Source organism: Mycolicibacterium tusciae, assembly GCF_002086795.1.
Lineage (GTDB): Bacteria > Actinomycetota > Actinomycetes > Mycobacteriales > Mycobacteriaceae > Mycobacterium > Mycobacterium tusciae.
This window is the reverse complement of record NZ_MVIM01000007.1, coordinates 280,291-336,145: the sequence shown is the minus strand read 5'-3', so window position 1 is coordinate 336,145 and position 55,855 is coordinate 280,291. Positions and strand designations below refer to the sequence as shown.

At 65.2% G+C, this 55,855-nt stretch carries 60 protein-coding genes and 2 pseudogenes (2 of these 62 running past the window's edge); 36 read left to right on the top strand and 26 right to left on the bottom strand.

Annotation, left to right across the window (positions count from 1 at the left end; genetic code table 11):
• Nucleotides 1-1,045, top strand: partial view of a glycosyltransferase family 87 protein gene (locus BST47_RS16070; RefSeq protein WP_083126553.1) — the 3' portion only. Its footprint begins 533 nt before the window's first position; only the last 1,045 of its 1,578 coding nucleotides appear in the window; its start codon lies beyond the left edge, outside the window; it ends in the stop codon at nt 1,043-1,045.
• Here BST47_RS16070 and BST47_RS16065 read toward each other — a convergent pair.
• Complete coding sequence (locus BST47_RS16065) at nt 1,018-2,949, bottom strand: patatin-like phospholipase family protein (RefSeq protein ID WP_107528987.1); 1,932 nt, start codon at nt 2,947-2,949, stop codon at nt 1,018-1,020. The two genes, BST47_RS16070 and BST47_RS16065, sit on opposite strands and share 28 nt — an antisense overlap.
• A 94-nt stretch (nt 2,950-3,043) precedes the next feature.
• Here BST47_RS16065 and BST47_RS16060 point away from each other — a divergent pair, with 94 nt between their 5' ends.
• Nucleotides 3,044-3,775 (top strand): SGNH/GDSL hydrolase family protein, encoded by a 732-nt coding sequence (locus tag BST47_RS16060; protein WP_083126491.1) that lies wholly within the window; start codon nt 3,044-3,046, stop codon nt 3,773-3,775.
• Nucleotides 3,776-3,824: 49 nt separating this feature from the next.
• Nucleotides 3,825-4,739, top strand: coding sequence for an alpha/beta hydrolase (locus BST47_RS16055; RefSeq protein WP_083126490.1), 915 nt, complete (start codon nt 3,825-3,827; stop codon nt 4,737-4,739).
• A 13-nt stretch (nt 4,740-4,752) separates the two neighbouring features.
• Here the strand turns inward: BST47_RS16055 and BST47_RS16050 are convergent, their stop codons facing one another.
• Entirely contained in the window at nt 4,753-6,072 is a 1,320-nt protein-coding gene (locus BST47_RS16050; protein ID WP_083126489.1) for an adenylate/guanylate cyclase domain-containing protein, read from the bottom strand.
• Nucleotides 6,073-6,214: 142 nt separating this feature from the next.
• Here BST47_RS16050 and rpsF point away from each other — a divergent pair, with 142 nt between their 5' ends.
• From rpsF to BST47_RS16015, 7 genes are all read left to right on the top strand, one after another.
• Complete coding sequence (gene rpsF, locus BST47_RS16045; RefSeq protein ID WP_083126552.1) at nt 6,215-6,505, top strand: 30S ribosomal protein S6; 291 nt, start codon at nt 6,215-6,217, stop codon at nt 6,503-6,505.
• A gap of 79 nt (nt 6,506-6,584) precedes the next feature.
• Nucleotides 6,585-7,106, top strand: a complete 522-nt coding sequence (locus BST47_RS16040) for a single-stranded DNA-binding protein (protein WP_083126488.1) — start codon at nt 6,585-6,587, stop codon at nt 7,104-7,106.
• A 38-nt stretch (nt 7,107-7,144) separates the two neighbouring features.
• Nucleotides 7,145-7,408, top strand: coding sequence for a 30S ribosomal protein S18 (gene rpsR / locus BST47_RS16035; RefSeq protein WP_014210198.1), 264 nt, complete (start codon nt 7,145-7,147; stop codon nt 7,406-7,408).
• A 15-nt stretch (nt 7,409-7,423) separates the two neighbouring features.
• Complete coding sequence (rplI, locus tag BST47_RS16030; protein ID WP_083126487.1) at nt 7,424-7,879, top strand: 50S ribosomal protein L9; 456 nt, start codon at nt 7,424-7,426, stop codon at nt 7,877-7,879.
• 494 nt (nt 7,880-8,373) lie between these two features.
• Entirely contained in the window at nt 8,374-10,182 is a 1,809-nt protein-coding gene (gene dnaB / locus BST47_RS16025; protein WP_083126486.1) for a replicative DNA helicase, read from the top strand.
• A 46-nt stretch (nt 10,183-10,228) separates the two neighbouring features.
• Entirely contained in the window at nt 10,229-11,602 is a 1,374-nt protein-coding gene (locus tag BST47_RS16020) for an LAGLIDADG family homing endonuclease (RefSeq protein WP_337360518.1), read from the top strand.
• Between the two features lie 241 nt (nt 11,603-11,843).
• Nucleotides 11,844-13,088: an AlbA family DNA-binding domain-containing protein gene (locus tag BST47_RS16015; protein ID WP_083126551.1), complete on the top strand. Its 1,245-nt coding sequence runs from the start codon at nt 11,844-11,846 to the stop codon at nt 13,086-13,088.
• Between the two features lie 243 nt (nt 13,089-13,331).
• On the opposite strand, the gene BST47_RS16010 is transcribed toward BST47_RS16015, so the two are convergent.
• Nucleotides 13,332-14,252 carry a DUF1295 domain-containing protein gene (locus BST47_RS16010; RefSeq protein ID WP_207568619.1) on the bottom strand — a complete coding sequence of 307 codons (921 nt, stop codon included), beginning with the start codon at nt 14,250-14,252 and terminating at the stop codon, nt 13,332-13,334.
• Between the two features lie 90 nt (nt 14,253-14,342).
• On the bottom strand, nt 14,343-14,480 hold the full coding sequence (locus tag BST47_RS30725) for a hypothetical protein (RefSeq protein ID WP_165799801.1): 138 nt from the start codon (nt 14,478-14,480) through the stop codon (nt 14,343-14,345).
• 413 nt (nt 14,481-14,893) lie between these two features.
• On the opposite strand from BST47_RS30725, the gene BST47_RS16005 reads away from it, so the two are divergent.
• From BST47_RS16005 to BST47_RS31520, 5 genes and pseudogenes are all read left to right on the top strand, one after another.
• Nucleotides 14,894-15,688 carry a hypothetical protein gene (locus BST47_RS16005; protein WP_083126484.1) on the top strand — a complete coding sequence of 265 codons (795 nt, stop codon included), beginning with the start codon at nt 14,894-14,896 and terminating at the stop codon, nt 15,686-15,688.
• Nucleotides 15,689-15,757: 69 nt separating this feature from the next.
• Nucleotides 15,758-16,762, top strand: a complete 1,005-nt coding sequence (locus tag BST47_RS16000) for a glycosyltransferase family 4 protein (RefSeq protein WP_207568618.1) — start codon at nt 15,758-15,760, stop codon at nt 16,760-16,762.
• Nucleotides 16,759-18,471 carry an alpha-glucosidase gene (locus BST47_RS15995; RefSeq protein ID WP_083126549.1) on the top strand — a complete coding sequence of 571 codons (1,713 nt, stop codon included), beginning with the start codon at nt 16,759-16,761 and terminating at the stop codon, nt 18,469-18,471. Before BST47_RS16000 ends, BST47_RS15995 begins: the two co-directional genes overlap by 4 nt.
• 115 nt (nt 18,472-18,586) lie before the next feature.
• On the top strand, nt 18,587-19,396 hold the full coding sequence (locus BST47_RS15990; RefSeq protein WP_083126482.1) for an alpha/beta fold hydrolase: 810 nt from the start codon (nt 18,587-18,589) through the stop codon (nt 19,394-19,396).
• A 30-nt stretch (nt 19,397-19,426) separates the two neighbouring features.
• Nucleotides 19,427-19,507: pseudogene (locus tag BST47_RS31520) on the top strand (DUF309 domain-containing protein); the annotation flags it as partial.
• Between the two features lie 15 nt (nt 19,508-19,522).
• On the opposite strand, the gene BST47_RS15985 reads toward BST47_RS31520, so the two are convergent.
• Complete coding sequence (locus tag BST47_RS15985; RefSeq protein WP_083126481.1) at nt 19,523-19,954, bottom strand: hypothetical protein; 432 nt, start codon at nt 19,952-19,954, stop codon at nt 19,523-19,525.
• Between the two features lie 377 nt (nt 19,955-20,331).
• Nucleotides 20,332-21,324 carry a zinc-dependent alcohol dehydrogenase family protein gene (locus BST47_RS15980; protein WP_234809732.1) on the bottom strand — a complete coding sequence of 331 codons (993 nt, stop codon included), beginning with the start codon at nt 21,322-21,324 and terminating at the stop codon, nt 20,332-20,334.
• Nucleotides 21,325-21,473: 149 nt separating this feature from the next.
• Here BST47_RS15980 and BST47_RS15975 point away from each other — a divergent pair, with 149 nt between their 5' ends.
• Nucleotides 21,474-22,436, top strand: coding sequence for a GlxA family transcriptional regulator (locus BST47_RS15975; protein WP_083126479.1), 963 nt, complete (start codon nt 21,474-21,476; stop codon nt 22,434-22,436).
• A gap of 26 nt (nt 22,437-22,462) precedes the next feature.
• Here BST47_RS15975 and BST47_RS15970 read toward each other — a convergent pair whose 3' ends face one another.
• Both BST47_RS15970 and BST47_RS15965 read right to left on the bottom strand, forming a co-directional pair.
• Nucleotides 22,463-23,137, bottom strand: coding sequence for a CIA30 family protein (locus BST47_RS15970; RefSeq protein ID WP_083126478.1), 675 nt, complete (start codon nt 23,135-23,137; stop codon nt 22,463-22,465).
• Complete coding sequence (locus tag BST47_RS15965) at nt 23,137-23,523, bottom strand: DUF4174 domain-containing protein (protein ID WP_234809731.1); 387 nt, start codon at nt 23,521-23,523, stop codon at nt 23,137-23,139. The genes BST47_RS15970 and BST47_RS15965 overlap by 1 nt, the downstream gene beginning before the upstream one ends.
• Before the next feature lie 265 nt (nt 23,524-23,788).
• Between BST47_RS15965 and BST47_RS15960 the strand changes: the two genes are divergently transcribed.
• Complete coding sequence (locus tag BST47_RS15960; protein ID WP_083126476.1) at nt 23,789-24,415, top strand: class I SAM-dependent methyltransferase; 627 nt, start codon at nt 23,789-23,791, stop codon at nt 24,413-24,415.
• Nucleotides 24,416-24,582: 167 nt separating this feature from the next.
• A complete protein-coding gene (locus BST47_RS15955) occupies nt 24,583-26,049 on the top strand; it encodes an APC family permease (RefSeq protein ID WP_083126475.1) in 1,467 nt (488 codons plus the stop codon).
• Between the two features lie 12 nt (nt 26,050-26,061).
• On the opposite strand, the gene BST47_RS15950 is transcribed toward BST47_RS15955, so the two are convergent.
• Both BST47_RS15950 and BST47_RS15945 read right to left on the bottom strand, forming a co-directional pair.
• Nucleotides 26,062-27,315 (bottom strand): YihY/virulence factor BrkB family protein, encoded by a 1,254-nt coding sequence (locus BST47_RS15950; protein WP_234809730.1) that lies wholly within the window; start codon nt 27,313-27,315, stop codon nt 26,062-26,064.
• Between the two features lie 194 nt (nt 27,316-27,509).
• Nucleotides 27,510-28,241, bottom strand: a complete 732-nt coding sequence (locus BST47_RS15945) for a ZIP family metal transporter (protein WP_083126474.1) — start codon at nt 28,239-28,241, stop codon at nt 27,510-27,512.
• A 156-nt stretch (nt 28,242-28,397) separates the two neighbouring features.
• Here BST47_RS15945 and BST47_RS15940 point away from each other — a divergent pair, with 156 nt between their 5' ends.
• Genes BST47_RS15940 through BST47_RS30285 form a run of 3 tightly spaced genes read left to right on the top strand, consistent with a single transcriptional unit; the run spans nt 28,398 to nt 30,949 of the window.
• Entirely contained in the window at nt 28,398-29,261 is an 864-nt protein-coding gene (locus BST47_RS15940) for an alpha/beta fold hydrolase (RefSeq protein ID WP_234809729.1), read from the top strand.
• Between the two features lie 36 nt (nt 29,262-29,297).
• Complete coding sequence (locus tag BST47_RS15935) at nt 29,298-30,686, top strand: WS/DGAT/MGAT family O-acyltransferase (RefSeq protein ID WP_083126473.1); 1,389 nt, start codon at nt 29,298-29,300, stop codon at nt 30,684-30,686.
• A gap of 56 nt (nt 30,687-30,742) precedes the next feature.
• The gene (locus tag BST47_RS30285; RefSeq protein ID WP_107528978.1) at nt 30,743-30,949 is read left to right on the top strand and encodes a zinc-ribbon domain-containing protein; all 207 of its coding nucleotides are present in this window, start codon (nt 30,743-30,745) and stop codon (nt 30,947-30,949) included.
• Between the two features lie 14 nt (nt 30,950-30,963).
• On the opposite strand, the pseudogene BST47_RS15930 reads toward BST47_RS30285, so the two are convergent.
• From BST47_RS15930 to BST47_RS15915, 4 genes and pseudogenes are all read right to left on the bottom strand, one after another.
• A pseudogene (locus BST47_RS15930) lies at nt 30,964-31,311 on the bottom strand (SDR family NAD(P)-dependent oxidoreductase); the annotation flags it as partial.
• Nucleotides 31,312-31,319: 8 nt separating this feature from the next.
• Complete coding sequence (locus tag BST47_RS15925) at nt 31,320-32,330, bottom strand: zinc-dependent alcohol dehydrogenase family protein (RefSeq protein ID WP_083126471.1); 1,011 nt, start codon at nt 32,328-32,330, stop codon at nt 31,320-31,322.
• Entirely contained in the window at nt 32,312-33,436 is a 1,125-nt protein-coding gene (locus BST47_RS15920) for a Gfo/Idh/MocA family protein (protein WP_083126470.1), read from the bottom strand. Before BST47_RS15920 ends, BST47_RS15925 begins: the two co-directional genes overlap by 19 nt.
• Before the next feature lie 21 nt (nt 33,437-33,457).
• Nucleotides 33,458-34,438, bottom strand: a complete 981-nt coding sequence (locus BST47_RS15915) for an NADP-dependent oxidoreductase (RefSeq protein ID WP_083126469.1) — start codon at nt 34,436-34,438, stop codon at nt 33,458-33,460.
• A 104-nt stretch (nt 34,439-34,542) separates the two neighbouring features.
• On the opposite strand from BST47_RS15915, the gene BST47_RS15910 reads away from it, so the two are divergent.
• The 6 genes from BST47_RS15910 (at nt 34,543) to BST47_RS30510 (ending at nt 39,322) form a co-directional block, all read left to right on the top strand.
• Nucleotides 34,543-35,154: a TetR/AcrR family transcriptional regulator gene (locus BST47_RS15910; protein ID WP_133056218.1), complete on the top strand. Its 612-nt coding sequence runs from the start codon at nt 34,543-34,545 to the stop codon at nt 35,152-35,154.
• Nucleotides 35,155-35,273: 119 nt separating this feature from the next.
• A complete protein-coding gene (locus BST47_RS15905) occupies nt 35,274-36,386 on the top strand; it encodes a coiled-coil domain-containing protein (RefSeq protein ID WP_083126467.1) in 1,113 nt (370 codons plus the stop codon).
• Nucleotides 36,387-36,712: 326 nt separating this feature from the next.
• Entirely contained in the window at nt 36,713-37,591 is an 879-nt protein-coding gene (locus BST47_RS15900; RefSeq protein WP_234809728.1) for a nitroreductase family protein, read from the top strand.
• Nucleotides 37,579-37,746 carry a hypothetical protein gene (locus tag BST47_RS30720; protein WP_165799800.1) on the top strand — a complete coding sequence of 56 codons (168 nt, stop codon included), beginning with the start codon at nt 37,579-37,581 and terminating at the stop codon, nt 37,744-37,746. The genes BST47_RS15900 and BST47_RS30720 overlap by 13 nt, the downstream gene beginning before the upstream one ends.
• Before the next feature lie 107 nt (nt 37,747-37,853).
• Nucleotides 37,854-39,005 carry a hypothetical protein gene (locus BST47_RS15895; protein ID WP_083126465.1) on the top strand — a complete coding sequence of 384 codons (1,152 nt, stop codon included), beginning with the start codon at nt 37,854-37,856 and terminating at the stop codon, nt 39,003-39,005.
• On the top strand, nt 39,002-39,322 hold the full coding sequence (locus BST47_RS30510; protein WP_133056217.1) for a hypothetical protein: 321 nt from the start codon (nt 39,002-39,004) through the stop codon (nt 39,320-39,322). The genes BST47_RS15895 and BST47_RS30510 overlap by 4 nt, the downstream gene beginning before the upstream one ends.
• Nucleotides 39,323-39,328: 6 nt before the next feature.
• Here BST47_RS30510 and BST47_RS15890 read toward each other — a convergent pair whose 3' ends face one another.
• Complete coding sequence (locus BST47_RS15890; RefSeq protein WP_083126464.1) at nt 39,329-39,673, bottom strand: MerR family transcriptional regulator; 345 nt, start codon at nt 39,671-39,673, stop codon at nt 39,329-39,331.
• A 108-nt stretch (nt 39,674-39,781) separates the two neighbouring features.
• Between BST47_RS15890 and BST47_RS15885 the strand changes: the two genes are divergently transcribed.
• Together BST47_RS15885 and BST47_RS15880 are read left to right on the top strand one after the other, a co-directional pair.
• On the top strand, nt 39,782-40,201 hold the full coding sequence (locus BST47_RS15885; RefSeq protein ID WP_083126463.1) for an Hsp20/alpha crystallin family protein: 420 nt from the start codon (nt 39,782-39,784) through the stop codon (nt 40,199-40,201).
• A gap of 556 nt (nt 40,202-40,757) precedes the next feature.
• The gene (locus BST47_RS15880; protein WP_234809727.1) at nt 40,758-41,081 is read left to right on the top strand and encodes a J domain-containing protein; all 324 of its coding nucleotides are present in this window, start codon (nt 40,758-40,760) and stop codon (nt 41,079-41,081) included.
• 21 nt (nt 41,082-41,102) lie between these two features.
• On the opposite strand, the gene BST47_RS15875 is transcribed toward BST47_RS15880, so the two are convergent.
• The 5 genes from BST47_RS15875 to BST47_RS15855 all read right to left on the bottom strand — a co-directional run bounded on the left by BST47_RS15875 (nt 41,103) and on the right by BST47_RS15855 (nt 45,796).
• Nucleotides 41,103-41,777: an NADPH-dependent F420 reductase gene (locus BST47_RS15875; protein WP_083126461.1), complete on the bottom strand. Its 675-nt coding sequence runs from the start codon at nt 41,775-41,777 to the stop codon at nt 41,103-41,105.
• 76 nt (nt 41,778-41,853) lie between these two features.
• Nucleotides 41,854-43,440, bottom strand: coding sequence for a phospholipase D-like domain-containing protein (locus BST47_RS15870; protein WP_083126460.1), 1,587 nt, complete (start codon nt 43,438-43,440; stop codon nt 41,854-41,856).
• A gap of 34 nt (nt 43,441-43,474) precedes the next feature.
• The gene (locus BST47_RS15865; RefSeq protein WP_083126459.1) at nt 43,475-44,098 is read right to left on the bottom strand and encodes a TIGR03085 family metal-binding protein; all 624 of its coding nucleotides are present in this window, start codon (nt 44,096-44,098) and stop codon (nt 43,475-43,477) included.
• A 63-nt stretch (nt 44,099-44,161) separates the two neighbouring features.
• Nucleotides 44,162-44,839 (bottom strand): HD domain-containing protein, encoded by a 678-nt coding sequence (locus BST47_RS15860; protein WP_083126458.1) that lies wholly within the window; start codon nt 44,837-44,839, stop codon nt 44,162-44,164.
• 96 nt (nt 44,840-44,935) lie between these two features.
• Nucleotides 44,936-45,796 carry an alpha/beta fold hydrolase gene (locus BST47_RS15855; RefSeq protein ID WP_234809726.1) on the bottom strand — a complete coding sequence of 287 codons (861 nt, stop codon included), beginning with the start codon at nt 45,794-45,796 and terminating at the stop codon, nt 44,936-44,938.
• 170 nt (nt 45,797-45,966) lie between these two features.
• On the opposite strand from BST47_RS15855, the gene BST47_RS15850 reads away from it, so the two are divergent.
• From BST47_RS15850 to BST47_RS15840, 3 genes are all read left to right on the top strand, one after another.
• A complete protein-coding gene (locus BST47_RS15850) occupies nt 45,967-46,542 on the top strand; it encodes a hypothetical protein (protein ID WP_083126456.1) in 576 nt (191 codons plus the stop codon).
• Nucleotides 46,543-46,552: 10 nt separating this feature from the next.
• Complete coding sequence (locus tag BST47_RS15845) at nt 46,553-47,716, top strand: ComEC/Rec2 family competence protein (RefSeq protein WP_165799799.1); 1,164 nt, start codon at nt 46,553-46,555, stop codon at nt 47,714-47,716.
• A 103-nt stretch (nt 47,717-47,819) separates the two neighbouring features.
• Nucleotides 47,820-48,986 (top strand): glycoside hydrolase 5 family protein, encoded by a 1,167-nt coding sequence (locus tag BST47_RS15840; protein WP_083126454.1) that lies wholly within the window; start codon nt 47,820-47,822, stop codon nt 48,984-48,986.
• On the opposite strand, the gene BST47_RS15835 is transcribed toward BST47_RS15840, so the two are convergent.
• Both BST47_RS15835 and BST47_RS15830 read right to left on the bottom strand, forming a co-directional pair.
• Nucleotides 48,983-49,468 carry a MarR family winged helix-turn-helix transcriptional regulator gene (locus BST47_RS15835; RefSeq protein WP_207568617.1) on the bottom strand — a complete coding sequence of 162 codons (486 nt, stop codon included), beginning with the start codon at nt 49,466-49,468 and terminating at the stop codon, nt 48,983-48,985. The two genes, BST47_RS15840 and BST47_RS15835, sit on opposite strands and share 4 nt — an antisense overlap.
• Nucleotides 49,469-49,523: 55 nt before the next feature.
• Complete coding sequence (locus BST47_RS15830) at nt 49,524-50,099, bottom strand: TetR-like C-terminal domain-containing protein (protein ID WP_083126546.1); 576 nt, start codon at nt 50,097-50,099, stop codon at nt 49,524-49,526.
• Between the two features lie 99 nt (nt 50,100-50,198).
• Here BST47_RS15830 and BST47_RS15825 point away from each other — a divergent pair, with 99 nt between their 5' ends.
• The 4 genes from BST47_RS15825 to BST47_RS30505 all read left to right on the top strand — a co-directional run bounded on the left by BST47_RS15825 (nt 50,199) and on the right by BST47_RS30505 (nt 52,523).
• On the top strand, nt 50,199-50,675 hold the full coding sequence (locus tag BST47_RS15825; protein ID WP_083126453.1) for a DUF1772 domain-containing protein: 477 nt from the start codon (nt 50,199-50,201) through the stop codon (nt 50,673-50,675).
• Nucleotides 50,672-51,052 carry a DUF4267 domain-containing protein gene (locus BST47_RS15820; RefSeq protein WP_083126452.1) on the top strand — a complete coding sequence of 127 codons (381 nt, stop codon included), beginning with the start codon at nt 50,672-50,674 and terminating at the stop codon, nt 51,050-51,052. The genes BST47_RS15825 and BST47_RS15820 overlap by 4 nt, the downstream gene beginning before the upstream one ends.
• Before the next feature lie 122 nt (nt 51,053-51,174).
• Nucleotides 51,175-52,128 carry an NADP-dependent oxidoreductase gene (locus tag BST47_RS15815; protein WP_083126451.1) on the top strand — a complete coding sequence of 318 codons (954 nt, stop codon included), beginning with the start codon at nt 51,175-51,177 and terminating at the stop codon, nt 52,126-52,128.
• 122 nt (nt 52,129-52,250) lie between these two features.
• On the top strand, nt 52,251-52,523 hold the full coding sequence (locus tag BST47_RS30505; protein ID WP_133056216.1) for a hypothetical protein: 273 nt from the start codon (nt 52,251-52,253) through the stop codon (nt 52,521-52,523).
• Nucleotides 52,524-52,529: 6 nt separating this feature from the next.
• Here the strand turns inward: BST47_RS30505 and BST47_RS15810 are convergent, their stop codons facing one another.
• The 4 genes in view from BST47_RS15810 to BST47_RS15795 are tightly spaced (at most 29 nt apart) and all read right to left on the bottom strand, a layout consistent with a single transcriptional unit that may run on beyond the window.
• Complete coding sequence (locus BST47_RS15810) at nt 52,530-53,483, bottom strand: DUF5996 family protein (protein WP_083126450.1); 954 nt, start codon at nt 53,481-53,483, stop codon at nt 52,530-52,532.
• 24 nt (nt 53,484-53,507) lie between these two features.
• Nucleotides 53,508-54,851 (bottom strand): NAD(P)/FAD-dependent oxidoreductase, encoded by a 1,344-nt coding sequence (locus BST47_RS15805; protein ID WP_083126449.1) that lies wholly within the window; start codon nt 54,849-54,851, stop codon nt 53,508-53,510.
• Nucleotides 54,852-54,880: 29 nt separating this feature from the next.
• Nucleotides 54,881-55,261: a nuclear transport factor 2 family protein gene (locus tag BST47_RS15800; RefSeq protein WP_165799798.1), complete on the bottom strand. Its 381-nt coding sequence runs from the start codon at nt 55,259-55,261 to the stop codon at nt 54,881-54,883.
• Nucleotides 55,236-55,855: the 3' portion of an SDR family NAD(P)-dependent oxidoreductase gene (locus BST47_RS15795; RefSeq protein ID WP_083126448.1), read on the bottom strand. It continues 85 nt past the right edge of the window; only the last 620 of its 705 coding nucleotides appear in the window; its start codon lies beyond the right edge, outside the window; the stop codon is at nt 55,236-55,238. The genes BST47_RS15800 and BST47_RS15795 overlap by 26 nt, the downstream gene beginning before the upstream one ends.

The following is a 55,855-nucleotide window of genomic DNA, read 5'->3' as shown; positions in this document are numbered from 1 at the left end:
GCTGGCGACGGTGTGGGCGACGTCGCGCCTATCCGGCCCGCGCAGGGTGTGGGATGCGGCCCTGGTGGCGGCCTCGCCGATCGTGATCTTCCAGATGTTCACCAACTTCGACGCGCTCGCAACGGCTTTCGCGACGGGGGCGATGCTTGCGTGGGCGCGGCGAAAGCCGGTGCTGGCGGGCGTGCTGATCGGCCTCGGCGTGGCGGCGAAGCTGTATCCGTTGCTGCTGCTCGCACCGCTGCTGGTATTGGCGGTGCGCACCGGCAAGGGACGTGAGGTCGGTAAGACGGCGCTCGCCGCCGCGGTCACCTGGGTGCTGGTGAACCTGCCGATCATGGTGCTGTTCCCGAGGGGATGGTCAGAGTTCTTCCGGCTCAACAGCCGTCGCGGCGACGACATGGATTCGATCTACAACGTGATCCGGTCGTTCACCGGCTGGGGTGGTTTCGATCCGGATCTGGGGGTGTGGGAGCCGCCGACGGTGCTGAACACCGTCTCGGCGCTGCTGTTCGTATCATGTTGCGTCGCCATCGCTTACATCGCTTTGACGGCCAAGCAGCGGCCGCGGGTGGCGCAGATCGCGTTCCTGGTCGTCGCGGCGTTCCTGTTGACGAACAAGGTGTGGAGCCCGCAGTTCTCGCTGTGGCTGGTACCGCTGGCGGTGCTCGCCGTGCCGCACAGGCGCATTCTGCTTGCGTGGATGACGGTAGACGCGCTGGTGTGGATTCCGCGGATGCTGTACCTCTACGGCCAGCAGAACAAGGGCCTACCAGAGCAACCGTTCACCGTCGTGGTGGTGATCCGGGATCTCGCAGTGATCGGCTTGTGCGCGTTGGTGATTCATCAGATCTATCGACCCGACAAGGATCTGGTGCGCTTCGGCGGTGAGGTCGACGACCCGGCCGGGGGAATCTTCGACCGCGCACCCGACGCCCCGCCCCGATGGCTGCCCGACTGGCTACGGCCGGATCGGGACAGGGTGCGGGTGGGCGCGCCGCAGCCCGATCCCGATCCCGATCAGCTGGTGGGCAGTTCGTCGCGCTGAGTGCGCTCGTTGAGTTCGGTAACTGGCTCTCCGCGCGTGCTCAGTATGAGTGGTCGGAACGGTGGCCTACTCACCATGTTGGCGGTGCCGAAATCGACGGCGGCGAGCGCGTCGATGCCAGCCGTGAGGGCGGCGCCGGCGGTCGCACTCCAATCCGATCGGTAGGGCAGGTACGGTAGCGTCTTCGCGTTGGCGGCCAGTTCGGCGTAGGCGAAGTTGTTCGCGAGCGGTCCTTGTTGGGACACAGCGGGTTTCGCCCAGCCGGACTCGACGTCGTCGGAATAGCGACCCGCGCCGAGTGCCGTCGAGCGGAGCCGCGTCCACCGGTGTCTGGTCCATTGCGTTGCGGCCTCGTCGGTTTGATCGACGGGATCTACGTGCTCCGGGAGGGTGCCTCGCACCATCCATCCCAGGTTTTCCCCGGCTGCCCGCCCGCGCGGAGCCAGGCCCGTGATCGTCGTACTCGGCATGTCGAGGTTCATGCCGCCCTCTTTCGAGCTCAGCCGAATGGTGCAGACGCGATCACGTACGCCGAGCGATCTGGTCGCCGAGTAGTCCGACCAGTTCTGCATCGTGGTGAGTACCGCACCCAGCAGCTGTGTGGTGGAGTCGATATCGGAAATGGGAGCTCCTGCACCGGATCCGGTCCGGATCGGGCGCCACACGTTGCGGTGTGCTCGGGCCATCACCGAATGGTCATCGCCGGGTTCCGCGTCGCTGTCTGTCGCACCGGAGCCGAGGTTGATGGCGTAGGTCGGACGCGACGGCAGTGGATGGTCGAATAGGTGGACGGGCATGTTCGAGCAGATGCCACCGTCGGACAGCCACACCTCGCGGTACTCGGTGACCCACTTGCCCCCGCGCCGAACCGGCGTCAATCGCCATAGCGGAATCGCCGAGATCACGACGGGGAACGACAAGCTGATCCGCGCACCGAGGATCACCGGCAGCTCCGGTGCGGGCGGCAGCTGCAGCAGTCCCGCCTTTTCGAGTGTCGCGCGCTGCTCCGAGGATTCGGTCGCCACCCGGCCCCGAGCTTCGAGATGGGAAGCGACCTGCTCGGGGAACAGCGTGCGGATGTCGGCGGGCCGGAACGCCCATGTCAGGTCCGAGAAGGGAAAGGTCTCGCTCGAGGTCTGCGAAAGGTTGGTCGTCAGCGTGACGAGGCCGATGTCGTGTCGCGCGAGGTCGCCGTAGGTCAGCGGTGATTGACGATCGCCACCCGCCAGTCGCTCGATTCGTTCGTGCAGCCAATCGGTGAGTCCCATCTGGTCGCCGACCGAGCGCCCGTTGACCAGGCCGTGCATGTTGGCGGCGACGGCCTGCTGCGCGTTACGGACCATGTCGATGACGCCCGCGACCACGCGAGCGACCAGGTAGATGACCACGCCGACGAGCACTGCGAGCACGGCGAAGGCGATCGTTCCCGGTGAGCACGCGAGCGCCGCCCATACGATCGCCGCCAGCGGAAGGCCGAAGGCAAAGAGATTGGCCAGCTTGAACTTTGGAATGGTCGGACTGTGCCGGAGGAGGGTCGGGAGCACAGCCTTGGCGCGCGTGAAGAGCCCGCCTTCCAGCCTCTTCTGCTGCCAGAACAGGTCGAAGTACTCGCGGGTTTCGGTTTGCGCCACGAAAAGGCGCTGCAGCAGCGTCTGGTGTGACGACGCGTCCTCGTGCGCCAATTCGTCGGGAATCGCGTTCAGTTCGTCGAACCCGCCGCCGCCGGTCTGGCGCCCGTATTCGGCTGCCGCCGCGGCGACGGCGGCGATCGCCCCTGCCGACGCGCCGCCGATGTTGTGGAAGCGGTGGTCGCGGGCAAGTTCGACGATGGCGGTGGGGTAGACGACACCGCTGGTGATTCCGCCCTTCAAGACGAGGTCGCAGTCGAATGGCAGATCGGACATGGTCACATCTCCAATCAGGGTTGGCCGACGGAGAACAGGCCGAGTGTAAGCCGAGCGGGGCCGGCGCAAGGGCACTCGACGCTATTCTCGACGGGTGACCCGGCGGACGCGACGCCTGCTTGCGGTGGCCTGCATGGTCGCCGCGCTGGTCGGCTGTGGCAAGCCCGAGAGCCCGGCACCATCGTCGCCGACGGCGCAGCAGCCGGACGGTGGCACGACATCCGTCGTACCGAACGACGGCACCGTGCGTTATCTCGCGTTGGGCGATTCGCTGAGCCAGGGTGTCGGCGCGCCGGACGAGCAGACGGGTGCTTTCCCAGCGCTGCTGGCCGAGCGGTGGCGCGGAGAAGGCTGCCAGGTAGAGCTGCAGAATGCGGGCATCAGCGGCTACACGGCCGAGCAGGTGCTGACCGACGAGGTGCCCCAGATCGACTCTTTCGCACCGACGTTGGTCACTTTCCAGGCCGGCGCCAACGACATCGTCAACGGTGTGACGATCGAGGACTACCGGAAGAACGTGAAGTCGGTACTCGATGCGGCGACGGCCAGTGGTGCTCGCGTGATCGTGCTGGCGCAGAACGAATGGTTTCGGTCGCCCGAGGGGCAGACCTACGGCGACGATCTCGCGGCGCAGCGCGAGGCGTTCGACAGCGTGTTGATCGAAGAGGCCAACGCGGCGGGCGCCGAATTCGTTGACATGCGACCGCTTTACACGCAACAGGCCGATGAGAACCAGTGGGTCGAGGACGGGATTCACCCGACCCCGGAAGCCTACGAGGCGTGGGCGACGGAATTGTCCAGCGCAGTGCCGGCGCCGTGTCAGTGAGCCAGGGAAAAGACAACGTCGCGCGACGCAGACGCCGTAGCCTTGGGCGATGAAGGTTGGTCTGTCACCCGCGGCCATGCGTCCCGGCGTCCGCGTCCTCTGTCGCTGGCTGTTTTCGCCGACCGCGTCGTGGTTGACGATTCGCAAGCGCATGACGCTCGCGCTCGCCTATCCGCCACCCCCGAAGGGGACGATGGTGACGCCAACGACCATCGGCGGTGTTCCGGCAGAGGACATCCGGCCGCCGGGGGTCACCGAATCGCGCGTGCTGCTCTACGCGCACGGCGGCGGCTACGTAGTCGGAAGCGCACGCTCGCATCGCGCGCTCGTCGCGGCGATCGGCACCGCAGCGGACGCGCGGGTGATCTCGCTCGACTACCGGATGGGGCCGGAACACCCGTACCCCGCCGCGGTCGACGACGGGCTCGCTGCTTACCGCGACCTCGTCGCGCAGGGCACCGATCCAAGCCGCATCGCGATCGTCGGTGACTCCGCCGGTGCCGGACTGTCGCTCGCCGTTGCGCTGCGTCTACGCGAAAACGGCGAGGCTCTGCCGGCCGTGCTCGGCCTCATCTGCCCTTGGCCCGACCTCACCCCGGGCGCCCATGCGCGACGTGGTCCGGCGCCGCGGGACGCTGCGCTGACCGCCGACCTCTTGATCCGGTTCGCGGACGCTTATCTGCCTTCGGGTCAGGATCCGGCCGAGCCGGCGATCTCGCCGATGTTCGCTGACCTCGCCGGGCTGCCGCCGATGGTCATGCACTCGGGCGGCGACGACATCCTCGCCTCGGACGCACGCGAACTCGAGAAGCGGGCACGCGCGGCAGGAGTCGACATCGAGCACCAGGTCTACGAAGGTCTTTGGCACGACTTCCATCTGTTCTCGCCGTTTCTCTTGGGGCCCAGCGGCGACGCTCCACAGAAGTTGGGTCGGGCGCTCGGCCGTAGGCTCGGATCCGGCTGAGTTCACGTACGCGTCACGTTGACGCGACGGCGAACAGCCGCCATTCACCGGGTACGCCCTTGAGTTGGTGTGCGCCGCGGTCGTCGAATTCGAGCCCCGAGCCGATCACGAGGTCGCGCAGTGTGCTGGAGACGAGGACGTCGTTGGGTCCGGCGAGGGCGCTGATGCGCGCGCCGATGTGTACGGCGATGCCGCCGATGTCGTCGCCGCGGATCTCGACTTCGCCGGTGTGCAGTCCGGCGCGGACTTCGATGCCGAGGGAGCGCACGGCGTCGCGAATTGCCATGGCGCAGCGGATCGCTCGTTGTGGGCCGTCGAAGGTGGCGAGGAATCCGTCGCCGGAGGTGTTGACTTCGCGGCCGCGGAACCGGGTGAGTTGAGCGCGGATGATGGCGTCGTGTGCGTCGAGCAGGGCACGCCAGTTGCGGTCGCCCATTTCGGCCGCGCGTCGTGTCGAGTCCACGATGTCGGTGAATAGCACAGTGGCGAGCACGCGGTCGTCTGCCACTTCTGGCTGGTGACCGGTCAGAAACTCGGCGATCACCTGGAAGGAGTCGCGCCAAGGTTCGACGAAGTGGTACATGTTGCGCCCAGGCAGCTCAACATATTTCGCGCCGGGAATGTTCTCGGCCACCTGCCTACCCCTTGTGGGCTCCACGATCGGGTCGTCGACGTGATGGACGACGAGCGTAGGCACGCGAATTGCCGGCAGAACTGCCCGCACGTCAACATCGCCCACCAGCGGCCACATGAGCACAACCGTCCGTGGACTGGCCGAGAGCCGTTCCACTCGAGCCCACGCAGACCGGATCTCTTCGTTCCATGGCATGTCTGGATTGACCAGGTGCTGGTACTCACCCGTGCCCCACATAGCGACGAAGGCGGCGCGGAATTCCTCGCGCGTGGTCCCGTCGGCCGTCTTTGCAATGGGATCCGCGAAACCCTCGAGGACGACGAGCGACGTTATGCGGGAGGGATGGGCCGCGGCACACAGTGCTGCGGGCGCGAGGGTGCCGGCGACTGCGATGAGCACCGCTTCATCGCTGCCGAGATCGTCGAGTACCGCAGTGATGCTGTCGGCAAATTTCTCCAACGTCGGCATCGCATCCGGAGCGATGGGATCGGATGCGCCGGTGCCGGGCTGATCGATGAGGATCAGTCGGCCGACCGACGTCATTGCCTCGAGCCAGCCCTGGACCGAGGCCACTTCCGGCCACACCTCGCAATTGGTGAACCATGTGGGGACGAAGACCATGTCGCGTTCTCCCTCGCGCGACGCGCGGTACGCCACGCGCAGATCCCCGTTGAGCGCATACCGCGTCTCGGAGAACACAGCAGAAGCGTAAGCCCGTCAGCAGTGCGATTTCGCAGATCAGCGGGCATTCCTGTAGCCTGGGCCGGTTGCCGACGCAGGTAACCCTCCTGTCACGGAACGACCGTGGCCGAACAAGACCGTAGGAGGTGGTGTGGTTCTCATGCGTCCATACGAAATCATGGTCATTCTCGACCCCACTCTCGACGAGCGCACTGTAGCTCCGTCGCTGGAAACGTTCCTCAACGTCATCCGCAAGGACGGCGGCACCGTCGACAAAGTCGACATCTGGGGCAAGCGCCGGCTGGCATACGAGATCGCCAAGCACGCCGAGGGCATCTATGCCGTCGTCGATGTGAAGGCCGAGTCCGCAACGGTGTCCGAACTGGACCGCCAGCTCAACCTCAACGAGTCCGTCCTGCGGACCAAGGTCATGCGGACCGACAAGCACTAAAGGCTGCCGTACGTCGGAGCGGCTACGTAGGCTCGCCTGCGACTGACTTCGCGCCGACAACCCAATCCAGGAGGAACTCGTGGCTGGTGACACCATCATCACGGTCATCGGAAACCTGACGGCAGACCCCGAGCTTCGGTTCACACCGTCAGGCGCAGCCGTCGCCAACTTCACCGTGGCGTCGACGCCACGCATCTTCGACCGTCAGACCAACGAATGGAAAGACGGCGAGGCGCTGTTCCTGCGCTGCAACATCTGGCGTGAGGCGGCCGAGAACGTGGCCGAAAGCCTGACTCGCGGTTCACGGGTGATCGTCAGCGGACGGCTCAAGCAGCGTTCGTTCGAAACCCGTGAGGGTGAGAAGCGCACCGTGGTGGAGCTCGAGGTCGACGAGATCGGCCCGTCACTGAAGTACGCCACGGCCAAGGTCAACAAGGCCAGCCGCAGCGGCGGCGGTGGCGGCGGTGGGTTCGGCAGCGGTGGCGGGGGATCCCGTGGTGCGGCTCCGGCCGGTGGATCCGAGGCCAAGCAGGACGATCCGTGGGGCAGCGCGCCCGCGTCGGGCTCGTTCAGCGGCAGCGACGACGAACCCCCCTTCTGACTCATTACTGATCAGCAATTCCAGAAAGAGATAGACATATGGCCAAGTCCTCGACCAAGAGGCGTCCGGCTCCCGAGAAGCCGGTCAAGACTCGCAAGTGCGTGTTCTGCTCGAAGAAGGGCAAGAACCAGATCATCGATTACAAGGACACCGCACTGCTGCGGACCTACATCAGCGAGCGCGGCAAGATCCGTGCCCGCCGCGTGACAGGCAACTGTGTTCAGCACCAGCGCGACATCGCCATCGCGGTGAAGAACGCCCGCGAGGTGGCGCTGCTGCCGTTCAGCTCGTCGACGCGATAGAGGCGAGGAACAACAATGAAACTCATTCTGACTACTGAGGTGGATCACCTGGGCACCTCGGGTGACATCGTCGAGGTCAAGGACGGCTACGGCCGCAACTTCCTGCTGCCCCGCGGCATGGCCGTCGTGGCATCGCGTGGCGCCGAGCGCCAGGCCGAGGAGATCCGCCGGGCCCGCGAGGCCAAGGCCGTACAGGGGCTTGAGCACGCGCGCGAATTGAAGACGGCGCTCGAGGGTCTGGGCGCGGTCGAGCTGGCGGTGAAGGCCGCCGGCGACAGCGGCAAGCTGTTCGGTTCGGTGACGGGCTCCGACGTGGTCGCTGCCATCAAGAAGGCCGGTGGCCCGAATCTGGACAAGCGCACGGTGCAGTTGCCCAAGGCGCATATCAAGTCCACCGGCACGCATCCGATCACGGTGCGGCTACATCCCGAGGTCGACGCCTCGGTGTCGTTGAGCGTCGTCGCCGGATAATAACGTCAGCGCAAATACGGCCGGGTGAGGATCGAATAGACCTTCACCCGGCCGTTGCTGTGCGCGCAGGCTTGTGCTGGCGAACTTGTCAAGGTAATTAGGTCACAGCGAAGCTAACCGGCTGTTAACCTGCATGGCCCCGATCGGAAACACAACACGCCCGAGACCGCAACCGATAGCGACACGCCGTGCGAATTCCCATCCACAGAATTCCATGGGGTTTATGGTGCGGCTATCTGCACGGATGCTCTGAAAAAAGCAAGTTATACACAGGTTCTCCCCAACGGCTCAACATGGCTGTCCTGACCTATCCACAGGCCATCCACAGGTCCATGAACAGGGTGCCCTTGCATCGCTCCCAGCAACGTCTAGCGTTGGCCGTCGCGAGTCCATTAGGGCGACCGATTGGGGGCGGATGTCCGACGCTTGTCACTGTGCCACGGTAGCGTTTTATCGAACGTCAGTTCGACCTAGTTCAGGGGAGGTGTAGCTCCGTGGCTGTCGTGGACGACCTTGGCCATTCGGCCATGGACACTCCTCCACCCAGTGAGGATTTCGGACGTCAGCCTCCGCAGGACGCTGCGGCCGAGCAGGCCGTTTTGGGCGGCATGCTGCTGAGCAAGGACGCGATCGCCGATGTGCTGGAGAAGCTGCGGCCGGGCGACTTCTATCGGCCCGCGCACCAGAACGTGTACGACGCGATCCTGGACCTGTACGGCCGTGGTGAGCCGGCCGACGCGGTGACGGTGGCGGCGGAGCTGGACCGCCGCGGGTTACTGCGCCGGATCGGCGGAGCACCGTATCTGCACACCCTGATCTCGACGGTGCCGACGGCCGCGAACGCGGGGTTCTATGCGGGCATTGTCGCGGAGAAGGCGCTGCTGCGCCGCCTTGTGGAGGCGGGCACGCGCGTCGTGCAGTACGGCTATGCCGGCGCCGATGGTGCCGATGTGGCGGACATTGTGGACCGCGCGCAGGCCGAGATCTACGACGTGACCGAGGGTCGTAATACCTCAGAGGACTTCGTTCCGCTGGAGCAGTTGCTGCAGCCGACGATGGACGAGATCGACGCGATCGCCTCGCAGGGCGGGATGTCGCGAGGGGTGCCGACGGGCTTCGTGGAACTCGACGATCTGACGAATGGCTTGCATCCCGGACAGATGATCGTCATCGCGGCCCGTCCCGGTATGGGGAAGGCGCTCAAGCTCGATACGCCGCTGCCTACTCCGACGGGCTGGACGACGATGGGTGAGGTCGCGGTAGGCGATCACCTGATTGGTGCCGACGGGGCGCCGACTCGAGTGGTGGCGGCGACCGAGGTCATGCACGGGCGGCCGTGCTTCGAGGTCGAGTTCTCGGATGGAACGGTGATCGTCGCGGACGCCGAGCACCAATGGCCGACGGCGCGCGGCATCCAGGTCACCGAGTCATTGCGCGCAGGCGTGGATGTCATTACCGCGGCACGGGTTCCGGCTCTCGCCACGGTCGGCGGGGGCGGACGGTCGGCCTGGGGCATTGAAGCCGTTCGCCGAGTCGACAGCGTTCCGGTGCGGTGCGTCGAGGTGAGCGCTGCGGATCATTTGTATCTGGCGGGCGAGGGAATGATCCCGACGCACAACTCGACTCTGGGTTTGGATTTCTTGCGGTCGTGCTCCATCAAGCACCACATGGCGAGCGTCATTTTCTCGCTGGAGATGAGTAAGTCCGAGATTGTGATGCGTCTGCTGTCGGCCGAGGCGAAGATCAAGCTGGCAGACATGCGCTTGGGTCGGATGAATGACGACGACTGGACGAGGCTCGCACGGCGGATGAGCGAAATCAGTGAAGCCCCTTTGTATATCGACGACTCGCCGAACCTGACGATGATGGAGATCAGGGCCAAAGCGCGTCGACTCAAGCAGAAGGCGGACCTGAAGCTCATCGTTCTCGACTACCTGCAGCTGATGACGTCGGGCAAGAAGGTCGAGTCACGGCAGCAGGAAGTGTCCGAATTCTCGCGCCAGATCAAGCTTTTGGCCAAGGAGCTCGAAGTTCCCGTGGTCGCGATGAGTCAGCTGAACCGTGGTCCGGAACAGCGCACCGACAAGAAGCCGATGCTGGCCGATCTACGCGAGAGCGGTTCAATTGAGCAAGATGCGGACATGGTGATCCTGCTGCATCGTCCCGACGCGTTCGAGCGCGACGACCCGCGCGGCGGCGAGGCGGACTTGATCATCGCCAAGCACCGCAGCGGTCCGACGAAGACGATTACCGTTGCGCACCAACTACATCTGTCGCGTTTCGCGAACATGGCGAAGGCTTAGGCAGCGCGACGACAGTCAACGCGCTGCCTTCCGAAGGGAGGTGCGTGTGCTAGGAAGCTCGCGAATTCTCCGGGCGGACATCGGCGCCGAAGCTACGATCGAAGAGTTGGTCCGTCTGGGTCGTCCGCCCCTAGTGTGGACGCTCGATGGCCGCAGGCGGATCGCTTTCCGGACAGTCACGGACATCGTGCCCGGGGGCAAGAAGGAAGCTTTTTCGCTGCGTCTGGCGTCGGGACGGCAATTAACAATTGATGCTCAGCAAGCGCTGATGACGCTGGCCGGATGGACTCCGCTGAGTCGGGTGGCCGTGGGTGACCGCGTAGCGGTACCGCGGCGTGTGCCGGAACCGATCGGGACACAACCAATGGTCGACGCGGAGTTGATTCTGCTCGCGCACATGATCGGCGACGGGTCATGCGTCAGGAATCAACCCATCAGGTACGCGAGTATCGACGAGGAGAATCTCCGTGCGGTCGCCAGTGCGGCCCAGCACTTCGGCGTCAGTGCGAAACGAGACGACTACGCAGCGGCGAGGGTCACGACCTTACGACTGCCTGCGCCGTATCGTTTGACGCACGGCGTCCGCAATCCCATTGCCGCCTGGCTCGACAAGCTGGGGCTTTTCGGAAAACGCAGTTACGAGAAATTCGTCCCGCCCGACGTTTTCTCCACTCCGAACGATCAAGTCGCGTTGTTCCTGCGTCATCTGTGGGCGACCGACGGGTGCATCACATGGGACTCTCGGTACGGACTTGCCAACATTTACTACGCGTCGACTAGTAGACGTCTCGTCGACGACGTTCGACAGTTGCTGGCGCGCCTTAGTATTTCGACGCGGCTTTACCGTGTTGGTCAGGGCGAGTACCGCGACGCATGGCATCTACGCATATTTGGAGTCGATAATCAACGACGATTTCTTCACGTTGTCGGCGCGCAAGGACTGAAGTACTTCGCAGCTCGCGAGGTGTTGTGCAACCTGGGAAGTGTAAAGGGCAATGAGAACGTCGACACGGTGCCACGCGAAGTGTGGCATCAGGTGCGGAAAGCATTGTCAGATAAACGGATGACGCACCGCGCATTCGCCGAAGCAATGGGAACCAAGTTCAGCGGGTCAGCGATGTGGAAGCGGTCGCCGAGCCGTGGCCGACTCCACCGCGCCGCGGCCATCCTCGATGACGCGGCACTGCACGACCTCACGAACAACGACGTGTTCTGGGACAGGGTCGTCGAGCTCACTCCCGAGGGTGAGCAGGACGTGTACGCCATGACGGTATCGGGAGCGGAATGTGTAGTGGTACAGGGAGTTTTTGTCGGAACTGCACAGGGCGACGGTGCGACGCGGTCGACAACCCGCGTCGAGCCAACACAAACTAACAAATCGCTGTCGCGTACCAGTTCCGCTTGTCGCGATTCTCGTTGACCGAATCTGGTGTATCGGCGGCTCATTATTACGAAGGCTGGTGTCGCGAAGGTTCCATTGCTCCGGCGCAGAAGTCATGCAGGACCTATCCGGCCTTCTCTGTCATCAAGTACGCCTTGGCCCCTGAGTTGGGAGCGGCGGGCGCGCGGTGTTCCATAACGTCTGGTCGGATGCCGCCGTGTGCCGACTTCAGCAAAAGCAGGACCGGAGAGTAATGGCCGGCGGTACTTATCCTGGTGCGGTGACCTTCACTCCGCTGCACCGCGCCCTCGGTCTGCCGCCGAGCACCCTGACCGACGAGATCCTTGAGGCGGCTGTCGCAGCGGGCGTGGCCGAGGCCGACGACCTCGACTGGAAGTCGGAACTCCCTCCGGCGAAAGGCCTTCCACAGACCGACTTTCCGAAAGACATCGCCGCGATGGCGAACAGCGGCGGCGGCATGATCGTGTACGGGGTCGAAGAGAACCAGAAAGCGCCGACCGGTCGCACGGATACGGGCGAGTTCACCGAAGTTCACGAGCGGGCTCTCCATAGCGCCGCGATCACAGCGATCACACCGCCGGTGTTCGGGCTGGAAGTTCACCGGCTCGGGGTCAACCCTCGCGCAGTCGCGGTGATCGTGCCTGCGAGCGTGGACGGTCCGCACCTCATCTACCGGGGCGAGTACTTCGGCGCCCCGATCCGCAACAACGCCGACACCGTGTGGATGAAGGAAAGGCAGATCGAAGCCATGTACCGGGCGCGGTTTGATGAACGCCGCCGGGCTACCGAGGCGGTGGACACGCTGTACGCCGAGGCCGCGGCTGGTCGCGACTCCGCCAACCGGGCCTGGCTGATCGCTGTTGCGCACCCGCGTATACCGGGGACGCTCGTTCGCCCCTGCCATGAAAAAGCACAAGCAATCTTCGCGCGGGCAGAAACGATCGCGCTCAGCTACTCGAACCGCAACGGCATGCACCCGCTCCAGAATGTCGACCGCTACCCCAGGCCCGGTCTGCGACGGTGGGTCGCACCCAGCGCCGCTACCGGTGACGGGTCGCGGTGGCGCGAGGCGTGGGCGAGTGTGCACCACGAGGGCTCGGTCACGCTCACGGCAGCTGTCGGAGGGCACCGAAAGAGCGGTGACGGTAATTTCGAGGGTTGGGAGGTAGAGGCTCGGGCGATCGAGGCCGCCATTGCAGACTTCACCGCATTGATCCGCGCGACCGCAACGGCGCTGCACCACGGGGAGTACGACGTGTGCGTGGGAGTCGTATGGGCAGGCGAGCAGCCCCTCTGTGTGTTGACGGTGGACGGCATGGGTTACACGTACGACGGGGCTTCGACCCCGCTATCGACCTTCACTCCAGCGCGATCGACCATCAACGCTGCCGCCGCTGACACCGAGTTCCATCGCCAAGTGCACCAGTTAGCCCAGGACTGCGTGAACCAGGGCGGGATCACCTACCTTCACGTAATCACGGATCCTGATCAGACCGAGACCTAAGAGCCGGGGTCCCGGCGATCGATCCCAGTCCCCCCGTCGCGACGCTGAAGACGAAGTCCACGCCGTCCTTCAACGACATCCCAACGCAACGCTGCGTGGTCCATCACATCCTGCAGACCAGGCCCTAGCTACGCCGCCGATCAACGCCTCGCACGCGAGCGCCTCTTCCTGCGCCGACACCTACGTCATTTTCGGACGGCGGCAGCGTTGACCCGTACTCTGCGCGACGGCGTCGCTGCAAGATCAACTGGAGCCCTTGTGTATCCCAGGATCTCGTCGAGATGCGCGTGGCGGCCGCGGCACGAACCGCGGTATCCGGCTGACTACGTCGGCGTAGTTCGGTCGCCGCTCTAAGCTGCGCTCTTCCATCATGGGGATGCTCGCGCCGAGGAACATGGCGAGCATTGCCACCGCGCCGATGCCTAGCCACCACCAGTCCGCGGGGGCGGCGGCGACGCCGAACAGGGCCAGCGACAGCCAGAAACTGAACTCCCCGAAATAGTTTGGATGCCGCGACCAGCTCCACAATCCGCGGTCCATTACCTCGCCGGGCCGGGCCGCCGCGACAAATCGGTGCATCTGCAGGTCCGCGACGAACTCGAGCGCCACCGCCGCTATGCCCACGACGAAGGCTAACCAGGCCAGCCACTGCAGACCGGGTCCTGGGCGGGTCACCGCGACGTAGACCGGGATCATGCCCAGGAATACCTGGACCGTGGGAATGAGATGGATGGCGAACAGGTCGACGAGAAACTCCCAACGGCCCGCACTCGCCTTGAACTTCGGGTAGCGCCAATCCTCATGGTGCAAGCCGGGAAAGGCGTAGAGCCAGTTGCCGGTGAGCCGAATCGCCCACAGCACAACGACGATCGCGATCAGCAGGGATCGCAGGGTGTCGGGGTTTGGGGCGACCAGCCACCAGTAGAGCAGCAACAGCGGCGGTATCACGCTCCAATAGGCATCGTAGAAGCTGGAATTCTTGAAGGCCCGGCTGAACACGAAGATCACGCCGGTGGCGAGCACATCGGCGATGAATGCGTCCAACCAGGCCCTGCCGGTGGCAGGGCCTGCGACCAACCATGCCGCCCCGGCTGCGATCGCAATCACGTAGGCGACGGCGACGATGGTCAGCGACCGCGCTTTGGACGAGCGCCCGGTGCTCATTGAACGCTCACGCAGTCCTGTGCGGCGCGGATCAGAACCTCGACGTTGACTCGCCGCTTCGCCTCTTGCATGGTCGACACCGCAGCGAGCTTAGTCTCGGTTGCGGTGCGCCCCGCGCGACGGACCCCACGGCATCGCCGGTGAAGTTGACGCGGGGTTGGCGAACCCGACGGCGTTTTCGATGACGTAACGGCCGTTGTTGAGGACGATGGGGCGTACCCAGAGCACGGAGCGTACTTCGGCGGCGGCCGCTCTCCGGCGCGCACGGCGCCGTCCATGTATCCCCGATGGTCATCCAGGGACGCCTCGGTTCCGGCCCAGTGGTCACGGTGCTCACTGCAGCCGATGAAAAAGGTCCATAGCCGCACCCGCGGCTGGGGTAGTGCACTGCGCCGACGCGTGAAGGTGGGGTAATGCGCTACCCCAGCTACCGGGTGGTGCACATTCTAGAGTCCGCTTGAGGAACAAAAATCGAGCGTAGAAGCGGTTGTGATGGTCAGCGCGCCAGGCCCTTTCAGCCGTGGCAATCGATGACGGCCTCGACCCGGGATCGGTAAACGCCCATAGGGGACAGAGACTGTCGTTGACGGCTCTGACCGAGCCGCGACAGGGACAGACGACAGCAAGACAAGGGGCCTGTCATGAAGAAAGTCGTAATCGAAATACTCGCCGCACTGCTGTTTTTCGGCGGCCTGCAACTCGCATTCAGCACGGGCACAGGCCTGCTGTTTGTCGTCGCGATAATCATGGTGACAATCGGGATCGCTGTCTTTGTGCTCGGTTTCTTCGTAGGGGACGGGCTCCGGTCCGCGCTCTCGGGGCAGAACAGCCGAGCGTTTCGGGATGCCGCGCTCGGCATGGCGACCGTCCAGGGTGTCAGCCAGACGGGCACGTACATCAACGAACAGCCGCAGGTCAGAATTGACCTCAACGTGGAGACCATCGATGGCAAGACCTTTCAATCACAGGCGAAGCTCGTCGTCCCGCTGACCGAACTCGCGTTGCTCCGTCCCGGCATTGTGCTCCCAGTCCGCTACCTGCCCGACCGTCTGGACCGGGTGGAAATCGATCGCTCGGACGATCAGGCCGCGGCGCAGGAGGTCTACGACCAGTCGATGATCCGAAAGGGTCTCACCACGCCGGAGATGCTCGCGGTTGCCCGCCAGGGCGTGCGGGCGCAGGGCGTCGTGCGCAACGTGACTGTGTCGGGAGATGTGCGCCACGATTGGACGCGGGTGGTGCTCGACGTGGCGGTCACGCGCCCAGATGGGTCGATGTTCACCACCGAAACGACCAAATTCATTGCCCCGCACGAGATCGGAAATATGCAGGTCGGCAAGGTGCTGGATGTCCGCTACATGCCGGACAACGAGTCGGTGATCGCGTTCTCGAGGCAGGCCAACCAGACCTCGGACGGCGCTTCCCACACGCTGTGACCGAACTGGCGCGGGTAGCCTGGGGACATTCCCATTCAAGACGACCCCGGCGGCCCGATCCGAGTTGCCGTGCTGGCGCCGATCGCCTGGCGGACACCGCCGCGGGGCTACGGGCCATGGGAGCAGTTCGCCTCGTTGCTCACCGAAGGGCTGGTGGCGGCCGGCCATCGCGTCACGCTGTTCGCCACGGCTGACTCGATCACCTCAGCTGCCTTGCATGCGACCGCGGCGGTCGGCTGGTCTGAGGATTCGACGATCGACGCGAAGGTCGCAGAATGCCTGCACATCGCTTCGGTGTTCGAGCGCGCCGGCGATTTCGACATCATCCACAACGGGTTCGACTTCCTGCCACTGACATACAGCGACCTCGTCACCATCCCGGTGGTCACCACGATCCACGGGTTCTCCTCGAACAGGATCGTTCCTGTCTACGAGCGCTACGACAGCACCACCGCGTACGTGTCGATCAGCGACGCCGATCGGCACCCGAACCTGCACTACGCCGCGACGATTCACCACGGCATCGACGTCGACCGGTTCGCGACCCATCCCAACCCGGGCGGGCATCTGCTCTTCTTCGGTCGGATCCACCCCGACAAAGGCACCGCCCACGCGATCGAGGTCGCCCGCCGATGCGGCCGCAGGCTCGACATCGCGGGAATCATCCAGGACGAGCAGTACTTCCGCGACGAAGTCGCGCCACACGTCGACGGCGAACAGGTGCGCTATCGCGGCCCGGTCGATGCCGGCACGCGCACCGATGTGTTGGGAAGTGCGCACGCGCTGCTCCACTTGATCGACTTCGATGAGCCGTTCGGCTACAGCGTGGTCGAGGCGATGGCCTGTGGGACTCCGGTGATCGCCAATGCGAGAGGCTCGATGGGAGAGTTGATCTCGGATGGGACCACGGGATTTCTCGTCGACGACATCGACTCGGCGGTGGCCGCCGTCGCTGCAGCCGGTCAGCTCGACCGAGACGCCATCGCCGACCTCGCCGCCGAACGGTTCTCGGTCTCGGACATGATCGACAGATATGTCGCGGTGTACCGCAACGTAATCGCAGAGTGGCGATGACCGAACCGCGCGACGTTGCCTGGTGGAAATCCGCCGTCGTCTACCAGATCTATCCGCGCAGCTTCGCGGACTCCGACGGTGACGGCGTCGGCGACCTGAGAGGAATCATCGGGCGCCTCGACCATTTGCAGGCGCTCGGGATCGACGTCATCTGGTTGTCGCCGGTCTATCGTTCGCCACATGTCGACAACGGCTATGACATCAGCGATTACCGCGATATCGATCCGCTTTTCGGCACACTCGCCGACTTCGACACGCTACTGGCCAGGGTGCACGAACTCGGTATGAAGTTGGTCATGGACCTGGTGGTCAACCACACCTCCGACGAGCACCCGTGGTTCGTCGAGTCGCGTTCTTCGCAGAACAACGCGAAGCGGGATTGGTACATCTGGCGCGACGGCCGTGACGGCGCCGAACCGAACAACTGGGGCTCGTTGTTCTCCGGCTCGGCGTGGGAATGGGATCAGACCACTGGCCAGTACTACCTGCACCTGTTCGACCGAAAGCAACCCGACCTGAACTGGAATAATCCGCAGTTGCGAAAAGCAGTCCAGGACACCATGATCTGGTGGGTCGAACGCGGTGTCGACGGTTTCCGGATGGATGTCATCAACTTCATCTCCAAGGCTGAAGGGTTGCCCGACGCAGCGGCGGCTGAAGGGCAGCGATACGTCGTCGCCTTCTCCGAATTCGCGGATGGACCGCACGTGCACGAGTACCTCGCCGAAATGACCCGCGAGGTCTTCGGTGGCCGTGACGGCGAGTTCATCAAGATCGGCGAAATGCCAGGTGTCACACCGGAACAAGCGCGGCTCTACACGGATCCGGACCGGGCCGAGTTGGACATGGTCTTTCAATTCGAGCACGTATCCGTCGACCACGGCCCAGCGGGCAAATTCGACTACGTCGGTCTCGATCTGGTTGCTCTGAAGAAAGCCCTGCATCGGTGGCAGGTCGCGTTGGCTGACACCGGATGGAACAGCTTGTATTGGAACAACCACGATCAGCCCCGGGTCGTGTCCCGGTTCGGCGACGATGACCCGCGGTACTGGGCAGCTTCGGCGAAGGCGCTCGGGACCGTTCTGCACGGCATGCGCGGTACCCCGTTCCTCTATCAGGGCGAGGAACTGGGAATGACCAACTATCCGTTTCGAACGGTGCATGACCACAGGGACCTAGAGGCGGTGAACTTCCACAAGAGCGTCCTCGAACTCGGCGGCGACGAAGCCGCGGCGCTGTCCGGTCTGGCGAAGATCGGCCGCGACAACGCCCGCACCCCCATGCAATGGGACGCGGGGCCGAATGCCGGTTTCAGCACCGGCGATCCGTGGCTGGCGGTCAACCCCAACCACACCTGGTTGAACGCCGCGGCCCAGATCAGTTCGGCGGACTCGGTTTTCACCCACTATCAGACACTGATTCGTCTACGACACGAACTGCCGATCTTCGTCGACGGTGACTTCACACCACTCATGGAAGATGACCCGCAGATCTGGGCCTACACCAGAATGACGTCGACGGCGAAACTGCTCATGATCGCGAACTGCGGGCGCGATTCCCGGACCGTCGATGTCGGCCCTCAGTGGATCGCGGCCGACCTACTGCTCGCCAATTTGCCTGAAACCCCTGTCACCGTGACGTCGAGGTGGCTCGACCTGGCCGGCTGGGACGCACGCTTCTATTTGTCCGCGCGGATGCGATGGCGTTAATTAGCGTATAAGAGAATCGTTTCCGGTAGCTTCAACAGCCTGAGCGTCGTACGAACGGGCCGTTGTGATCGCGGAGAGACCAGGCATCTGCGCTCGCGGCAAAGGAGTTTCGAGCATGCGCATAGCGAAGGTCGGCTCCGGCGGTCCGCCCTTGGTTTTCGTGCATGGGCTTGCTTGCGATGCAACTGACTGGCGGGCGCAGGTCGATTCGTTCAAGACAAGGACGACCGTGGTCGTATGCGATCTTCCCGGGCACGGTGCCAGCCCGGGCACACCGACGGACTGCACTATCGAGGCGTACGGGGGTGCGCTAAGCCGAGCGCTGAGGGAATTGGCGCTGCCGCCGGCGATTCTCGTGGGCCACAGTATGGGCTGTCGCGTAGTCCTAGAGGCTTGCCGCCGAGCACCGCCCGGCGTAGTGGCAGGGCTGATACTCGTCGACGGCAGCCGTATCGGTGATGGAGATCCCGCAGCCGCCGAGCAGGCCATGGCCGATGAACTCACCGGCGACGGCTACTCGCGATTCATGCGGCAGTTCTTCGAATCGATGTTCGTCCCGTCAAGCGACCCCATCCTCGCTCATGCAATCGTCCAGCGTGCGCTCGGCTTTCCTGCGATCATCGGCAGGCACCTGCTGACCAACCTGGCCGGATGGGATGCCCGCGAGGTGGAGAGCGCACTCGACTCGGTCCGCGTCCCGCTGCTGGCGATCCAGAGCACGACAATGGACACCGCGCGTGAGCGCGTGTCGCTCGAACCTGGGCAGGGTTCCCCCTGGACCGAACTCGTGCGCGCCCACGTGCCGCAAGCCACAGTCGTGACGTTGCCTGGGGCTGGCCATTACCCGCAGATCGAACTGGCCGAGAAGGTCACCGCGCTAATCGCCGACTTCTGCAAGTTGCCGTCCTCATTCGCGAGTCGCTAGGAGGATCTGTCTCGGTGCCATGAGGAGCGCGTGACTGAACGCGATCGCGATCAAGCGGGCCAGCCGCAAATCCGCCGTCCCCGCGACGCGCTCGGTCGCCCGCTTCCACCCGCCGACGTCAAGCGGCTAGTACCCCCCGACGCGGGGTAGCGGATAGCCTTCGGCGAATTCGGGTTTGGAGAGTCTGTCCGCGAGTTGGTTGAGCTCAGCCTGCAGTCTCTGTCTCTCGCCGGCTTCATCAGCGGTGACATCGCTGACGACTGGCCGCCGGGAATGTGTGACCTTTTCGACGTAGTTGTTGGCTTTCTCGATAGCGAAGTCGATCTTGTTCAGGACGTCTTCGACATCGGCGGGATGTGCGATGGCTTCGATTTTGTCGGGGTGGGTTTCGGTACCGGTGATGTTGACTTGGAGCCCTCTAGCGGACTGTAGGAAGCAATCCGTCCAGGCGACGGGGGGCAGCGGCAGGATCTGAAGTCGAATGATGCAGTCCTGCAGCGTTTCTCCTACTACGGCCTCCAGCTTGCCGACTCTGGTGATTCCCCAATGTTCTGACATCCTGGTCTCCTTCTTTCGACGTTCTAGTGCATCAACGATCCTGCGGGTGAGCCAGATCGGTCTCGCGTGATCCGCTCGCGAAAGCCAAGCGGGCCTTCAGTTCGTGTGCGTTGCTCAGTGCGTCGCCAGCTATGAGCCGTGGCGGCGGTTAAAGCAACCTCCGCAGTTGAATCCAGGAGAGTCATCAACGAGATTCCTCCGCCGACCTGTTGGATGAAGTGGGTGGCGTGCGTCTAACCCGGAGTCGGAGCAACTGGGGACACGGATCGCTGTCGGAATCGAGAGCTGCCCACCTAGTGTGCGCCTATATCAGCATCCGCACCACCCTCGCGGATCAGGCCGACGGCCTCAACAGCGCAGCTACAGGAGCTGGCCCGCTAGACGCGAGCGGGCAGGGCGACAGTGTCGCCTGCCACGTCGATCGCGACCTTGCCGTGCAGTGCGTACGACCGTCTGTTCTCCAAGAGCTCATGAGCCTCACCCATTCGCGCGAGCGGCAGGGTCGCGCCGATGACCGGCTTCACGAGGCCGCGCTCGATCAGGTTGGTGAGTGCGTCCAGCTTGCCGCGATTCTGCCGAGTGAAGACGAAGTGATAGGCGGCGTTCTTGCCCCACGCCTCGATGAGGTTCTGCGGTTGCGCGATGTCGACGATACTGACCACGCGACCGGAGTCTGCAAGCGTCAGTGGACTTCTGGTGAGCGCGTCGCCGCCGATCGTATCGAAGACGACGTCGACTCCCTGGCCTCGCGTCAACTCGGAAACGGCATCCACGTAGTCGGTGGACGTGAAGTCGATCGCCGCATCCGCTCCGAGCGAGCGCACCAACTCATGGTCGGCTGCTTTCGCGGTGGTGATCACCCGTGCTCCCATCGCCTTCGCGACCTGGATCGCGATCGAGCCGACGCCCCCGGCGCCGCCGTGGATGAGGACGGTCTCACCCACGGTGAGCTGAGCTCGCGTCACAAGGGACTCCCACACCGTCCCGCCGACGAGTGTCAGGCTTGCCGCCTCGAGGTGGCTGAGATTCTCCGGCTTCCGGCCGACCAGGTCGACGTCGGCGACGTGCTGCTCGGCATACGAACCGGCACCGCCAAAGATCTTGGGTGTGTAGTAGACCTCGTCGCCTGTGCGGAACTCGGTCACGTGGGATCCGACTTCTTCGATCACACCGGAGATGTCGTGTCCGATGATCGCCGGGAGAGGGACGTAGTCTGCGTAGTCTCCGCGACGGATCTGAAAGTCGAGCGGGTTGACGGCGGTCGCATGGACGCGCACCCGCACCTGGCGGGGTTGGACCTTCGGTCCGGGGACGGTGCGCAATTCGAAAGCGTCCGCACCGCCGAATTGGGCAAGGACGACGGCCTTCATGGTGTCGGCAATGATCGGAATTCCTCATCTGGAGTGTCGGCGCGACCGCGCCGAATGGACGTCATATCAGTGTTCGGTATCAGCCAGGTCCGCTCCAGTGGCAAGATTGCCAATATGCGCGAGGATAGTGACAGCTCGGCGGTGCTTTGATGGACCGACCCCATCAGGTGGTGGTCCTCGTGCTCGACGGTGCTCTCCCCCTGGACGTCGGCATCCCGGCGGAGGTGTTCCACCCTGAGACGGGGTTCCCCTATGACGTTTCGCTCTGCGGGGTTCATGCCGGAACGGTGCCGGCTCATGGGGGCTTCGGGTACGCCGTCTTTCGTGGGCTGGAGGCGCTGGCTGGAGCCGACACGATCATCGTCCCCGGTTACGCACCGGCGGGTCGACAGGTGCCGACAACGGTGCACGAAGCACTTCGCAGTGCAGCATCGCGCGGCGTGCGGATCGCGTCGATCTGCTACGGCGCCTTCGCCCTCGCCGATGCCGGCCTGCTCGACGGTCTCCGTGCGACGACGCACTGGGACGCAGCCGAGCAGCTGGCGGAGCGATACCCGGAGATCACAGTCGAGCCGAATGTGCTCTTCGTCGACGAAGGACCCATCCTCACGTCGGCGGGTGCCGCCGCCGGTCTCGACCTGTGCCTGCACATCGTGCGACGCGACCTCGGGGTCGCCGCGGCGAACGAGATTGCCCGCGGCCTCGTGACTGCGCCCCATCGGAGCGGAGGTCAAGCCCAGTATCTGCCGAAGAACAGCTTGGTATCCCGCGGTGAGAATCTCGCCGCGACCCGCGAATGGGTCATGGCGCGGCTCGACCGGCCGCTCACCATCGATGATCTCGCGGCGCATGCGCGGATGTCGCCGCGTACGTTCCTGCGCCGCTTCGCCGAAGAGACCGGCAGTACACCGTTGCAGTGGATCTTGCGCGCTCGGGTCGACGCCGCCCGAGAGCTCCTGGAGAGCACGAGGCTGTCCGTCGACCAGATCGCGGACCGGGTCGGCCTCGGAACCGGATCGAACCTGCGGCTGCACTTCCGCAGGATCGTGGATGTGTCCCCTTCCGAGTATCGGGCCACCTTTTCGGGCGGAGCCCTCAGGCGAGGGGCGTGACGCGGAATCTGTTGCGGGAGTGGTTCTCAGGCTGTGGCGCCGATCGCGCTGATATTGAGTTCGAAGGGGCCCTGCTGTTTGTCGAGAATGTAGACCGACACCTGGCTGATGATTGAGGGGTCCAGAGTCTGCGGCGCATCGGGTGCGGGATCGAGTCGCATGCCAACCGGCTCGAAGCCCTCGATGGGCAGTTCGTAGATCCGCCCGACGGCGGCCTCGGTGTCGAAACGCTGGATGTAGGACCATGGTTGCCCCGCAGTGCCCACCTTCAACAGGTAGGTCTTACCATCGCCCACAGCGTGCACGCGCAGCGACTTCGCGCCTGTTGCTCTTCGCCCGATATCGGGGTCCTGCGGACTGCGGGCCGAGGCGAACCCGCCGTTGTTTTGCAGCGAGATGTCACCGGAGAACACGAGGCCACCATCGCCGAACGTGACTCTCGAGGTGGACATGCCGCCCATCACGGGGTCGTTGACCGTCGTCCAGGTACCCACCTCGCTGGCGTCGTCGAGGTCGACGAGACCGACGCCTGACCCCTCTGGCCTGGGCGCTTGCGCGGATGATTGAGAAGTCTCCGGGACGTCCGTCGTCTCGTCGGCGCTGACGGTTCGCCCGGTGCTTCCGCATGACACAACCAGAAGCGCCGAGGATGCGACCACGATGCCGACGAGCCCACGTCGGTACCACCGCCGCGCTGACATCAACACCGACCTGGGTTGGCACTCATCTCGCGGCTTCGCATGGGCATGCCATCAATCAGGTCGTAGATTGCAGACAGGTCCGGCACCTCGTTGACGCGCAGCTTCTCGCCGCCGTCTTTTCCGATCAGCAATACGCTGAACGCGTTCTCGCCGATCGCATATCGGTCTCTAAGCCGTTGTGGCTCATCGGCGTTCATGGCTTGGCCATCCAGCGTGCTGTTGCCCTCGGTCACCACCAGGCCAAGCACCATGTCACGGCCGACGAAGTCGCAGCGACTGGCCTCGATTCGGCCCAGCGTCTCAACGAGCCGCGGATCGCTGTCCCTCGGTGCGAACACCAGCAGAGGGCGACGTTCCCAGCGATAGTCACCGAGTTCGTCGGCCACGGCGGTTGCCGATCCGAGGGCGATGCTCGTCAAAAACACCATTAGCACGAGCGCCAAAGGCCGAACACTGCGCTTCGCGACCATAGTCATTTCGACTTTACCGACTAATGCTCGGTGGTCGAATAGACCAAATGACACGACCCCCGGGTCTTATCGAACTCTCCCGATGGTGGGTGTCGAGGTGACGGCAGCGAGTAGTTCGCGTCACTCGGGCGTCGCGTCGAATTCGTGCTGCACCGATGCACTGCCCGAAAGGATCTGACACGTGAGTCCACAGGCCGAAGACCACACTGCACCGATATCGCACTGGTCCCAGATCCACGGCTGGTTCGGCTGGCGTGACCTGCAGGAGGAGGCGGTGACCACCTTCGCGGACGGCAGCACGTTCGTCGAGGTCGGCTCCTACCTGGGTCGCAGTCTGTGCTCGCTGGCCGAGGTGGTGCGCGAGTCCAATCGTGACTTCACCGTGGTCGGCGTCGACTACTGCCGCGGCAGTGGGCGCGAGGGCACCGCGGCCAAAGACTCTCATGCCGCCGCCGTCGCCGATGGCGGCGGCACCCTGGCCGGGCAGTTGCACCGCAACGTCATCGCGTGCGGTTTCGCCGACCGGGTACACCTGTTGGTCAGTCCGTCGCCGGCGGCCGCCGCGCTCTTCACCGACGGGTCCCTGGCCTGGGTACACCTCGACGCCCGCCACGAGTACGACAGCGTGCTCGCCGACATTGACGGCTGGCTGCCGAAGGTGGCACCGGGCGGCTGGCTATCCGGCGACGACTACGACGAGCAGTGGTGGCCGGGTGTGGTTGCGGCAGTGCGAGATCGCGTTCCCGACGCCCAGGAATGCTCCACCCGACAGTGGCGCTGGGTGAATCCGCAGACCTCGTCTCGCTGACAGCCGGCTGAAATCGCCCGGTAACACGGCTGGTCGAGACCAAAGGCCACGCATTCCCATCGCCCTGCTCCTTGCGCCGTTTCGCAATCGACGTGGACCGACAATCGGCTAGCTTGAGTTCAGCCCTTAGCGGTAGCCAAGACGAGCACCTGAAAGGTGTGTTCTCAATGGAGAGAAACGCAGTCGATAAACCCGAAGACGCCTCTCTGCTGAAGGTCCTCGGCAATTGGGATGTATTAGCCCTCGGCTTTGGCGCCATGATCGGCTTCGGCTGGGTGGTGCTCACCGGAGACTGGATCGGCTCTGCGGGAACGCTCGGGGCCGTGCTGGCGATGACCGCGGGCGGTGTGATCATGGGCGTGGTCGGCCTGACGTACGCCGAGCTCACGGCAGCCATGCCCAAGGCCGGAGGAGAGCACAACTTCTTGCTTCGCGGCATGGGCCCGCGGTGGTCGTTCATCGGCTCCTGGGGCATCGTCGGCGGTTACGTGACCATCGTGATGTTCGAGGCGGTGGCTCTGCCCAGAACCGCGCTGTACCTCTTTCCCGGCCTCAACCAGGTTCCGTTGTGGGAGGTCGCGGGCAGCCAGGTCTATCTCACCTGGGCGCTGGTCGGCGCGATCGCCGCGGTCGTCATCACCACGATCAACATCCTCGGCGTCAAGTTCGCGAGTGTGGCACAGACGTTCGTCGTGGTGCTGTTGCTGGTCATCGGCCTGATGCTGGTCGTCGGATCCTTCACCGGCGGCTCGACGAACAACATGGAACCGCTCTTCACCGGCGGCACCACAGGGTTCTTCGCCGTGCTCGTGGTGGTGCCGTTCCTGTTCGTCGGATTCGACGTCATCCCGCAGTCCGCGGAGGAAGTGAACATCCCTGCCCGTCAGATCGGACGCCTGGTCGTCATCGCCGTGCTCCTGGCCTCCATCTGGTACGTCATGACCATTCTGACCACCTCGTCGGCGATGAGCGCCGCCGAACTCGGGGAGGCGGACATCGCCACCGCGGACGCGTTCGGCGCGATGTTCAGCAGCGACTTCATGTCGAAGCTCCTGATCGCGGGCGGCATCGCCGGCATCCTCACGTCGTGGAACTCGCTGCTCCTCGGCGCCTCGCGTCTGATGTACTCGATGGCGCGCTCGGGCATGCTGCCCGCATGGTTCGGCAAGCTGCACCCGAAGTTCCGCACCCCGATCAACGCGCTTCTGTTTATCGGTGGCCTGTCCGTCGTCGCCCCGTTCCTCGGCGAGGCGATGCTCGGCTGGCTCGTCGACTCCGGCTCTCCCAGCATCGTCATTGCCTACCTGCTGGTGGCTGTCGTCTTCGTCGTGCTGCGCCGCCGGGAGCCGCTGATGGATCGGCCGCTCCGGGTCGGGGGCAAGGGCAACGGCGGCCTGCTGATCGGCGGCGCCGCCGTCGTGCTGTGCATCGGGCTGCTGAGCCTCTACCTGCCGGGCATGCCGGCGTTCCTCGACGTGCCGCCGTGGATCCTGTTCGGTGTCTGGTGGGCGCTTGGCGCGTTCTTCCTGCTTCGCATCCCAACGCGTATCACGCCGGGCGAAGACGCTGAACATCGGTTGCTGGACGCGCTCAAGGAGCGTCGAGCGCTGGCGACGGGCTCGAGTAGCCGGTAGAGCGCCCGCCGATTAGTCGTCCTCTTGGCCGCGGGATTCCCGTAGGGCCCGGCCGCGCTCGACGTCCTGTTCTTCTTTCGCCTGATTCTTGAGGGCGACCCGGTTGTCGCGAGGCGGCAATTGCAGATCACGTTCGGCACGGATGCCTGCCTGCAGTTGGCGGCCGCGTTCGAGTTCGGCGTCCAGTTCAGCTCCGAAGAGCAGTGCCAAGTTGGTGATCCACAACCAGAGTAGGAACACGATGACTCCGGCCAGCGCACCGTAGGTCTTGTTGTAGCTGCCGAAGTTCGCGACGTAGAAGCCGAACCCAACCGACGCCAGAACCCAAACCAGTATCGCCACCCCGGCCCCGATGCTGATCCACCGGAACTTTGGTTGCTTGACGTTGGGGGAGGAGTAATACAAGACGGCGACCGCCAGGATCACGAAGATCAGGACGATCGGCCAGCGCCCGATGTTCCAAGCCGTCAGCGCGACCTCGCCCGCTCCGATGGCGTCGCCGACCGCTTGGGCGAGCGGTCCGCTGACCGCCAGCATGAACGCCACCGCGGCCACGGCGACGAGCCCGACCAGGGTCACCGCCAACTGAATCGGCCGCAACTTCCAGACCGGTCGGCCTTCTTCCACTTCATATATCCGGTTCATGGCGCGACCGAAGGCGCCGATGTAACCCGACGCCGACCACAACGCACCGGCGATACCGACGATCAGCGCGACACCGGCCGACGGGGACTCGACCAATTGCTGAATCGGTGCGCGCAACGTGTCAACCGCCGAGGCCGGGCCGAGATCGTCCACGATTTGCAAGACCGCCTCGGTGGTGCGCTGCCCCTGACCGAACACGCCGAGCAACGAGACCACGACCACCAAGGCGGGGAACAGCGAAAGCACGGCGTAATACGTCAGCGCTGCGGCCAGGTCGGTGCACTGATCGGTGCTGAACTCCCGCGCTGTTTTGCGGAGCACGAACAACACCGAACGCTTCTTGAGATCGGTGGGTGAATCCGGCTTGGAGGGGTCTTCTGGGTCAGGGGCATCCTGGGTGTCTTCATTGGCGTCGGGTTCGGGAAGATCACGGTCGGCTGCGGGGCGGACGGACGCTGCCGAGGTGGTCTCGACAGACGTCGCGTCCCACGCGGTGACCGAGTCCCCGGGCGACCGATTCCGCCATCGACTCACCAACAGGCCGGCCAGCAGCCCACCAATCGCCCCCATCCACCACTTGAGCCACGACGGCCCAAGGGTCGTTTCGCCACGGTGACTCATCGGCGACGGCGCCCCGCCAACACGCCGGGTCCAGTCACAGCCTCACGTCCTCACGCCTTGTCGATCACCCAGCGCGCTGGGCCTCGCCACGCAGATGCCCGGAAGGAAGGTCGACGAAACTGCCTCGCGCGTAAATGTGTTGGCCGGAGATCGCGATCGCATGACAAACGAGGCGTCGCGGTGAGTCGCCGGATTCAGCCGGCGAGAACGAAAGACAGGAAGAATCCGCCCGCAGTGGCGAACGCGTTGAGCGGCCGGCCATGTTCGAACGCTTCCGGCATCAGCGTGTCGGCGAGCGACGCCAACACCGCGCCGCCCGCGAATGCGAGCGCCACCGCCAACACGGGATCGCTCAATTGTCCGGCGGTAACCCTGCCTACGACCACCGCTGCCGCCAGCAGCGCCGCGCATGCCATCCAGACACCGATCGCAGCTCGAGCGCCCATCCCGGAATGGCGCATCGACATCGCACCAACTAGCGACTCGGGCAAGTTGGAGAAGAAGATCGCCACCAACAGCGAAATCGACGCCCCGCCCACCAACGAGACACCCAACGCCAGATTCTCGGGCACACCGTCCAACGTCACCGCGGCCAACAGCGCCAGGCCGACACCTCGGCGAGCCCCCTCGGTGACCACTTCACGTTGCTCCGGGCCGGAATGTCCACTGACATAACGATCGAGCAGACTGTCCGCGATGACGAACGCAGCCGCTCCGGCCAGCAGGCCCAGGCCAGAGTGCAGCGCTCCGCCCAGATGGAAGGCCTCTTCGAACAGCTCGAAGGCCAGCGCGGAGATGAGGGCGCCACTGGCAAAAGCCAGCAGCACACCGGTCACCTTCTTGGGTAGATCCCAGCGCGCGCCAATGGCCGCACCGATCACCAACGCGCTAGACGCCGCCAGTCCGAACAGCACAGCTGTGAGCATGGGCGTCCCTTCTGCCGACCTCGTGCAGTACTGCATTCCCCCGGTGAGCCCCGGATAACTTGCCTTAGCCGCCACTCGACTTCTCCAGAGTGTTTGAATGGACCCATCGATGGCTTCTGGCCTCCTCGAGGTCTCCCGCTGCCGCGGCTTCCGAAGGTGCCCGCGTTGGCACCGGTCGGCCGGATTCCGGAAGGGCGGGTCATCGATCTGCCCAACCGGGGCAGCACGTATGTCTATGACTCGGGCCCCTCGGACGGCCCGGCGTACCTGCTGCTGCACTCACTGGCCTGCACCGGGCTCATGACGTGGTATCCCGCCTTGGACGTGGTACGCGAATTCGGCCGCGTCGTGGTGTTCGACCAGCGCTGCCACGGGCAAGGCATCTCGGCGCCCCGCGTCCTGCTGGAGGACTGTGCTGACGACGTGGCGGCACTCGCCGATGCCCTGGGCATCCCCAGCTTCGTGCCGGTCGGCTATTCGATGGGGTCGCTCGTCGCGCAACTGGTGTGGAAACGGCATCGCGAACGGGTCGACGGCCTCGTGCTGTGCGCCGCTGCGGCAGCCGTTAGCCGCGCTCGCTACGAAAGGTTGGCCACCGGCGTGTTCGCCTCGCTGATCGAGGCGCTCGGCCCCTCGCCCCGCCGCTGCGGGCCCTCGGCACCGGTGACAGGTGGATTGCTCCCCGACCACCAGTGGGTGTTGAGTCAGTTCCGCGCCACCTCGCCGGGGGGCATCACCCGCGCGATCGCCGAGGTGGTCCGGTTTGATTCGACGACATGGGTCGGCGAGATCGACGTCCCAACATCGGTCCTGGTGACTGCCAAAGATCGTGCCTTCGGCGTCCAGCGGCAGAAGTGGCTGGCAAGTCGCATACCTGACGCCGAGATGGTGACGGTCGAGGCCGGCCACGCGGGGTGCACCCTGCAGCCGGCTGTTTTCGTCCCCGGGCTTCGGCGGGCGATCGAATCGGTACACCGCCGACTTCCATCGCCGAGCGTGGCCGAGCGCACCGCCAAGTAGTTGCGCGAGGGCCTCCGGGCGAGGGGAGGAGCGGCGGTGAAGCGACTCAGCGGGTGGGACTTGCTCTTGTTGAGCAGCGAGACGCCGAACGTGCACCAGCACACCCTGAAGGTGGCCATCGTCGACACCACGGGCTTCGAAGGCGAGGCGACATTCGACGCGTTCTGCGATGTCTTCCGCGCCAGCCTCGACGTTCTGGAGCCGTTGCACTATCAGATGGTTAAGACCCCCTGGCGTCTGCATCGCCCGATCTGGCGAGAGGACGCCGAACTCGACCTCGAGTATCACCTGCAGCGAGTGCAGGTCCCAGCGCCCGGCGGCCGATACGAACTCGACGCCGTGATCGGCACCATCGCCGGGACACCCCTCGACCGCAGCCGTCCGCTGTGGCAGTTCTTCTACGCCGAAGGCCTGGCAGATCAGCGGGTCGCGGTCATCGGCAAGGTGCACCACGTGCTCGCCGACGGCGTCGCCTCCGCCAATCTCATGGCGCGGACAGTGAAGGGATTCGACACTGGATCGGGGCAGAGCCGCACCAGCGCGACCTCGGCTCCGCCGACGTCAGTCGAAGTGGTGCGATTCGCGGTGCGAGATCACTTCGCGCGGCTACGGGCGCTGCCTTCGGCGGTGCGGGCAGGACTGATCGGCGCCTACCGGCTGCAGTCTCGAGCCAGGAAGCGTGACCGGCACCCGGAACTGGCCGGAAAGTTCAAGCCGCCGCCCACCTTCTTCAATCAAAAGCTCTCGGCCACAAGGGTTTTTGCGAGCGCCAGCGTCCCGCTGAACGAAGTGGTGGCTCTCAGCAAGGGGCTGGACGTCACGATCAACGACCTGGTGTTGACGACGACGGCCGGCGCATTGAGGCGCGTGTTACTTGACCACGGCGAACCCGCCGACCAGCCGCTCATCGCGTCGGTTCCCACCGCCACGGACACGTCGCCGGACAGGATCAGTGGCAACGCGTTGGCCACGATGTTGGTCTCGCTTCCTGTTCAGGCCCGCGACCCGATGGAGCGGCTGCGGCTCATCCGTACTTCCACACACATCGCCAAGGAGGACCACCAGCTGCTTGGCCCCACTCTGGTGGGTCAGTGGCTGGAGTTCGTGCCGCCGGCCATCACACGGGCGACGTTTCGCTGGATGTCACGGCGCGAGGCCCCCAACCAGCTGTTCAATCTGATCGTGTCCAACGTCCCCGGACCTCGCGAACGTGTCACGGTCGCCGGCGCCGTGGTGACCGAGTTCTACTCCGTGGGGCCGCTGGCTGCCGGCGCTGCGCTCAACATGACGGTTTGGAGCTATGCCGACCAGTTGAGCGTCGCGGTGTTGGCCGACCAGAACATCTTCCGGGACGCCCACGAACTCACCGAAGCGTTCGTCGGCGCGTTCACCGAACTGCTGAGAGCCGCCGGCCTATACCGCTGAACCGACGGTTCTGCTCGCCTAGTTTGTGACCATCCTTGGGACCGTACGGTGGTGTTGTGTTGTTCTTCATCTTCGGTTTTGGCACCAAGCAGAAGTATCTTGGCGCCGGCCAGGTTCGCACGTGTCCGCGCTGTCATAACACCTCGCAGTGGACGCGGATGCGCGAGTTCAAACAGTTCACGTTGTTCTTCGTTCCGGTCGCCCGGTGGAAGCGCCGGCAGTTCGAGGTCTGCGGTGTCTGCGGTACCGCCGTCGCAGTATGAGCGCGCGACAGTTCGGGCAGTGCCATGATGCCGGCGTTGTTGATCAACATGTGCACCGGTTCTTCGTTCAATCGCGCGGTGAAGTCTCGGACAGCCGCGAGATCAGCGACGTCGAGAAGCTCCGCTGTGACTGCACGGTTTCCAGTGGAGTCAGTGATCTGGGCTGCGATGTGGTGACCGGCGTCGAGTCGACGAACACCGAGCACGACGGCAGCGCCCGCAGCCGCCAGTGCGCGCGCGGTCTCGACTCCGATACCGGAGGTGGCGCCAGTGACAATGGCGCGTCGCCCGGAAAGGTCGACATCGGCAAGGACCTCTGCAGCAGTGGAGGTGAACCCGAAGGGGGTGAGCTGTCGTGTCACAAAACTCCCTATCGCTGTCCATGGGAGCGACTCTGCACGTGCGGCAGCACGATCACTTTCCCTGTGGCGGTGCCATTCTCGACGATCGCCTGAGCATCGTTGACCTCGTCCAGCGTGAAGGTCCTCGAGTTCAACCGGGGGACCAGCCGACCACTGTCAGCGAGTTCGGCGGCTTGGGACATGATGTGGCCGTGGTGTTCACGCCCGCGGCCTGTCAGCAGTGGCATCAGGGTGAACACGCCCGAGTAGGTGGTTCCGCGGAAAGACAGGGGCGCCAGGCTGTGAGTGCCCCATCCCAATGCGCTGACGACGTGGCCGGTGTAGGCCTTGACGGCGGTGAAGGACGCGTCGAGGGTGGCGCCGCCGACGTTGTCGACCACTATGTCGAAGCCTTCCCCGCCGGTGTACTCGTCAACGTAATCGTCGACGGTTCGCGCGGTGTAATCGATGGGTGTCGCCCCCACCCGGCGGATCGTTTCCTGGCTCGAGGGGCTTCCCGTGGCGAACACCCGTGAACCCCGAGCGAGGGCCAGCTGCACCGCGAGGAACCCGACTCCGCCTGCGCCGCCATGGATGAGCACGTTGTGGTCCGCGGCCACGCCGGCGCGGTCGACGAGTCCCTCCCAGGACGTGATGAAACCCAGCGGAAGGGCTGCGGTCTGCTCCATGGACAGTGCCCTGGGTTTGTGAGCGATCAACCGCTCATCGACCGCGGCCAATTCGGCCAGCGACCCGGCCACGCTCCCGACTCCGCCGGTCATGCCGAACACTTCGTCGCCCACACGGAATCGATGGACGTGTGCACCCACCGCCTCCACTACCCCGGCCATGTCGATGCCGAGAACTGCCCGCGGCGCCATCTTCGCGTGGGCGGCCTCGCCCCGGCGGATCTTGATGTCGAGCGGGTTGACGCCGCTTGCCATAACTCGAACGAGGACTTGGCCGGGGCCGGGTGTGGGATCGGGAATCTCGCAGATCTGCAGCGGAGCGTTGTAGGCGGTCAGGACTGCAGCGCGCATGATGTCTCCTCGGAATCAACTGCCATCTTCGCCCCTGCAGCGGATGCACCTCTGGCGATGCGGTCCACCAACCGGTGTAACCGGACCGCATCACCGAATGACGGGGCGACCGTGGTGCCTTCGCTGAGATCCCGAGCAAAGGCCGTGTAGAGCGCGGCCACATTACGGGCCGGGACGGACAGCCCAGCGCCCGAGAAGTCGGCGGGCGCGAGGATGGGTTCGATGTGGGCGTCTGACCCGCGCCCACCGGCGAGCGCCAACTCGGTGGCCTGCACGTTGCCGTTGGGGGCAGGGCTGGTGATGAGTAGGTCGCCGTCGGTTCCGTTGATCTCCCACCGGAGGTCACCCGCGCGAGACAGGCCACCACGGTAGAAGATCGAGGCCACGGCGCCGCTGTCCAGAGCGCCGGTCACCGCCACCTGGTCAGGCGTGGTGGATCGAATGGGGGCGCTGCCCAGCACGTTGATCTCCCGGTGGCCGACACCGAGTGTCGCGGTGACCGTGTCGACATCGCCGAGGACGAACGTCAGCGCGTCGAGGGCGTGACCGACGGACACCGTCAGCGGTGTGACACCGTTGCGATGGTCGTAGGCGTAGACGTGCGCCGGATCGGTGGCCGGTCCCCAGGCCTGGCCTGAGCCAACAAGATTCGTCGCCAATACCCGACCGAGATAGCCCTGGCGGACCAGATCCCGTAGGTGCGCGATCACCGGGTCGAACCGCGCCTGCAGGCCGATCGCGGTCGCAACGCCCGCAGCGGCCGCCTTCGCGGTCAGGTCTTCGGCTTGCGCGAGATCGACACCAAGGGGCCACTCACTGAAGACCATCTTCCCGGCGGCAAGTGCCTGAGTCAGGAGGTCCTGATGGTCGGGGACTTTCACCGCCACGACGACGAGATCGACGCCGGGATGGGTGATCAGCTGCCGCGGATCGTCGAAGCCATCGACGCTCCACTCTGCTGCAGCGCGGCGGGCCGATTCGACGCGGCTGGTCGCGACCGCACGAAGGTCATACTGGGGCAAGGCCTGCAACGCCGGAACATGTGTTGCGGCGGCCCAGCCGGTTCCCGGACTGGCGCCGATGATGCCGACTCCGATGGGTTTCATGGTGATGGTCTCTCTTTCTTGTTAGACGGCGGGCTCATCGAAAGTGAGGACGAGGCGGCCGCGGACACCGCCACGCTCGAGGGCACGGTGCGCAGCAGCGGCATCCGCTGCGGGAAATGTCTCTGCCACTCGCAAAGTCACCTTGCCCTGCTCGGCCAGCGCTCGAAGGTTGCGGAGCTTGTCGGTCGCGTGGGTGTAATCGGGCACCCAGACATCGCGGACCGTGATGCCGCGTTCAGGATGGATCGTCGAGGTGCCGCGCTCGCCGGGACGACGAACGATGGCGATCTGTCCGCCGTCGCGCAGTGCGGGGAGTACCTCGTCGCCTTGAAGTGCTGCGTCGACGACCGCCGCGACACCGTCGGGGTGCAGCCGTCGAACCCGTTGTCCCACTCCATGTCCGCGCGAGACGATTTGGTGGGCGCCGAGGGCGGATACGAGTTGCTCGTCGGAGGGCGCGGCATCGGCGACCACCCGGAGTCCGTCGGTCTTCGCCAGTTGAACGACGTAGCCGCCGACCGCGCCCGCGGCGCCGGTGACGGCGACGGTCTGACCCGGCGCCAGGCCCAACACGTCGAGCGCCCGTCGAGCGGTCAGTCCGTTCATCGGCAGCGTGGCCGCCTCGGCGTGACTGCTTCCGGCCGGGGCGGCGGCGACCTGGTCGGCGTCGACGACGACGTACTCGGCGTAGGCGCCGCCGGACGCATCGATCGGCATCATGATCGCCATGACCCGGTCACCGATGCCGAGGTCGGTGAGGGTGTCCGGGCCGATCTCGTCGACGAGCCCGGCGACCTCCATGCCCGGTCGGTAGGGCGGCGACAACGTGCTGGCGCGCAACGCGTCGTCGATGTCACCCATCCGCAGCAGCACGTCGGCGGGGTTCACCGTGGCGGCATGCACCCTGATGCGGAGTTGGCCCGGGCCCGCGTGCGGCTCGTCGATGTCCATCTGTGCAAGGACCTCCGGGCCGCCGTATTCGGTGACCACGACTGCTCTCATTGACGGCACCTCCTATTCGGGGAATGATCCCCATTTAAGTGAACATATGACTAAACGGGGAAACATCCCCAGATATTTCACTGCCGGCCGAGGAGGGTCCGCTGGTGCGTGCTGATGCCCAACGCAACCGGATGGCGGTATTGGCCGCCGCCGAGGCGGTGTACGCCGAACAGGGCGTGGACGTGTCGCTGAACGAGATCGCCCGACGCGCCAACACTGGCAACGCCACGTTGTACCGACACTTTCCGACCCGCGAGGCGCTGCTCGCCGAGGTCTACACCGGCCAACTCGAGCGCTACTGTGCGCTCGCCGAAGGCGCCGCTCAGGCGGACGACCCGGTGATCGCGTTGTTCGACTGCATCGTCGCCACCTGCGCGCTACAGGCCACCAACCGAGGACTGGCGGATCTGCTGGCGTCGCTGCGGCCGCTGTCGCCCCGGGTCGAAGAGTTGCGGGCTCGCCATTACCGCGCGATCGCCGCGCTGTTCAAGCGCGCGGTGCGCAGCGGCAAGGTGCGCGCCGACGCGTCGCCCGCCGATCTGGCGGTGCTCTTGATCGCCAACGCCGGGCTGATCCACCGCACCGCCGAGGATGCTCCCCGGTCCAGCGCCAGGCTGGTCGCGCTATGGCTGGCCGGACTCATTCACCCCGAGATCCCTGTTGAGGTGCCTCCGGCCCCCACCGATCGTCAGATCCGTCGAGCGTTGCAGAACTGAGCGCAACGCGGCGACGGCGATCAACTTGACGGATGAGTGGACATCGTGGGCGCCAGTTCATACCCTGTCCGAGACGTGTGTAGCTGGGGGGCTTGCAACGAAGGATCGTGACTGTCCGAATGAGCCGGGTGCGCCACTCTTTTCGGCGAGCGATCGGCGGTTTCGCGGCTGCGGTTTTGGTGCTTGCCATGTCGATAGCGGGCGACGTGCAGGCGGACCCGGAATCTGACGCGCTGGACAAGCTGAATGAGCTGTCGCGCGAGGCGGTGCAAAGTCGCGAAGGCGTCACGTCCGCTCAGCGCGATCTCGAGGACAAGTTGGCTGTTCAGAAGGCAGCCGAAGAGCGCCATCGCGCCGATCTGGCGGCCTTCGACGCCGCGAACTCCCAGCTCGCCACCCGTCAAGCGGCCGCCGACAACATCGCTGCCATGACGTATATGAGTGGACGCACCGGTCAAATGTCGGCGTTGCTGACCGCGGAATCTCCGCAACAGCTGATCGACCAGCTGTCGCTGCAGCGCGGGATCGCCGCTGAGACGGCTGCCCAATTGAAGGCTTTCCAAGCAGCGCGTGAGAAAGCCGCCGCCGCCGCCAAGGCCTCTGAGGCATCGGCCGCCGAGGCCCGTGCCGCGGCCGAGCAGTCCGCGGCCGTGCGCGCCGAACTACAGACGAACTCGACTGACCTGCAGCGTCGGATCGCGGCCGCCGAGGCACAGTACGCGGCGCTGACACCCGCCCAGCAGGCGGTGATCGACAACGCGCCGCCGCCGCAGGCAGTGCCCCCGCCGGCAGACCCCATGCTCAACGTGATGGCTCCACCTCCCGCCGCCGCCCCGGTACCTCCTCCCGCCGCGGCTCTTCCCGCGGACATCATCCCGGAGGCACTGCCGGTCGGCGTCGCGTTTGAGGCCGGGCTGCAGCCGAACACCGTCTTGGCTGCCCGCGCCGTCAGCCAGCGATTCCCCCAGATCGCCGAGATCGGCGGTGTCCGGCCGGACTCGAAGCCGTGGCATCCGAGCGGCCTGGCGATCGACATCATGATTCCCAACGCCGAAAGCCCTGAGGGCATCGCGCTCGGGGACGAGATCATGGCGTTCGCGATGGCCAATGCCGGCCGGTTCGGGCTCCAGGATGTGATCTGGCGCGGCACGTATTACACGCCGTCCGGGCCGGCGGGATCGGGCTACGGGCACTACGACCACGTGCACATCACCACGACGCCACGCCGCTAACCGGCGAATCGGCAGACGGCACGCCGCGCCGAGCCCCTCAGGAATACCGCGTACACACTTCGTGAACGCCGAAACCCTAGACCTGTCCCGAGAACCCAACCGGCACTTGTCTTTTGGCAAGGGTGCCCATTACTTCCTGGGTGCGTGGCGGTAACCCGCAACGCTGGCGTGGCGGGGCGGACTGGTGCTGCGCGGGCTCGAAACGCTGCCGATCGAATTCCGCTGAAAGGCAAGCGTTCCCGTCACGCCTCGCCCCGAACGTGGTTGCGCGACGGCCCATCGTGGGTGACACCAGGGACACAAACGCCGCTGAAGCCTCGCCGAGTGTGAGACCATACAGGCCCGCACCGGACGTCACGATGGAGACGGGGTTGCCAAGCGATTTTCCCGACACCGCCACGCTGCAACGAGTACTCGAACTCGCCGCGTGGGCGCCGTCGGCGCGCAACTCGCAGCCCTGGCGTTGGGAGGTCGACGGCTCAGGATTACACCTGGACGCCGATTGGGACCGTGCGGGTGCCGACACCGAGGCCGACCGGCGCGACGTCCTGCTGGGGTGTGGCTCGATTCTGAATCATTGTGCGGTGAGCTTGGCCGCAGCGGGATGGCAGGCGCGCATCCGCCGGTTTCCCGACGACGGGCATGTGGCCTCGTTCGAGCTGATCGACCGCGCCCCGACCGACGGTGTCGTCGAACTCGCGACCGCGATCCCGCGCCGCAGGTCGGACCGCCGCGATTACGCGGCGTCCCCCCTACCGCCGTCAACACTGGAGCTGCTGCTCATCCGGGCCGCCCGATACGGCGTGCAGATGAGCGTGGTGCCCAAACTGCACTGGATGCGGTTGCCGGAGGGCGCAATTCGCCTGCGATACGGAGGCGACGTCGACGACGGCCCACGCCCCGGTGCCGCCGACGGTACCCTGCTGGTCCTTGCCACCGAGACCGACGACGACACGATGCGGTTGCGCGCGGGCGAGGCGCTCAGCCATCTTCTGCTGTCAGCCACGGTGCTGGGGCTGGCCTCGTGCGCTTTGACCGAACCCATCCGTGACATGCGTGAACGGTTGGCGCTCGCGTGCGAACTGTTCGACGCCGGAGCCCATCCCCAGACGCTCATCCGGCTCGGCCCCACACCGGCGAACGCCGTCGAGTGTCCCGTTCCTTCGCGACGGTCGGTTGCGGAGACAACGGTGTGGACGGTCTGACGGCTCGGCCTGGCATGCTGCTGGTGACCGGGTCGACGGGCAACGTCGGCCGCGAACTGGTCGACGTGCTCGACGCGCGCTACGACCGAGCGTGGCGGGTCGGCAGCCGACATCCCGAGCACCTTCCTCGCGGACACGGCGTGGCGCCGGCATGAACGCGCATGGACATCGCCGCATCGACGGCGCCGACTTCTTGGGATCGGTAGCCAGGTGGCGCTGCTCTACTCGCGACAGGACAGAAACGCGGTAGGGGAGGCACGACATGAACTCCAACAACAATTCGGGCGCGGCGCGGCAGTTCGTCGCGCAGCCGCCCTTTTGGGGGTCCAAGGTCGCCTCCTTCACCACCCCCACCTGGCAGAGCAACCCCGCCAAGGCATATCTGTTCACGATCGTCGGGGTCTTCGCCTTCACAGGAGCGCTCTGGGCCCTGTTCTTGGGCATGCAGTCGCTCACCAAGGGTGGGTCCGAGTGGGCCCAACGAGCGTCAACGCACGGACTGCAGCTGGGCCTGCTTGTTCTCCTCTTCGGCGGTGTCTACGGCTGGACCCGCTGGTCTCGAAACAAGAAGATCGTGGTATCCGCCACGAGTGACGCCCTGACGGTCACCACCCGGCCTGGCGACGTCTATCCCTTCACCGATGCGCAACTGGGGACCTGGGGTGTGACCGGTGGCCACACGATGGGCATGGCGCTGCATTTGCACTGCGGTGCAAAGCGATTCGTTCTCGGCGGACGTGACCGTCGTGTCGCTGCCGGCACTCGGCTCGACGCGCCCGACGCAGGCTATGGCTTGCCGATCGACGTCGACGCCTGGTTGCCGGCCGCGGACTTCGACGAGCTGCTCGCCATCGTCAGCAGCCGCAGCGGACTGGATGTCCGACGGCCAAGCGCTGACGAACCGACCCGCTGCCTGCTGTTCACGAACTCGCTGAAACTTCAGGAGATCAGCTCGTTCTCGATCCGTAAGCAGTGGCAGTTCACCCGTTCCCTCAGCACAGCCCGCCTTGCCATCGACATAGGCGCCAGCTCGATCCGAGTGATCGACCCGACCACCGAAGCGGTCATCGCCTCGGTCTCGCCCCGGCAGGTGAGCGCACAGCCAGTGGTGTTCCGCCCCATGCAGGCACGTCATTGGTTCCCCACCCTCGGTAATGCGATGAGCGATACGGCGACCGACTACTGGTCGACGTCCCCGGGTATGCGCATCACCATTGCCGGTATGGAACCGCTGACAGTTGGATGCCGTGATACGGCAATGGGTTTGGACTTCCGGTTCGCCTGGCCCGGTGACGTGCCCACCGTCGCCGCGCGCGCCGACTACGAGGTCTCGGGAACCGATTGGCTGACCCTTGTCGAGACATTCGGCTTGGCATCACATCTGCAACACCGCGGCGACAGGAGTTCACAATGAATCGAGTAAGTGCTGTTCTGACAACAACTTTCGCAGCGCTCGCGGCCTTCGGGCTGAGCGCGGCTCCCGCCCTGGCGGCCCCGCCGTCAGAACCACGCACGTGGTGCCCCGGCGATGACCCAGGTGGAGGACCGGGTGGTCCGTTCAATTCTCCCGGTCCGCCAAACTGGGACTGGAACATCTGCCACACCTTCTACATCGTCAACTGGGGCCAGGGCAACGTGGGCCCGATGATCTGGGACGGACCGAATCCACCGCCGGACAACCGCGGTCCCGTCGGCCCGTGCTCGCTCCTCGACACCAGGGGTTGCAGGTAGCTCCCGTCATCCGTGCCGGTCGCGAGTGTGCCGGGTCTGTTCGCGCAGCCTGGTGTTCTCCGACCGAAGATGCCCGTTGTCGTTTTCCAGCACCGAATTTCGGTGCTCCAGATCCAGAATCTGGGCAACGCCGGCGAGGTTGACACCCTCCTCGACGAGCAGACTGATGCGCTCCAGTCGGACCACATCGTCGTCGCTGTACCGTCGCGTCCCGCCGTCGGTGCGTGAGGGCGTGAGCAGTCCGCGGCGCTCGTAGAGTCGCAGCGTCTGCGGGTCGATTCCGGTCAATTCCGCGGCCACCGAGATGCCGTACACGCCGCGCGCCGATCGGGCCGCCGAATCCTCACGCATCAATACTCCGTCCAGAAATCTCCTCAGACATCCTTGCACACCGCTGCATCCAGTGTTATAAGAAATCTATGGCGTAAGCCACAGATCTAGCGGCCGAGGAGGGCAGACATGTTGATGCGCACCGATCCATTCCGCGACGTCGATCGCCTCGCTCAGCAGGTGCTGGGCACCGCCGCCCGCCCGGCGGTGATGCCGATGGACGCATGGCGCGAGGGTGACGCGTTCATCGTTGAACTGGACCTTCCCGGTGTCGACCCGGATTCGCTTGATCTGGACGTCGAACGCAACGTGCTCACCGTGCACGCCAAGCGCCCCGCTGTCGACAGCGAGCGCGAAATGGTGGCGGCCGAACGCCCGCGAGGGGTGTTCAGCAGGCAGCTGTTTCTCGGCGAAACGCTCGACACCGAACGGATCAAGGCCGATTACAGCGGCGGTGTTCTCCGGCTGACCATCCCGGTGGCGGAGAGGGCCAAGCCGCGCAGGATCCAGATCTCCACCCGCGACGAGAAGAAGCCCGTCAACGCGTGACACCGGGTGGTGAACGACGTGGCAACGAGCATTGCATGGACAGTCGAGCCACTCGCGGAAGCCGAAGCGGTCGTCGAGGCTGAGTGGATACGCATTCTCGAGGAGCAGATCGCGGGCCCGAGCCACGCGACCACCCGGGAGAGGCTCGCGCTCCGGCGAGTTTCCCTACGCACCGCGGTGGCGGCGGTTACCGACCCACGTCCGGGTGTCGGTCCCGCGGCCGGCGAGCGCGAAGGGACACCGATACACCGATGGCACACAGACGTGTGGCCCACCCAGAGGTCGCCTCCGCGCCCTGGTGCGACGGTGATTTCTCGAGGTGTCAGGACAACAGGGAGGTGATGCTTTTTCGAAGTCGACCGAACAAGTTCAGCCATGCCGCCCACGTCTCATGAACGTCGAATCGCGCCGACCGACAGACACCGGTGGTAGCGACCCGCCATCGACATGGCGTTGAGAATGCGCGGCGGCTACGACAACAAACGCCCGATTCTGAGCGGCGGGGCCGGGGGTGACCCGGCCCCGCTTCAGGCGCTTGATGACGCAGGAGCACGCGGTGAACAGCAGTGAAGATCCGTACGCCGTGCTGGGGGTGTCGCCCGGCGCCACGCAGGCCGAAATCGTCCGCGCGTTTCGTGCCCGAGTGCTCGCGACTCACCCCGACACGCGCGACCCCATGTCGGCACAGGGAGCCGACACCCGTTTGCAGCAGTTGCTGGCCGCCTACTCGAAGCTACGGACCCACGCGCAGCCTGCCGCGTCGCAACAATCTTCGCCCGGCCCAGTCAACATCACTGTCAGACATCATGATTCCGGTGCGGTCCCAACGCGCGACTCGACACCGCCACTACGGGCCGGGCCGGTACGTCGGCACCGGTGACCCGTGAGATCGCCGGCCCGGTCAGTTGACGCCAGTGCGTGCGCTCCACTCATGCGTACGTTCCCGGGTCGCCTCGGCGAGTGCCTTGCGGGTGTCGTCAGCATTGAAGTCTTTGCCGTACACCGGTGTTCCCGGTTGCTGACGCCACGACTCCGATATCGGGCCGGCGTTGACAGGCTCGAAGCCCAGGCGATCGACGATGCCGTGAATCAACTCGCGGCCGGGGCCGTCCTCGCCCGCGATGGGCAGTGCGATTCGGTCAGGTGAGCCGCTCGCACGGCCGCTCTCGAGCAGGTGCTTCCACCAGATCCCATTGAACACCTTGTACACCGGTGCGCCGATTTGCTCTGCAACCCAGGCGCTTTCGAGCTGCCCATCTTCGATCGCCGCAATCTCGCCGTCGCGCTCCCGGGGGTAGTAATTGTTGGTTTCGATCACCGGGGCACCTGGTTTGCGCGCGTCAACGATTCCGTCGGCAAGGTCGGGAACGTTCTTCTGCGGAATGCTGATGACGACGAGGTCGGCGTCGGCCGCCGCGTCCTTGGCCCACACTGCCGTCGCGCCGGTCTCCTTCTCGAGGTCGGCGAGGGTTTCCGGAGAGCGTGAATTCGCCACGGTCACGTCGAAACCGAGTTCCCGAAACCGTCGCACCAACGTGCCGCCAATATGGCCTGCCCCGATGATTCCGATCTGCATGTCAACCTCCGCGTGTTTGAGACTCTTGTCCGCGCAACGGAGGGGACGCGGCCGCTATTCCGCATCCCGCTGGCGATCAGGCGTCGGGGTCGTCGCGCAAGGACTCCGCAACGCTACGCAGCGCCGTTGCGGCGTCGGAAAGCGAGCGGACGGTCGAGACGGCCTGCGGCGCCAGCCTGGTCAGCGGCCACAGCGCCGCTCCGGTGACCAAGCTGAAGACGCCTTGAGCTATCGACTCTGGCACGCTTGGGGGGTCCATGAGATCGTTCTCGCCGAAGGGACCGGCGTCGGCGGACGTCATGGTGGGGGTGAACTTGCGTAGCGACCGGCCAACGGTGCGCAACGAATCCACAGCGGCGAGAAGTGAGCCGCTACTGGCGATTTCGGCACGGAGATCTTCGACGGAGACCCCGAGATGTTCTGCCAGCAGATCGTCTCTCGCGTAAGTGATCTCACTGGCGATCACCTTGTGGCCGCTGGCACCGGGCACCGCTTCCAGAGCCACGTCACATTCGCTGTCGAAGCCCAACGACCGGTTGTTGAGATTCGACGATCCGATCCGCAGCAGCCGGTCATCGATCACCATCACCTTGGAGTGGATGTAGACCGGAACTCCGCCGGCGGCCACCGGCCAGTACACACCGAGGCGACCGTGAGTGTCCGCGTCCCACAGCAGCCGAAGGAGGCGCTGCCTCGCGCTGTCCATCGACTGCTGCTCCAGCCTGCTCTCAGAGCTTCGCGGCAGGACGATGATGATCTCCGGCCCGTCGGGCTCCGCCAATTGCGCGGCGAGCGCCTGGGCCAATGTGCGCGCGGCCAGATACTGGTTCTCCAGATAGATGACGTCCTTGGCAGCAGCGACAGCGGCCAGGTTGAGTGCCTCGACCTCTCTGACCTCCGCACGTTCCGCTAACGCGGGCAGCGTTCGCGCAATGCCGACGTCGACGTCACGCAACAGCCCCACGACAGCGGGCGGCCAGATTTTGCGCCGCGTCGCGATCGGCTCGAGGAGCTCGCCGGTGGCGGCGTGCCAACGGTCGCGCGCCTGCTCGGCGAGAGCGCGCGCCGCGTCACCGTCACAGACTGTCGCGACTTCGTGTCGCGGTCCGTAGGGTTGCCCCGCTCCTTTCCTGCGCGGGTCGTCGCCCAGGTGCATCCGCGTATCCCAGCGTCCAAGGGTGAGGTCGATGCCGCCGCAGAATGCGATCGCATCATCGGCGACCACGATCTTCTGATGGTGGACCGCTCCGGGCGGGTGTGCACCGTCGACCGCAAAGTGCATGCGGGGCGGGGTGATGACATTGAGCAGGCCGACCGGTGCGATACCGAACCAGAATCCGTCGAAGGCGGGCAGCAACCGCAGATTCGACTTGAGCAGATAGACCCGCAGGTCGGGCCGCCGCCATACCAGCCAGTGCAGGAAAGTCCCGAGGTGATTGGGGCCGGGCAGCGATTTCTTGTCGGCTTCAAAGGCAGTCCGGTAGTCGAAATCCCAGCCGATCAGCATGATGCGGCGCTCGGCGCGCAGCATTGCCGCCTTCACATCTGCGAGGTAGTCGGCACCGTCGACGATACGGCTGAAGCGATCCGAGTGGGCGGTGCGCCAGCAGGTTTCACCTGGCCTCAAAATGCGATCTGGTGGTTCAGACCGTTCGTCGCCCATGGCACGTCCTCACGCTGCAGTTCATTCCTTCGGCTCAGAATCGCCGCTCGGCACGCCGGACCGCGTCGACGACCTCGGCATCGCCGGCGAACTCGACGCGGGTTTCGTTGCGGCCGAAGGCGAATAGCAGCAACTCGCCGGGGGGACCGGTGACCGAGACCTCGACGCCTGCCCCGAACCGCGCTAGCACGGCGCCGTCCGACTCATGGAGTGTGACCCGCGCCGGCACACCTGGAATGAGGGCTGGCGCGAAAAACCGCGTCAGACGCCGGAGCGCTCCGAGGGTGCGGTCATCGAGCGCTCGGGGTGTCCAGCCACCGGCGGCGCGACGAACGTCTTCGTGATGCACGAACAACTCGTGGACGTTGGCGACGCGGTCGAGCCAGCGCAGCGGCGCGTAGGCGGGCGGGCCGGACGCCAGTCGATCGACCAGCTCAGGCCAGCTGTAGCCAGCGGCGATCTGCGTTTCGATGCGATGTCGTCGCTCGGCGAACCGCGGCACGCCGATCCCCAGCAGAGCGTCCGGTCGCCGCTCGCGGGCGACGAGGTGCGCGACGAGCTGCCGAGTCGTCCACCCTGGGCACAGGGTCGGTGCGTCGGGGCCGACCGTCCGCAGGGTGCGGACCAGCGCGGCGCGCTCCTCGCTGGCGACCGACATGGTCCGACCTTAACCGCTGGCCGCGGACCTGTCGGTGACCGCGTTGCCGCACCGTCGACGGAACTAAGCCAGTTGAGGGAACTCATCACCCCAGCCGGCGTTCGTCACCACCTCCGCGAACGTGAGTCGGGGCGCGTCGTTGACGAGCTGGTCGACATGGGCGGGGAACGAAAACGGGGGCGCCTTCATCGGATTGGCTTGAGTGTCGCGGGCGATAGCCTCGGTGATCGCGAAACCAAGGTTGTGTCTGGGCCACGCAGCGTGGACGCGAGCAGCGAAACCCTCGGGCAGGCGGTCCTGTTGCGCTCCTGCGACATCCGTATCGATCCCGCTATGGCAGACGGCTTGTTCGGTACCGAACCGATGCCCGAGGCCGATGCTGGTGTGCAGCGCGATCGACTGCCACACCGTCGCCACTCGGTCGTGGGTGAGGCCCTGCTCACGAAGGAACCGCGCTGCGGCGTCGGCGCCTTCGACTTCGAATCGTTGATCGCCGGCACCGTACTCGGTGAGGCCGAGGTCGTGCAGGACGGACGCGAGAAACACGACTTCTTCGTCATAGTCGACCCCGCCGCGCAGCCCGTCAGCAGCCGCCAACTCCCGAGCGAACAGATAGCTGCGCACGCAATGGTTGTGCAGGAAAACCGGCGAGACACCTCTGGCCAGTTCAACCGCCGCAGTGCACACTGCCGAGTCCGGCAAGCCCCACTGGGCCGTGTCGCTGGTTTCGTGATTGGTCATACCGCCACGGTGCCCACACCGAAACACCGCCGCCAGTACTTATCTGGCCAACGAGCGCTGAATTTCGGACATCGTGCGCGCGCTCCGCGCGAAGGCCTAAGCGAAGAATCGCCGCAACTGATCAGCGATGACTCGGGGGTTGCCGCCCGTATCTTGTGCCCCAACGTGATTGAGCCCCGGAAGTTCGATGCGCGTCGCCGCCGGCAAGACGCTCTGCAACGCGTCAAGGGTCCCTGTGAATAGCGTGGGAGCGCCTGTGCCGCAAAGCAGTAGAACTTCGGCAGTCACGTTCTTGTAATCGTCGAGGGTGCCTTCGGTCGACTTGACGACGTTCAACTCCTCTTTCCAGGCGATAATCAAGTCGCGCAGCGAGGCGTCGTCGCCGGTGACCCTCTTGGCGTCGGCCCACAGGATTGTCCGGCGCATCAGCGGCTGCGTCATGATCTTGCCCAACAGCCGAAACGGCGCGGCGATCTGCTGAACCCGGGGGTCGCCGTCGGCCGCGTCCCTGGCCAGACCCGCCATCGCGCCGGCGATGTCGCCGCTGTCGACAAGACGTTGCCCGCGGTCGATGGTGGCCTTGAACTCGTCGAGGTCCGGCTGACCGACGAACAGGACCGGTTCGAACACAGCGACTTTGCGTATCGCCGTGATGGACATCGAGGCATGTAGTGCGAACAGGCCGCCGTCAGCCGCGCCGAAGACATTCTGCGCGCCGGTGGCGGCGATGATGGCTGAGAGGTCTTCGTCCTCACGCTCGATGCAGTAGTGCGGACCGTACGGTCCGCTCATCCCGCGGCCGCGCCGGTCGGGCAGGTAGACGGTGAACTCCTCAGCCAGAGCGCCTGCCAGTTTCATGTAGTGCTGAGAGCCCAGTGCTCCGCCATGCTGCAGCACTACGCCAGGTCCGTGACCGAGCTGGCGAAAGCCCAATTTCGTACCGTCTTTCGATGCCACAACGTGTTTCTCGTAAGCACCCGCCATTGCGAAACCTCCCGCTCCCCTGGGACAATTCGAGGCGATATGTAGCGCCGGTACTGCGTTGATCCTATTACCGGCAGCGTCCCCTGCTATGTTCCGAATTGCGAGTGTGGGGAGGCTTTCGCGGTTTGAGGAGGGGGCGGCTCATGGTGATTCAGCAGCGGGTGGAGGTTTCAGAACCCTTCCGCCGGGCGCCGGCTCAACTCTGGCAGCCGGGTGAGGGCGAGATGGTCGAGAGACCGGAGGGCCTGGCCGCGCCGCCACCGTTGACCCCGCCGTCGGAGGCGGATCGCTATGTGACCGTTGATGAGCGGGTCGAGAACACCATCGGGGTCGTCTTCGCTACGTGGCCTGTTGTCGATGAGTTCGGGCTCCGGTTTCCAGACCAGCCCGAAGCCGCCTGGTTCGACGCTGATGATCTCCAGACGGCGGTCGACAGACTGCGCTCGCAGGCCGGAGATATGTTGCGGCCCTTACGGATCGGGGACACATTCTGGGTGCGGGGCTTCTCTGCGGAGTCGCCGAGCGACTGGGAAGCTCTGCGAGACATCACCGCGCAGGCGCGGACGATGGCCAAGGTTGCCGTAGCTGTGGCAGCACTGGGCGAGGTTCGGCCGCCGGTGGATGACGCGACCCTCGCCGCCGAGGACGAATATCCGGGTGCGGGAGAACCGGTCAGCCAAATGCCAGGGGGGCCGGCGACGGCCCGTCCGACCATCTGAGCGAGCATCGATGAAACCGCTGCCGCTGGACGACGACCGACTGACCGCGGGCGACTTCGTCGATGCGGTCCGAGACGACGACCTCGTCTACTTCTGCCTGAGCGTCGGAGACGCCGACGCTCAAGTGATTGTGTTGCCCGTGGGACCCGACGGCATCCGCCGGGTGATCGTCGTCGATGCCGGTGTCACCGACAAGGTCATCGATCTTCTCGACACGCTGGAACAGGCGGGCCTCATTTCATTCGCCAACCCGGCGGACGCGACGATCGCGCTCGTGGTCGCGACCCATCCACATCACGATCACATCGCAGGTATGGCCCAACTCTTTCAGGCCCGCGGAGAGCACGTGGCCGAGGTGTGGGAACCCGGGTTCTTCCACACCGCCGCGTCCTATCAGAACATGCTTCGGGAGATCGGCACCCTCACGAACATCGTCTACACCCAGCCGACCAGCGGAATGCACCGCTTCTTCGGGCAGGTCGCGGTGACAGTGCTGAGCCCCTCCATTCACCTGCGGAACCGTTTCGACACGTACGGAGTCGAGATCAACGACTCCTCGATCTCGTTGCGGATCGAGCATCCCGCCCGCGCACTGGCCGACCTCGCCTCGCTCGGCGGCCAGTCCAACTGGGCGGCCAACCCGGCCTCGGCAACGCTGATCCTCGGCGGCGACGCCCAAACGTTGTCCTGGTCGTTCGTGGCGACCGACTTTCCGTTCCTGGCGGCATCGGGCAGCCCGCAGGCCCGGGCGATCGCGGCCGCGACCGGGAATAGAGATCTGCTGTCGGCGAGCGTCTTCAAAGTTTCGCACCATGCGTCGAAGCACGGCGTCAACTTGGAACTCGTCGAACGCATCCGTCCCGCGATCACCCTGGTGTCGTCGACTGCCAGCGGCACGAAATACGGCTTTCCCCACACCGTGTCTCAGGAAGCCATTCGGGAGGCGCTGGATCCCGTCGCGAGCAAGCTGAACCCTGCCACCGGGCTACCCAAAGATCACAAGTCCGATGCCGAGTTGCGTATTTTCTACACCAGCGATACCACCACCGCATCGGGCAGTCCCGACGCCGGATCCTTCGGCCTGCTGCTGCGAGGACGGCGTCGGGAGCTGTGGCGCTTCGGCGACCGTCCGACCCAATCGGTGGACTTCAGCCGCGCCAAACTATGGATCTAGATTTTCGACCCTGCGAGGCTGCTGGATAACGATTTGAAACCTGTTGCGTTGCAACATGAAACCTGACAGCAAACATTTCGATCCGTGACATTATGGTCGTCTGGTGCACCGGCGAACGGCTCTCAAGCTCCCGTTGTACCTGGCAGCGGCCGCGGCGCTGACCAAGCTTCCCGGCGCCTCCGCTGCGGCGAGTCGATGGTCGGCAGATCGCGCGAACGCCTGGTACGCCCAGCAAGGCTGGTTGCTTGGCGCGAACTATGTCACGTCGACCGCGGTGAACCAGCTGGAGATGTTCCAGGCGGGCACCTACGACGCGCGCCGCATCGCGGGCGAGTTGAGCGTGGCCCGGCGCATCGGGATGAACACCATGCGGGTGTTCCTGCACGACCAGTTGTGGGCGACCGACCGGGCGGGGTTCAGCAGCCGGCTTTCCGAATTCGTGGCCATCGCAGCGCGTCACCAGATCAAACCGCTTTTCGTATTGTTCGACTCGTGCTGGGATCCCTTACCGAAGGCGGGCCGCCAACGTGCACCCATCAAGGGGGTGCACAACTCCGGCTGGGTGCAGAGCCCGGGCGCCCACCGTCTTCGGGACCCGGCCTACACCCGCGTGCTGCAGAGCTATGTCACCGGCGTCGTGGGTATGTTCGCGAACGATCCTCGCGTGCTCGGCTGGGACGTCTGGAACGAGCCGGACAACCCGTCGAAGGACTACAGCGATGTCGAGCACCAGGACAAGATGGAACTGGTCGCCGCCTTCCTCCCGCATGTCTTCCAATGGGTGCGCGCCGTCAACCCGATTCAGCCATTGACCAGTGGCGTGTGGCAGGGCCACTGGAAGGATCCGGGAAGCCGCAGCAAGATAGCCGGCCTGCAGCTCGAGCACTCTGACATCATCAGCTTTCACAGCTACGCCGAACCCGCTGAATTCGACTCCCGCATCGACGAACTCACCCCGCTGGGGCGGCCGATCATCTGCACCGAGTATTTGGCGCGAAACTTGGGAAGCACGGTCGAAGGAATTCTCCCGGTCGCCAAGCGGCGCAACGTCGGTGCCTACAACTGGGGGTTCGTCGCCGGACGCACGCAGACGTATCTGCCGTGGGATTCGTGGCAGCAGCCGTACACCGAGCTCCCTGACACGTGGTTCAGCGATCTGATTCACCCCGATGGACGAGCCCACAACGACGACGAGATTCGCGTCATCCAGAAGCTCGCGGGTGTCGGTCAAATCGCTACGGCCGGCAGCGCACCACCCGCCATTCGTTAGGGGGCGCGTTTACGCAGTGCGGCCGAGCGGGGTGGCCGTTCACGCATGTGGTCGCGGACGCGACTCATGAGGTCACCGAGTATGTGCACATCGCCGTCGGACAGTGCGCCGTACAGCAGAGTGCGGACCACCTCGATGTGTCCGGGGAGAACCTTGGCGACGCGGGCGCGGCCCGCCTTGGTGATGTCGACGACGGTGGCGCGCTTGTCGTCGGTACTGGCCTTGCGCACGATCAGGCCTGCGCTCTCCAACAGTCGGGCCTGGTGCGTCAGCCCGCTGCGGCTGTAGACCACACCGTCGGCGAGCTCCGTCATCGTGAGCGGTCGCCCGGCGTCGACCAATTTGGCCAAGACCTCGAACTGCACATAGCTGAGGCCGCCTTCGGCCTGCAACTGTTCCTGCACGGCGTGCTGAAGCAAGCTGACCGCCTCGGTCAGGGCGAAGTAAGTACGCATTTGCGCAGGCTTCAGGCCGCTAGCCACGGCGCCATCCTAGTGTTTCAACATCGAAGCAATAACTAGGCCACGCGGTCGCCTGTCAGCGGCGGGTGAACTGCGTGACGAGTAGATGCAGCCGTTCTGATTCGCTGCCCGGGCGTAGTCGTCCGGTACGGCCGAGGGTGACCAGCCCGTGCAACGTCGCCCAAAAAACCTCGGTGAGCGCGTCGGCATCGTGGTCGTCGATGACGAGGCTGACCGCCTGACGCAGCTCGGCAAAGGCTGCCTCCAGCTGGGGAGCTGTGTCGTCGGCGGCGAAGCGTAGCGCGGTGTTGCGGGTGAACATCGCGTCGTAAACAGCGGGGTTGTCGCGGGCGAAGTCGAGGTAGGCGCGGGCAATGGCGTGCAACGCCTCGCCGGCCGCGCCTGCACCGCAGCGGGCGACCCTGATCACCTCGGCGAGCTCGTCGAACCCGTCGACGGCGATGGCATCGGCGATCTGTTGCATGCCGGTGAAGTGCTTGTAGAGGACAGGCTGGCTGTATTCGATTTCGGTCGATAGCCGACGTGTCGTCACGGCATCCCAGCCTTCGTCCTCGGCCAGCTTGCGGGCCGTTGTGACGATCAGCCGCCGCCGGGCGGCGCGTTCACGTTCGCGGCGGTCATCGATGGCCATGCCGAACTCTAGCATCGCTAGAACAAATAGCACTGCTATTGACAGCCATCGCACCACGGGTTAGCGTTGCTAGCACCTACTGCCGAAGGGTGCTGTGACATGGCTTTGGAACTCGCCAGGATCGCCGCACTGCTCGCGGTGCTCGGGACCGCAGTCGTATACGGCACCGACGTGTTCTGTGCGATTGTGCTTCGACCGGCCCTGGCGTCGCTCGACGACGGTGCGTTGGTCGCGATCATGGGACGAGTGCATCGATATGGAGACCGGCGCATGCGTGTGCCCGGAGTGCTCGGTGTCGTGGCCTCCGCGACGAGCGCGACGCTGGCCGCCGTCACCGGACATTGGGCGCAGGCGATCGCAGCGGGCACCGCTCTGGTGCTGCTCTTGGTCTGGATGGTGCTCTACACACAGGTGAGCGCGCCGATCAATCGAGAACTGACGGCGGCCGTCGATACCGGCGCAACGTTGCCGAATGGACGTGTGCTGCAAGCAAAGTGGGATCGCGTCATCGATGCCCGTGCAGCGCTGCAGGGCCTGGCGGTGGCCGCCCTCTGTGTGATGTTGATGAGCCCATGACCGCCACCGCCATTGGCTACGTACTCGCCGGCCTCATCGCAGCGGCCATCATCTTCATCGGCGCACGGTTCATCGTCGCGCCGCGCGTTGCCGCCGCCGGCTACGGTGTGCTGCCCGATTCAGACCAGTCGTCGGTTGACGCCTACTCGAGCGCCAAGGGCGTGCGCGACATTGCATCGGGTCTGTTCGTCATCGTCCTGATGGTCAGCGGTGCGACCCACCTGGTCGGCTGGCTGATATTGGCAGCGACCATCATTCCGCTCGCCGACGCGACCATCGTGCTCCGCAACGGCGGCGCCAAATCGATCGCGTTGGGAGTCCACGGCGGCACCGCCGTCGTCATGCTCATCACTTCTGCGCTCCTACTCCTTTCCTAGGCGCGGCGCTGAATCACCCGAAACCGGCGGCACAGCGCAGGCGGGGAATTACTGCGATATCGAAGTAAGTTACTCCATTCGAGATTGCTTCGAAATCGAAGCACTTAACGGAGGAGGAGAACATGAAGGCTGTGCGATTCCACCGCTACGGCGGTAGCGAGGTGCTGCGGTACGAGGAGGCCCCGCGGCCGGTTCCGGGGCCGGGGCAGGTTCTGGTGAAGGTGGCGGCGACCTCGTTCAACCCGGTGGACGCCGGTATCCGCGGTGGCTACCTGTCCGACGTGTACGAGATCAGCTTCCCGCATATCCCGGGTGTGGACGTTGTGGGCACCATCGCGGAACTCGGCGACGGAGTCCAGGGATGGAAGGTCGGTGACGCGGTGATCGCGTTTCTGCCGCTGGACGCCGACGGCGCGGCCGCGGAGAACACCCTCGTGCCGGCCGAGTCGCTGGCGACCGCGCCGCGTTCGGTGGACCTGACCGATGCGGCAGCGTTGCCCGTGGCTGCGTTAACAGCGTGGCAGGCCCTCTTCGAAATCGCCGGTTTGACGGCCGGGCAGACGATTCTGATCAATGGCGCGGCCGGCGCGGTGGGTGGCTACGCGATCCAGTTGGCCAAGCGGGCCGGCGCCGTCGTGACCGCAACCGCCAAAGCACGTGACGCCGCGCGGCTGCGCGGTTTGGGTGCCGACCGAACGATCGACTACATCGACTACAGCTCCTCGCCAGTCGAGATCGAGGGAGGACCGTTCGACGTGGTGCTCAACCTCGTCAGCACAACCGACGAACAGACCGAAGCCTTGATCGACGCAACGACCGACGGCGGCTTCCACGTGGGCACCATGGTTTTCGGGCCGCAGAACCCCGGCCGCGGAGTCCGCTCGCAGCGAGTCTTCGTCCGCAGTGACGCCGCGCAGTTGGCGGGGCTGGTCGGTCGCGTTGACGAAGGACAGCTGCGCATCGAGGTCGCGGACCGCCGGCCACTGGAGCAGGCCGCGGCTGTGCATGAGGACTCCGACACCGGCCGTCTGCGGGGAAAGACCATTCTCCTGGCGAATGCAGGGCACCGTGTCTGAATATTGACGCAGGCGACGAAAAAGCAAGAGCCCAAGCATATTTCGCGCCTTTCAGTCCGTTTCGGTACCCGATCACCCCCGAAGCGCGACAATCACGTCCAGTCCACGACAAGGAGCGACAGATGAGTTGGTTGACCGGAGCGGCGGTCGCGGTAGCGGTTGTCGGTGCAGCAGTCACGGGCGCCGTCGCAGCACCCGCACCGGTGGTTCAGGCAGATCCGGGATGCGACGCCTTCGGCTGGCGCCACCCACTCTGCGGCGGTGGCGCGTGGGGACCCGTGGCGGACGACGGGATACCGGGAGACAACGCGGCGGAAGGCGGGATACCGGCGCCGGCATCGGTGCCGAACGTCGACGGCTCGCTCAGTCCCCCAGGTATGCCCGGGGACGTATAGCCGACGTCACTGCTTGTCGCGCCACCGGAGCGGATCGACCTCGAGCGCGGCTCGGTCCCAATCGCCCAGATCAGCGGCCGCCCGATAGGTCGCATGCAGGAACTCCAACAGGGTGCTGTCCGGGTCGGCGGCGGTTCGCACCGCCTCGAATGGCAACAGAAACTGCTTGTAGTCCGTGCTGTAGAAGGCCTGCTCGGGTTTCACGGGATAGTCGGCGAAACCCTCAGGCTCGGGATAGGCGTATGCGTAGAAAGCGCCCTCTTCACCGCCGCCCGCCCAGAAGCCGCAGCTGCTCAGCTCGTGCGAATAGCCCTCCACCATCACCCAGTCGCCGCAGTTCGGCGCGCCGCCCGGATGCTCGGGCGCGGTGCGACCGGAGAACCGGGTGCACGCCAGATCCATGGCGCCCCAGAAGAAGTGCACGGGGCTGACTTTCCCGAGATAGTGCGAGCGGAACTCGTGCAGCACGCGGTCCGCGGACACGAGTTGACGCCAGAACAGGTGCGCCGCCTGGGCGTCATAGGAGGCGTGTGTGTGGTCGTCGGCGAACGGGATCGCGGGATCGACTTCGTTGGGGCTCGCCCGAAGCTGCACCGCGATGCCGAGTTCGTCGAGCGCAGCCATCGTTTCGGCATAGAAGGTGGCCACCGACTTTGGTTCGAGCGCGATCTGACGGAGGCCGCCGTCACTGCACCGGATGTGCAGCCGGTGCTCGATGAAGTCGAACTCGATGTCGAAGACGCCGGCTTCGTAGGGGATCGCCGAGGTCGTCAGGCCCCGGGGACTCACGTAGAGGGTGACGTTCCACCAGTGGTTGACCAGCGGCGCCTGCGCAAGGCGAATCTTGCCGACGATCTGTGTCCACATGTGGAGCGTCTCCCGCGTGGCAGTCCAGTCATCGACCCGCAACGACGGCCAGTTCTGCGATGCCGCAGCCCTTTTCGTGGTGGTATCAGCCATCTACGCACTCTAGCGTTCGGGCCGCTAGTCTGCCGAACGTTGTCCTTGGTGTACGGGCGACTCCCAGGTGTAGGGCTCCTCCGGATGGCCGGATCCGCCGAGGATGAACGAGCGGTCGCTGCGGTTGGCGCGCGCAATCGTCGCCATCCACGTGGCGACGGTGCTGAAACGGTTGCGCACGCCGGTGAGAAACGCGATGTGGATGAAGCCCCAGCCGAGCCAACCCAACATGCCCGCGAACTTGACCGGTCCTGCCTGCACCACCGCATGACCCCGGCTGATGTACGCCGCGGAACCAAGGTCGCGATAGCGGAAATCCTTGCGCTTGCGTTGAGCGACATCGCGCCGAATGCAGGCCGCGGCATGCCAGCCACCCTGCATCGCATTCTCCGCCACCCCCGGCAACCCGTCGCGACCCGCCAGATCACCGATGACGAACACCTCGGGATGCCCAGGCACCGACAGGTCGGCGTCAACTTTGATGCGGCCCGACCGATCGGTGGCGGCACCCAGCATTTCGGCTGCGTGCCGCGCGAACGGTACCCCCTCCACCCCGGCCGTCCACAGCACCGTGCGGGTTGCGTATTCCTGCTCGGCACTACCGTCTTTCGGGCTGACCGTCACACCGTCGCGCCGCACATCGGAGACGTGCACACCGAAGTGCAGCTCGACGCCCAAGTCCTCGAGTATGTGCGACGCCCGTTCAGACAGCGCGGGTGCGAAGCTTTTGAGCACCCGGTCACCGCCGTCGAACAACAGCACCCTGGCATCCTCCGGCTCGATCTTGTGGAATTCGTTGGCCAGTGAACGCGTTGCGAGTTCCCGTATCTGCCCGGCCAATTCGACGCCGGTGGGGCCGGCGCCGGTGACCGCGAACGTGAGCCACTGGTCCCGCTCGGGGCCCGGCGGCAAGGTCTCGGCGATCTCGAACGCCGCGAAGACTCGACGCCGGATGCTGAGCGCATCATCGAGCGTCTTCATGCCGGGCGCCCATGCGGCGAACTCCTCGTTGCCGAAGTACGACTGGCGCATCCCCGCCGCGATCACCAGGTAGTCGTAGTCGACGTCGAACTTAGTTTCGTCGGGCCGACGGGCCGTGACTCGCCGGGAGTCGGGGTCGAGCTGGACGGCCTCGCCGAGCAGCGTCGTGACGTTGCGGTGGCGCGACAGTTCCTCACGCAGCGATCGGCTGATCTGCCCGATGCTCAACGTGCCCGTCGCGCACTGGTAGAGCAACGGCTGGAACACGTGGCACGCCGCGCGATCCAGCAGTGTGACGTCCACGCCGACCCGGCCGAGGCGGCGGGCGCAAAACAACCCGCCGAACCCGCCGCCGATGATGAGAACTCGAGGTCGCCCGCTGCTCATGTAGCAATCCGTACCCGTTTCGGCGGGTGTTACCCACCGCCTTCCAGGCTCGCTTGATACGACGCGATGTGCCAGTCCTTGCTGGTGCGGGTGACGACGACTCCGATGTTGAGGTGCACGGTGTCCCGGTCCCGGAAAGCGAACTCCGCGGCGAGGTAGCCGAGCGCCACATCGACGCCGAGCCGACGAGACTCCAGGATCTGGTACTGCACCGTCATGCCGGGCGGCTGCGCGTCGTAGTACTCGAACACCCCCTGCGGCCCGACGCTGTATGGCCGCAGCCCCTGAAAGATGGCGTCATCGGTGAAGACGCCGGCCACTCGGACCGGATCATGCGCGTCGATCCCGTCCCTCCACTGGTCCAGTACCGCGCGCAGGATCTCCTCAGTGCCCTGCACTTTGACCACCATCGACATGCAGGATCTCGCCGGTGACGAAGCATGCCGTCTCCAGGTAGAGAACGGCGTCGACGACGTCGTCGACGTCACCCAGCCGGCCCATCGGATTCAGTGCGGCAAGGGCCTCGTGGGTGGACGGGTCGTGCATCGGTGTGTCGATGATGCCGAGCGCGACCGCATTGGACCGGATGCCACGACCGGCGTATTCGACGGCCAGCGCCTTGGTGGCGGCGTTGAGCCCGCCCTTGGTCAGCGAGGCCAGCGCTGACGGGGCTTGCGAGTTGGCCTGATCGACCAGGCTGGTGGAGATGTTGACGATGTGGCCGCCGGTCGGCAGCACCGTCAGCGCGGCGCGAGTGATCTCGAAGAAGCCGCGCAGATTCACGCCGGTGATGGCGTCGAAGTCACTGTCGGTGTATTCGGTGAACGGCTTGGGAATGAAGATGCCCGCGTTGTTGACGACGGTGTCGACCCGGCCGAATCGCTGCACCGCAGCATCGATCACGCGCTGGCCGACACCGGGCTCAGAAACGTCACCGGCGACTGTGAGCACCATGGGATCGTCACTTGGGCCGATGGTCCGCGAGTTGGCGACGACCGCGTAGC

Bases quoted from the DNA above. Each gene is read 5' to 3' on its own strand.
- BST47_RS16065 (WP_107528987.1), bottom strand. From the start codon at position 2,949: ATGTCCGATCTGCCATTCGACTGCGACCTCGTCTTGAAGGGCGGAATC.
- BST47_RS16055 (WP_083126490.1), top strand. From the start codon at position 3,825: ATGAAGGTTGGTCTGTCACCCGCGGCCATGCGTCCCGGCGTCCGCGTC.
- rpsF (WP_083126552.1), top strand. From the start codon at position 6,215: ATGCGTCCATACGAAATCATGGTCATTCTCGACCCCACTCTCGACGAG.
- rpsR (WP_014210198.1), top strand. From the start codon at position 7,145: ATGGCCAAGTCCTCGACCAAGAGGCGTCCGGCTCCCGAGAAGCCGGTC.
- rplI (WP_083126487.1), top strand. From the start codon at position 7,424: ATGAAACTCATTCTGACTACTGAGGTGGATCACCTGGGCACCTCGGGT.
- BST47_RS16010 (WP_207568619.1), bottom strand. From the start codon at position 14,252: ATGAGCACCGGGCGCTCGTCCAAAGCGCGGTCGCTGACCATCGTCGCC.
- BST47_RS16005 (WP_083126484.1), top strand. From the start codon at position 14,894: ATGAAGAAAGTCGTAATCGAAATACTCGCCGCACTGCTGTTTTTCGGC.
- BST47_RS15995 (WP_083126549.1), top strand. From the start codon at position 16,759: ATGACCGAACCGCGCGACGTTGCCTGGTGGAAATCCGCCGTCGTCTAC.
- BST47_RS15990 (WP_083126482.1), top strand. From the start codon at position 18,587: ATGCGCATAGCGAAGGTCGGCTCCGGCGGTCCGCCCTTGGTTTTCGTG.
- BST47_RS15985 (WP_083126481.1), bottom strand. From the start codon at position 19,954: ATGTCAGAACATTGGGGAATCACCAGAGTCGGCAAGCTGGAGGCCGTA.
- BST47_RS15980 (WP_234809732.1), bottom strand. From the start codon at position 21,324: ATGAAGGCCGTCGTCCTTGCCCAATTCGGCGGTGCGGACGCTTTCGAA.
- BST47_RS15975 (WP_083126479.1), top strand. From the start codon at position 21,474: ATGGACCGACCCCATCAGGTGGTGGTCCTCGTGCTCGACGGTGCTCTC.
- BST47_RS15970 (WP_083126478.1), bottom strand. From the start codon at position 23,137: ATGTCAGCGCGGCGGTGGTACCGACGTGGGCTCGTCGGCATCGTGGTC.
- BST47_RS15955 (WP_083126475.1), top strand. From the start codon at position 24,583: ATGGAGAGAAACGCAGTCGATAAACCCGAAGACGCCTCTCTGCTGAAG.
- BST47_RS15950 (WP_234809730.1), bottom strand. From the start codon at position 27,315: ATGAGTCACCGTGGCGAAACGACCCTTGGGCCGTCGTGGCTCAAGTGG.
- BST47_RS15945 (WP_083126474.1), bottom strand. From the start codon at position 28,241: ATGCTCACAGCTGTGCTGTTCGGACTGGCGGCGTCTAGCGCGTTGGTG.
- BST47_RS15925 (WP_083126471.1), bottom strand. From the start codon at position 32,330: ATGCGCGCTGCAGTCCTGACCGCCTACAACGCTCCGCTGCAGATCTGC.
- BST47_RS15920 (WP_083126470.1), bottom strand. From the start codon at position 33,436: ATGAAACCCATCGGAGTCGGCATCATCGGCGCCAGTCCGGGAACCGGC.
- BST47_RS15915 (WP_083126469.1), bottom strand. From the start codon at position 34,438: ATGAGAGCAGTCGTGGTCACCGAATACGGCGGCCCGGAGGTCCTTGCA.
- BST47_RS15905 (WP_083126467.1), top strand. From the start codon at position 35,274: ATGAGCCGGGTGCGCCACTCTTTTCGGCGAGCGATCGGCGGTTTCGCG.
- BST47_RS15895 (WP_083126465.1), top strand. From the start codon at position 37,854: ATGAACTCCAACAACAATTCGGGCGCGGCGCGGCAGTTCGTCGCGCAG.
- BST47_RS30510 (WP_133056217.1), top strand. From the start codon at position 39,002: ATGAATCGAGTAAGTGCTGTTCTGACAACAACTTTCGCAGCGCTCGCG.
- BST47_RS15890 (WP_083126464.1), bottom strand. From the start codon at position 39,673: ATGCGTGAGGATTCGGCGGCCCGATCGGCGCGCGGCGTGTACGGCATC.
- BST47_RS15885 (WP_083126463.1), top strand. From the start codon at position 39,782: ATGTTGATGCGCACCGATCCATTCCGCGACGTCGATCGCCTCGCTCAG.
- BST47_RS15875 (WP_083126461.1), bottom strand. From the start codon at position 41,777: ATGCAGATCGGAATCATCGGGGCAGGCCATATTGGCGGCACGTTGGTG.
- BST47_RS15870 (WP_083126460.1), bottom strand. From the start codon at position 43,440: ATGGGCGACGAACGGTCTGAACCACCAGATCGCATTTTGAGGCCAGGT.
- BST47_RS15865 (WP_083126459.1), bottom strand. From the start codon at position 44,098: ATGTCGGTCGCCAGCGAGGAGCGCGCCGCGCTGGTCCGCACCCTGCGG.
- BST47_RS15860 (WP_083126458.1), bottom strand. From the start codon at position 44,839: ATGACCAATCACGAAACCAGCGACACGGCCCAGTGGGGCTTGCCGGAC.
- BST47_RS15850 (WP_083126456.1), top strand. From the start codon at position 45,967: ATGGTGATTCAGCAGCGGGTGGAGGTTTCAGAACCCTTCCGCCGGGCG.
- BST47_RS15845 (WP_165799799.1), top strand. From the start codon at position 46,553: ATGAAACCGCTGCCGCTGGACGACGACCGACTGACCGCGGGCGACTTC.
- BST47_RS15830 (WP_083126546.1), bottom strand. From the start codon at position 50,099: ATGGCCATCGATGACCGCCGCGAACGTGAACGCGCCGCCCGGCGGCGG.
- BST47_RS15825 (WP_083126453.1), top strand. From the start codon at position 50,199: ATGGCTTTGGAACTCGCCAGGATCGCCGCACTGCTCGCGGTGCTCGGG.
- BST47_RS15820 (WP_083126452.1), top strand. From the start codon at position 50,672: ATGACCGCCACCGCCATTGGCTACGTACTCGCCGGCCTCATCGCAGCG.
- BST47_RS15815 (WP_083126451.1), top strand. From the start codon at position 51,175: ATGAAGGCTGTGCGATTCCACCGCTACGGCGGTAGCGAGGTGCTGCGG.
- BST47_RS30505 (WP_133056216.1), top strand. From the start codon at position 52,251: ATGAGTTGGTTGACCGGAGCGGCGGTCGCGGTAGCGGTTGTCGGTGCA.
- BST47_RS15810 (WP_083126450.1), bottom strand. From the start codon at position 53,483: ATGGCTGATACCACCACGAAAAGGGCTGCGGCATCGCAGAACTGGCCG.
- BST47_RS15805 (WP_083126449.1), bottom strand. From the start codon at position 54,851: ATGAGCAGCGGGCGACCTCGAGTTCTCATCATCGGCGGCGGGTTCGGC.
- BST47_RS15800 (WP_165799798.1), bottom strand. From the start codon at position 55,261: ATGGTGGTCAAAGTGCAGGGCACTGAGGAGATCCTGCGCGCGGTACTG.